Origin of the sequence: Nocardia testacea NBRC 100365 (genome assembly GCF_000308775.1) — a bacterium.
GTDB classification, from domain to species: domain Bacteria; phylum Actinomycetota; class Actinomycetes; order Mycobacteriales; family Mycobacteriaceae; genus Nocardia; species Nocardia testacea.
In genome coordinates this window covers 115,344-171,663 of the sequence record NZ_BAGJ01000088.1, presented here as the reverse complement: position 1 = coordinate 171,663, position 56,320 = coordinate 115,344, and the positions used below count along the sequence as shown (strand labels likewise).

55 protein-coding genes, 1 tRNA gene and 1 pseudogene (1 of these 57 running past the window's edge) are annotated in these 56,320 nt (G+C 67.5%); 22 read left to right on the top strand and 35 right to left on the bottom strand.

Annotated elements, in window-relative coordinates; translation table 11 throughout:
- The first annotated feature begins 177 nt into the window (after positions 1-177).
- Positions 178-582 (top strand): hypothetical protein, encoded by a 405-nt coding sequence (locus tag ON38_RS12500; RefSeq protein WP_157181744.1) that lies wholly within the window; start codon positions 178-180, stop codon positions 580-582.
- A 2,608-nt stretch (positions 583-3,190) separates the two neighbouring features.
- On the opposite strand, the gene ON38_RS12490 is transcribed toward ON38_RS12500, so the two are convergent.
- From ON38_RS12490 to ON38_RS35980, 4 genes are all read right to left on the bottom strand, one after another.
- On the bottom strand, positions 3,191-4,468 hold the full coding sequence (locus ON38_RS12490; RefSeq protein ID WP_245564016.1) for a DUF6880 family protein: 1,278 nt from the start codon (positions 4,466-4,468) through the stop codon (positions 3,191-3,193).
- A gap of 163 nt (positions 4,469-4,631) precedes the next feature.
- Complete coding sequence (locus ON38_RS12485; RefSeq protein ID WP_051164654.1) at positions 4,632-5,585, bottom strand: tyrosine-type recombinase/integrase; 954 nt, start codon at positions 5,583-5,585, stop codon at positions 4,632-4,634.
- Positions 5,506-5,943, bottom strand: a complete 438-nt coding sequence (locus tag ON38_RS12480; RefSeq protein WP_157181743.1) for an AbrB/MazE/SpoVT family DNA-binding domain-containing protein — start codon at positions 5,941-5,943, stop codon at positions 5,506-5,508. Before ON38_RS12480 ends, ON38_RS12485 begins: the two co-directional genes overlap by 80 nt.
- A 312-nt stretch (positions 5,944-6,255) precedes the next feature.
- Entirely contained in the window at positions 6,256-6,696 is a 441-nt protein-coding gene (locus ON38_RS35980) for a hypothetical protein (RefSeq protein ID WP_157181742.1), read from the bottom strand.
- A gap of 316 nt (positions 6,697-7,012) precedes the next feature.
- Here ON38_RS35980 and ON38_RS12470 point away from each other — a divergent pair.
- Positions 7,013-8,157 (top strand): annotated as a pseudogene (locus ON38_RS12470) (IS3 family transposase).
- Positions 8,158-8,547: 390 nt separating this feature from the next.
- Here ON38_RS12470 and ON38_RS12465 read toward each other — a convergent pair.
- Genes ON38_RS12465 through ON38_RS12455 form a run of 3 tightly spaced genes read right to left on the bottom strand, consistent with a single transcriptional unit; the run spans position 8,548 to position 12,020 of the window.
- A complete protein-coding gene (locus ON38_RS12465) occupies positions 8,548-10,431 on the bottom strand; it encodes a hypothetical protein (RefSeq protein ID WP_039824887.1) in 1,884 nt (627 codons plus the stop codon).
- An 8-nt stretch (positions 10,432-10,439) separates the two neighbouring features.
- Positions 10,440-10,916, bottom strand: coding sequence for an ABC-three component system middle component 2 (locus ON38_RS12460; RefSeq protein WP_039824886.1), 477 nt, complete (start codon positions 10,914-10,916; stop codon positions 10,440-10,442).
- 3 nt (positions 10,917-10,919) lie between these two features.
- The gene (locus ON38_RS12455; RefSeq protein ID WP_039824885.1) at positions 10,920-12,020 is read right to left on the bottom strand and encodes an ABC-three component system protein; all 1,101 of its coding nucleotides are present in this window, start codon (positions 12,018-12,020) and stop codon (positions 10,920-10,922) included.
- Between the two features lie 1,114 nt (positions 12,021-13,134).
- Here ON38_RS12455 and ON38_RS12450 point away from each other — a divergent pair.
- Positions 13,135-14,061 carry a hypothetical protein gene (locus ON38_RS12450; RefSeq protein WP_039824884.1) on the top strand — a complete coding sequence of 309 codons (927 nt, stop codon included), beginning with the start codon at positions 13,135-13,137 and terminating at the stop codon, positions 14,059-14,061.
- 523 nt (positions 14,062-14,584) lie between these two features.
- Here the strand turns inward: ON38_RS12450 and ON38_RS35970 are convergent.
- Positions 14,585-14,860, bottom strand: a complete 276-nt coding sequence (locus ON38_RS35970) for a hypothetical protein (protein ID WP_157181741.1) — start codon at positions 14,858-14,860, stop codon at positions 14,585-14,587.
- Positions 14,861-15,441: 581 nt separating this feature from the next.
- Here ON38_RS35970 and ON38_RS12445 point away from each other — a divergent pair.
- Positions 15,442-15,849, top strand: a complete 408-nt coding sequence (locus ON38_RS12445) for a hypothetical protein (protein WP_039824883.1) — start codon at positions 15,442-15,444, stop codon at positions 15,847-15,849.
- 65 nt (positions 15,850-15,914) lie between these two features.
- Here the strand turns inward: ON38_RS12445 and ON38_RS12440 are convergent, their stop codons facing one another.
- The 3 genes from ON38_RS12440 to ON38_RS12430 all read right to left on the bottom strand — a co-directional run bounded on the left by ON38_RS12440 (position 15,915) and on the right by ON38_RS12430 (position 18,112).
- On the bottom strand, positions 15,915-16,955 hold the full coding sequence (locus ON38_RS12440) for an AcrVA2 family anti-CRISPR protein (protein ID WP_039824882.1): 1,041 nt from the start codon (positions 16,953-16,955) through the stop codon (positions 15,915-15,917).
- A 154-nt stretch (positions 16,956-17,109) separates the two neighbouring features.
- Positions 17,110-17,310 carry a hypothetical protein gene (locus ON38_RS12435; RefSeq protein ID WP_039824881.1) on the bottom strand — a complete coding sequence of 67 codons (201 nt, stop codon included), beginning with the start codon at positions 17,308-17,310 and terminating at the stop codon, positions 17,110-17,112.
- A 286-nt stretch (positions 17,311-17,596) separates the two neighbouring features.
- Positions 17,597-18,112, bottom strand: a complete 516-nt coding sequence (locus ON38_RS12430) for a hypothetical protein (protein ID WP_039824880.1) — start codon at positions 18,110-18,112, stop codon at positions 17,597-17,599.
- 549 nt (positions 18,113-18,661) lie between these two features.
- Here ON38_RS12430 and ON38_RS12425 point away from each other — a divergent pair.
- From ON38_RS12425 to ON38_RS12415, 3 genes are all read left to right on the top strand, one after another.
- The gene (locus ON38_RS12425; RefSeq protein ID WP_039824879.1) at positions 18,662-19,186 is read left to right on the top strand and encodes a hypothetical protein; all 525 of its coding nucleotides are present in this window, start codon (positions 18,662-18,664) and stop codon (positions 19,184-19,186) included.
- 530 nt (positions 19,187-19,716) lie between these two features.
- The gene (locus ON38_RS12420; RefSeq protein ID WP_157181740.1) at positions 19,717-20,505 is read left to right on the top strand and encodes a hypothetical protein; all 789 of its coding nucleotides are present in this window, start codon (positions 19,717-19,719) and stop codon (positions 20,503-20,505) included.
- A 404-nt stretch (positions 20,506-20,909) separates the two neighbouring features.
- Entirely contained in the window at positions 20,910-21,395 is a 486-nt protein-coding gene (locus ON38_RS12415) for a hypothetical protein (RefSeq protein WP_039824877.1), read from the top strand.
- Positions 21,396-22,148: 753 nt separating this feature from the next.
- Here the strand turns inward: ON38_RS12415 and ON38_RS12405 are convergent.
- The 3 genes from ON38_RS12405 to ON38_RS12395 all read right to left on the bottom strand — a co-directional run bounded on the left by ON38_RS12405 (position 22,149) and on the right by ON38_RS12395 (position 23,871).
- Positions 22,149-23,222, bottom strand: a complete 1,074-nt coding sequence (locus tag ON38_RS12405; RefSeq protein ID WP_039824875.1) for a tyrosine-type recombinase/integrase — start codon at positions 23,220-23,222, stop codon at positions 22,149-22,151.
- A complete protein-coding gene (locus tag ON38_RS12400; protein WP_051164649.1) occupies positions 23,219-23,677 on the bottom strand; it encodes an AbrB/MazE/SpoVT family DNA-binding domain-containing protein in 459 nt (152 codons plus the stop codon). Before ON38_RS12400 ends, ON38_RS12405 begins: the two co-directional genes overlap by 4 nt.
- 109 nt (positions 23,678-23,786) lie before the next feature.
- A tRNA-Leu gene (locus tag ON38_RS12395) sits at positions 23,787-23,871 on the bottom strand.
- A gap of 165 nt (positions 23,872-24,036) precedes the next feature.
- Between ON38_RS12395 and ON38_RS12390 the strand changes: the two genes are divergently transcribed.
- Positions 24,037-24,861 carry an SDR family oxidoreductase gene (locus ON38_RS12390; RefSeq protein ID WP_039824874.1) on the top strand — a complete coding sequence of 275 codons (825 nt, stop codon included), beginning with the start codon at positions 24,037-24,039 and terminating at the stop codon, positions 24,859-24,861.
- Between the two features lie 109 nt (positions 24,862-24,970).
- Positions 24,971-25,897: a D-isomer specific 2-hydroxyacid dehydrogenase family protein gene (locus ON38_RS12385; RefSeq protein WP_039824873.1), complete on the top strand. Its 927-nt coding sequence runs from the start codon at positions 24,971-24,973 to the stop codon at positions 25,895-25,897.
- Between the two features lie 43 nt (positions 25,898-25,940).
- Here ON38_RS12385 and ON38_RS12380 read toward each other — a convergent pair whose 3' ends face one another.
- A complete protein-coding gene (locus ON38_RS12380; protein WP_039824872.1) occupies positions 25,941-26,909 on the bottom strand; it encodes an Acg family FMN-binding oxidoreductase in 969 nt (322 codons plus the stop codon).
- 477 nt (positions 26,910-27,386) lie between these two features.
- Between ON38_RS12380 and ON38_RS12375 the strand changes: the two genes are divergently transcribed.
- Positions 27,387-28,484: a DoxX family protein gene (locus ON38_RS12375; protein ID WP_039824940.1), complete on the top strand. Its 1,098-nt coding sequence runs from the start codon at positions 27,387-27,389 to the stop codon at positions 28,482-28,484.
- Positions 28,485-28,536: 52 nt separating this feature from the next.
- Here the strand turns inward: ON38_RS12375 and ON38_RS12370 are convergent, their stop codons facing one another.
- The 9 genes from ON38_RS12370 to ON38_RS12330 all read right to left on the bottom strand — a co-directional run bounded on the left by ON38_RS12370 (position 28,537) and on the right by ON38_RS12330 (position 37,240).
- On the bottom strand, positions 28,537-29,853 hold the full coding sequence (locus tag ON38_RS12370) for a cryptochrome/photolyase family protein (RefSeq protein ID WP_039824871.1): 1,317 nt from the start codon (positions 29,851-29,853) through the stop codon (positions 28,537-28,539).
- Positions 29,850-30,221, bottom strand: a complete 372-nt coding sequence (locus tag ON38_RS12365; RefSeq protein ID WP_039824939.1) for a VOC family protein — start codon at positions 30,219-30,221, stop codon at positions 29,850-29,852. The genes ON38_RS12370 and ON38_RS12365 overlap by 4 nt, the downstream gene beginning before the upstream one ends.
- Before the next feature lie 117 nt (positions 30,222-30,338).
- Entirely contained in the window at positions 30,339-30,842 is a 504-nt protein-coding gene (locus ON38_RS12360; protein WP_039824870.1) for a hypothetical protein, read from the bottom strand.
- 11 nt (positions 30,843-30,853) lie between these two features.
- Positions 30,854-31,477 (bottom strand): hypothetical protein, encoded by a 624-nt coding sequence (locus tag ON38_RS12355; RefSeq protein ID WP_039824869.1) that lies wholly within the window; start codon positions 31,475-31,477, stop codon positions 30,854-30,856.
- Positions 31,470-32,093: a hypothetical protein gene (locus ON38_RS12350; protein ID WP_039824868.1), complete on the bottom strand. Its 624-nt coding sequence runs from the start codon at positions 32,091-32,093 to the stop codon at positions 31,470-31,472. Before ON38_RS12350 ends, ON38_RS12355 begins: the two co-directional genes overlap by 8 nt.
- Entirely contained in the window at positions 32,090-32,845 is a 756-nt protein-coding gene (locus tag ON38_RS12345) for an ABC transporter ATP-binding protein (protein WP_039824938.1), read from the bottom strand. Before ON38_RS12345 ends, ON38_RS12350 begins: the two co-directional genes overlap by 4 nt.
- On the bottom strand, positions 32,832-33,926 hold the full coding sequence (locus tag ON38_RS12340) for a FecCD family ABC transporter permease (RefSeq protein ID WP_039824867.1): 1,095 nt from the start codon (positions 33,924-33,926) through the stop codon (positions 32,832-32,834). The genes ON38_RS12345 and ON38_RS12340 overlap by 14 nt, the downstream gene beginning before the upstream one ends.
- Positions 33,907-34,977, bottom strand: coding sequence for an ABC transporter substrate-binding protein (locus tag ON38_RS12335; RefSeq protein WP_157181739.1), 1,071 nt, complete (start codon positions 34,975-34,977; stop codon positions 33,907-33,909). Before ON38_RS12335 ends, ON38_RS12340 begins: the two co-directional genes overlap by 20 nt.
- 178 nt (positions 34,978-35,155) lie before the next feature.
- Positions 35,156-37,240: an MMPL family transporter gene (locus ON38_RS12330; RefSeq protein WP_083872589.1), complete on the bottom strand. Its 2,085-nt coding sequence runs from the start codon at positions 37,238-37,240 to the stop codon at positions 35,156-35,158.
- Positions 37,241-37,334: 94 nt separating this feature from the next.
- Here ON38_RS12330 and ON38_RS12325 point away from each other — a divergent pair, with 94 nt between their 5' ends.
- From ON38_RS12325 to ON38_RS12315, 3 genes are all read left to right on the top strand, one after another.
- Positions 37,335-37,847, top strand: coding sequence for a MarR family winged helix-turn-helix transcriptional regulator (locus ON38_RS12325; RefSeq protein ID WP_039824866.1), 513 nt, complete (start codon positions 37,335-37,337; stop codon positions 37,845-37,847).
- 136 nt (positions 37,848-37,983) lie between these two features.
- Positions 37,984-38,310: a hypothetical protein gene (locus ON38_RS12320; RefSeq protein ID WP_039824865.1), complete on the top strand. Its 327-nt coding sequence runs from the start codon at positions 37,984-37,986 to the stop codon at positions 38,308-38,310.
- 8 nt (positions 38,311-38,318) lie between these two features.
- A complete protein-coding gene (locus ON38_RS12315) occupies positions 38,319-38,975 on the top strand; it encodes a UdgX family uracil-DNA binding protein (protein ID WP_039824864.1) in 657 nt (218 codons plus the stop codon).
- A gap of 10 nt (positions 38,976-38,985) precedes the next feature.
- Here ON38_RS12315 and ON38_RS12310 read toward each other — a convergent pair whose 3' ends face one another.
- Positions 38,986-40,587 (bottom strand): Na+/H+ antiporter, encoded by a 1,602-nt coding sequence (locus ON38_RS12310; RefSeq protein WP_245564015.1) that lies wholly within the window; start codon positions 40,585-40,587, stop codon positions 38,986-38,988.
- A 252-nt stretch (positions 40,588-40,839) separates the two neighbouring features.
- Between ON38_RS12310 and ON38_RS12305 the strand changes: the two genes are divergently transcribed.
- The 4 genes from ON38_RS12305 to ON38_RS12290 are packed head-to-tail and all read left to right on the top strand — an operon-like array spanning position 40,840 to position 45,596.
- A complete protein-coding gene (locus ON38_RS12305) occupies positions 40,840-42,690 on the top strand; it encodes an SCO2524 family protein (RefSeq protein ID WP_039824862.1) in 1,851 nt (616 codons plus the stop codon).
- A 10-nt stretch (positions 42,691-42,700) separates the two neighbouring features.
- Positions 42,701-43,615 carry an SCO2523 family variant P-loop protein gene (locus ON38_RS12300; protein ID WP_039824861.1) on the top strand — a complete coding sequence of 305 codons (915 nt, stop codon included), beginning with the start codon at positions 42,701-42,703 and terminating at the stop codon, positions 43,613-43,615.
- Positions 43,616-44,617, top strand: coding sequence for an SCO2522 family protein (locus tag ON38_RS12295; RefSeq protein ID WP_039824860.1), 1,002 nt, complete (start codon positions 43,616-43,618; stop codon positions 44,615-44,617).
- A 1-nt stretch (position 44,618) separates the two neighbouring features.
- Entirely contained in the window at positions 44,619-45,596 is a 978-nt protein-coding gene (locus ON38_RS12290; RefSeq protein WP_039824859.1) for an SCO2521 family protein, read from the top strand.
- Positions 45,597-45,600: 4 nt separating this feature from the next.
- Here ON38_RS12290 and ON38_RS34115 read toward each other — a convergent pair whose 3' ends face one another.
- Positions 45,601-46,422: a hypothetical protein gene (locus tag ON38_RS34115; protein WP_051164648.1), complete on the bottom strand. Its 822-nt coding sequence runs from the start codon at positions 46,420-46,422 to the stop codon at positions 45,601-45,603.
- Between the two features lie 17 nt (positions 46,423-46,439).
- Complete coding sequence (locus ON38_RS35965; protein WP_039824856.1) at positions 46,440-46,901, bottom strand: GNAT family N-acetyltransferase; 462 nt, start codon at positions 46,899-46,901, stop codon at positions 46,440-46,442.
- Between the two features lie 241 nt (positions 46,902-47,142).
- Between ON38_RS35965 and ON38_RS12270 the strand changes: the two genes are divergently transcribed.
- The 3 genes from ON38_RS12270 (at position 47,143) to ON38_RS12260 (ending at position 49,207) form a co-directional block, all read left to right on the top strand.
- Positions 47,143-47,733, top strand: coding sequence for an NADPH-dependent FMN reductase (locus ON38_RS12270; protein WP_039824855.1), 591 nt, complete (start codon positions 47,143-47,145; stop codon positions 47,731-47,733).
- Between the two features lie 81 nt (positions 47,734-47,814).
- Complete coding sequence (lexA, locus tag ON38_RS12265) at positions 47,815-48,459, top strand: transcriptional repressor LexA (protein WP_039824854.1); 645 nt, start codon at positions 47,815-47,817, stop codon at positions 48,457-48,459.
- Positions 48,460-48,511: 52 nt separating this feature from the next.
- Positions 48,512-49,207: an NUDIX hydrolase gene (locus ON38_RS12260; RefSeq protein ID WP_039824853.1), complete on the top strand. Its 696-nt coding sequence runs from the start codon at positions 48,512-48,514 to the stop codon at positions 49,205-49,207.
- A 382-nt stretch (positions 49,208-49,589) separates the two neighbouring features.
- On the opposite strand, the gene ON38_RS12255 is transcribed toward ON38_RS12260, so the two are convergent.
- From ON38_RS12255 to ON38_RS12225, 8 genes are all read right to left on the bottom strand, one after another.
- Positions 49,590-49,889 (bottom strand): hypothetical protein, encoded by a 300-nt coding sequence (locus ON38_RS12255; protein ID WP_051164647.1) that lies wholly within the window; start codon positions 49,887-49,889, stop codon positions 49,590-49,592.
- Positions 49,890-49,953: 64 nt separating this feature from the next.
- Positions 49,954-50,685, bottom strand: a complete 732-nt coding sequence (locus ON38_RS12250; protein WP_083872585.1) for a phosphodiesterase — start codon at positions 50,683-50,685, stop codon at positions 49,954-49,956.
- Positions 50,682-51,521: an SDR family oxidoreductase gene (locus ON38_RS12245; protein WP_051164645.1), complete on the bottom strand. Its 840-nt coding sequence runs from the start codon at positions 51,519-51,521 to the stop codon at positions 50,682-50,684. The genes ON38_RS12250 and ON38_RS12245 overlap by 4 nt, the downstream gene beginning before the upstream one ends.
- Positions 51,522-51,530: 9 nt before the next feature.
- A complete protein-coding gene (locus ON38_RS38060) occupies positions 51,531-52,190 on the bottom strand; it encodes a Rossmann-fold NAD(P)-binding domain-containing protein (RefSeq protein ID WP_306306668.1) in 660 nt (219 codons plus the stop codon).
- Entirely contained in the window at positions 52,139-52,615 is a 477-nt protein-coding gene (locus ON38_RS38055) for an NAD-dependent epimerase/dehydratase family protein (RefSeq protein WP_306306667.1), read from the bottom strand. Before ON38_RS38055 ends, ON38_RS38060 begins: the two co-directional genes overlap by 52 nt.
- A 100-nt stretch (positions 52,616-52,715) precedes the next feature.
- Positions 52,716-53,195 carry a hypothetical protein gene (locus ON38_RS12235; protein ID WP_039824852.1) on the bottom strand — a complete coding sequence of 160 codons (480 nt, stop codon included), beginning with the start codon at positions 53,193-53,195 and terminating at the stop codon, positions 52,716-52,718.
- 151 nt (positions 53,196-53,346) lie between these two features.
- Entirely contained in the window at positions 53,347-53,862 is a 516-nt protein-coding gene (locus ON38_RS12230; RefSeq protein WP_039824851.1) for a carboxymuconolactone decarboxylase family protein, read from the bottom strand.
- The gene (locus ON38_RS12225) at positions 53,859-54,938 is read right to left on the bottom strand and encodes an NAD(P)H-dependent amine dehydrogenase family protein (RefSeq protein ID WP_039824850.1); all 1,080 of its coding nucleotides are present in this window, start codon (positions 54,936-54,938) and stop codon (positions 53,859-53,861) included. The genes ON38_RS12230 and ON38_RS12225 overlap by 4 nt, the downstream gene beginning before the upstream one ends.
- 102 nt (positions 54,939-55,040) lie before the next feature.
- Between ON38_RS12225 and ON38_RS34110 the strand changes: the two genes are divergently transcribed.
- Together ON38_RS34110 and ON38_RS12215 are read left to right on the top strand one after the other, a co-directional pair.
- Positions 55,041-55,610 carry a chorismate--pyruvate lyase family protein gene (locus tag ON38_RS34110; protein ID WP_306306666.1) on the top strand — a complete coding sequence of 190 codons (570 nt, stop codon included), beginning with the start codon at positions 55,041-55,043 and terminating at the stop codon, positions 55,608-55,610.
- Positions 55,607-56,320: the 5' portion of a flavin-dependent oxidoreductase gene (locus tag ON38_RS12215; RefSeq protein WP_039824849.1), read on the top strand. It continues 504 nt past the right edge of the window; only the first 714 of its 1,218 coding nucleotides appear in the window; its start codon is at positions 55,607-55,609; its stop codon lies beyond the right edge, outside the window. Before ON38_RS34110 ends, ON38_RS12215 begins: the two co-directional genes overlap by 4 nt.

Genomic DNA, 56,320 nt, shown 5'->3' with positions numbered 1-56,320 from the left:
GAAAACACCATGACCTCTGCACTGTCGTCGGCAGAGGAGCTGCTGCCGGGGACGGAGGAAACGCTGGGCTGGCTGGGGGAAGTGTTCGAACGCATCTACTAGTCCGAGGAAGAAATCCAGGCGGCGCAGAAACGCCACCCTGGACAGGCAGCGCGGGTATGGCACGGGTTCTCACTGTTGCAACCCACACATCAGCGGGTGGAATACGAGCTGCTGTTCCGGGCGCACTGCCGAGAAATCCTGGATCGGATCGCGGCCGGGACACCGACGCAGCCGGGGACGGCGGCGGAAGTGTTGGCGGCGTTGTCGAAGGCGTCGATGCGGGCCCCGTTGAACACCGAAGCGGTGGGCTTGTACTTCCGGATGTGGCGGGCGGCGGGGCTGCCTCCGCTGGAGGACAACACCGGCCAGCTCGAGCATTACGAGGCGATCGCCGGTTCCCGGATCGATGACCTCGAAGCGCAGTCGCGGCGTCGGTTGACCATGCCGGACCGCAGGTTGAGGGCGATCACGTGCGAGGGCCGGCATCACGGAGAGGCGGTGGTCTGCGAGTTCGCGCTGGCAGCAATCGACGCAGCCTGAACCGGCCAGCAAGCAAGCGAGGTCCTGCATCGGGGTGCACGACCCTGCCGAGTGCTGGACGCATTCAGTGCAGTGACCGCTCTTCGTCCTACCGCCACCGGCTGCGCGAAACAGATCGCCGGTAGCCCTGTTCTTCTTCCGCAGTTCAGGCGCCCAGCCCAGGCGCATCAGGTACCAATTCATCGATTTCCTCCCCGTGACCTCCCCAGCGCAGCGGCCGGTCCCGGCTGTGGGATCGGCCGCTGCCCGAGCTCTTGGAGTACATGAGGACGAGCATCGATCTGCGGCTTCCGCTCGAAGGGGTCACCGACCTGGCCCGCCACGCGGCCACCGCTTCCTCGCACCGCGCTCCCTACGGCACCGATGCCGTGGCCGCACTTACCTGGGTGTACGACGACGGCACCTATCTCAGCAGTTCCGGTCTGCCGATACAGCCCCGCGCGGATGGAGCACCGGCCGCAAGATCGTGCGCCCACCGACGTCGCCTGCGCACTGTCGGTTCTTACCGGCGAACCTCATCCCCTCGGAACCGATCGTTGGGCGACCATGCGGAGTACTGAACTACCGCGACGCTCCTGACTGCCAGATGAAGGACCATGAAGGGTCGCATGCGGGCGACCCCGGCCGTCGTCTTCGAAGCGGCTACCGCGTTGCAGAAATCGGGCTGCGTAGTTCGGCCACCGGCCACTCCCCGCCGGCCCGAAGCCTGCGACCCCGCTATTCCGAGGTGCGCGAGCACCGATGGACCGGCAAACTATTCACGCAGGTTGTGGTAATTTCTCCCGAACCTACAGGACTTTAAGATATTCCGGGTTGCCACTCGCCGCGTATACGCAGAAATAGGAAACTCATACCTCTAGCGCGACAGTGGGTTCATCGGTTTTGATGATGAGGCAAGCGTGGCATCGAGAAATGGAAACCATACTGAATCTGAACATCGCCATGAACTGAATTGGCGGAGAACCAATCGCGCTACCGAACGGTCGCATCGTCGAGGCGCAAGATCCGTGAATGATCCCACCATTCGCCTGATCACGAAATTTCCCGGGCGATAGCCTCCAGGCTTCCTCGGCCGTGAGGAATCCGGCGAGAAACTTCCCGAAGTCTCTTGTTTTGACCTACATGACGAAGATGTTTGACATGACCGAATCTACAAAATCACCGATCGCTTCGGCCGAGCCGCAGGCGACGTCAGCATGTGACGGGAGCGTCTGTGCAACCTGCCGATCAGGGATGCGCCACGGTACTGGTCTCAGGCCCTATCGTCGGCCGTGGTCGGGACTGGTTTGGTGCCCTATCAAGCCCGTGCAGCAGCTCGTCCCGCTATCCAAGGCCCTTTTCGGCATCGCCCGCGGGCACGACGGCTCTGTCGCCGGGCTCCTTGAACCCCTTCGGACGGAGCGGTAACAGCCGACGTACTCAATCTGTCTGCTGATTCTTCCTCGCCCGCTCTATCCGGAGGGCCCGTCCTTCGCCGGGGACGAACGTCCCGAGACTGGTGCGGAGAGGCGAACAGCTTCGCCGCTGCCTGAGCATGGCCCGGATTCCGTATGCGGAGGCCTCGAATTGCTGGCACAACAAAATGTTCCGCTCGCTACCAACCATCCTCACCGACGGCCACCGCGACTCGGCAGCCCACACCCGGATCACCCCTGCGGTCCGGTCTCACCACGGTGCCCTGCTACACCGCGGTGTGGGAGAACGTGACAGCGCTGCCGGTGACCGATCCAGGGTGAAACCTCGGGATCAAAATCCAACACCGCTTTCCGGTGGGTTGTGGAAAGTGATTGCGGTGTACCGGTCACAGGCCGGTTTCCGATCCGGGCGACGATAGTTCGAGGGATTCGTCATCATCGTGGGGCGATGCCGACTCATTGGGGTGTGGGTGCCGAGCATCACAGAGGATCCGGCAGACTGTCACGCAACCGGGCATCACGGATTCTTCGAACCGGAACGGGCTCAGCCCTTCGATGCGGTGGAGGACCAATATCCGGATCACCAGGATCGGTGCCGCAGAGACCCGCCGCCCGGTCGCGTGCGCACAGTCTCCGCGTCGGTACGGAGACCTGTTCAGTGTTCGTTCGCCAGAACCGGTCGTCGTGCGCACAGCCCAGGTGGGAGTCTGGTGTGCGGGCGAGGGGGCCGGTTCGTGCGCATGGTGCCGAGCGAAGAGTCGAGTGTGCGCACCGAGCAAGTCGGAATCGTGCGCACACCGAGGTGGTCGTCCGCACGGACAACGTGCGCTGGCAGCGTCCACGATCACCACGAACCGTCGTGTGGTGAACGACGCCAGAACGCGTCGGCGACGATCGGGACGGGTCATGGCGATGGCCAGTCGGTAGGTGCCATGGGTTCGGGTGTGTGCGTGAGAGCAGCAACCGGCACGTGCGCACCACTGACAGGCTCGGTGGCCGTGATGCCTGCCCACGGCAGCGGCGACCACAGAACGGTGGTGCCGTGCGAACAGTCCAGATGCCGTTACCCAGTGACGCTGATGTTGAGCGCGGCCGCGGTGATCAGATCGATCAGTAGAACATGTGCACACGCGAAGTACGCACGCACCGCCCCTTCCTGAACTGCCGCTGTCCAGACCTACAGTGGGCGTCGTTCATGCCGGAAGTCCGGCCCGGTCGAATTCGCGTTGCAGCCGGGGTCGGCGGCGGTGGGTTTCCCGGAGTTCGAGCACGAATCGGTCGACCTCGGCCTGCTGGTCGGTGCCGGCGGCAAGTGTGCGCATCTTCTTCAACCGGCGAGCCGCAATCTGATAATGCTGGGCCCCGGCCTCGGTCAACTCGCCGACGACCAGATCGGTGAGCGCCGGCAGCACGGCGAGCGGGTCGATCTTTTCGTAGACGGTGACCAGTCGGCTCCAGGTGTCGGCGTCCCGCAGCTCCAATGAATGCGCCAGGCGCCACGCTGACTCGCCGTCCCGCAAGGTCTGCAGCGCGAACAGGACCGCCTGCCGCGGACTCGATGACAACCGTTCGAGTATCTCGTCGCGGTAGCCGGGCCACCCGTCTCCGGCGCAGGTATAAAGGCGGGCCGCGGTATCGGCCGAGGGCCAGCGCGTGAACACCTCCCACCGGGCCGCGAGTTCCTCGGTAGGCCGGTGCTCGGCGAGAAGCCTGCACCAGTATTCCCCGGCCTGCTGCGCCTGGTGACCGCTATCGAAATCAGCGCCTGCCTTCGCCCAGTCCAGTGCCAGATCGATGTGCCCTATTTCGGCGAGCGCGACGGCGGTCTCGGTCAGCCAGGCCGCGACTTTGCGGTCCCGGGCGTGGGTAGCGATGATCGCGTCCACGTCCCGGTCGAGTACCGCCAGCCGGCGAGCGTTCCATTCCAGAGTGGACCGGACATGCCGGCCCTCGGCCCACCCCCGCCATCCCGCGTGATCGGTGTGCCAGGGTGGGCTGTCCGATGACTGTGGAATGGGTGGTTCCGGTCCGAGGCCGGCGGCGATCTCGGCCAGCGCGCTCCGATACAACGCGACGCCCTTGTCGCCGAGGGCGGGTGCGTAGACGAGAGGGTCGAGTTCGAAGTAGTCGACCTCGCCCTCGAACTGGAACTTCATCATCCATGCCACCAGCCTGGCCGCCGGTGGTTTCGCAGCTGCGGCGGTGTCCGCGTGCAGGCGTAGTAAGCGACGGACGGCGTCGCCGATGAGGCCGCTGGAATCGTCGGCGCGGGCAATGACCTTCATCGCGCCGGAGAGGGCCTTCTGCGTCACCGCGAACACTTCTTGCAGGTCGTCGCCAGCGGCCACAGCGTCGTCGAGGACGTCGACCGCCTCGTGCATCTGCCGGCCGTGCGCATTCGATGCACTCCACCGATGCAGGTCGGTGCGGGTGCGGATCAACGGCAGCGCGACATCGGCGAGATCGGACACGACCACGATTATGCCTCGAACGACCCTGGCGGTTACTCGCCCGAATGGAGGGTGGCGCAGCCTGGCTGCATTCGATCGGAGGGCGGCCGTTGGGCGGTCGCGTGCCGGTCTCCGGGTCGGCGGAGACCGGCAGGCACCGGCCCTATTTCTTCGATGCGTCCGGTCAGCCCGGCTCGGATGATGAGGACGTGGCGGCCAGGGGATGTGGTTCCCCGGTCAGACGCGCGACCGCGGTCGCGACCTCGGTGATCGTTGCCGTGGTGTAGATGCCGGTGACTCCCCCGCCTGTTTGGCTGTGGCGGGCGAATTCCCGGGCGACGGCAGTGCCGTAGTGGCGTTCGACCCAGGTGATGGTGGTGTGGCGTAACCAATGGATCGAGATACCGTGGGTAAGTACCCACGGCAGGTGTTTACCAAGTCGTTCGAACAGGTGGTTGTAGCGGCGGCGGGTGATCGGTGTGCCGTTCCGTGCGCGCAGCAGTGGCTCAGATGCGGGCGCGCCGCGTTGTTCGGCGTGGCGGCACAGGGCTTGCATGAGGGTGGGTGAGATGGGTTGCCACAGTTGGGTGCCGCCTTTTTCTCGCAGCAAAATCACCGATTGCACCGGGTCCAGGTCCTGCGGTCGCAAGGCGAGAGCTCCGGCGCGGCGGCAGGCGGTTTCGGTGTGCAGGCGCAGGATCAGGCTGTCCAGCTCGGGATCATTGCCAGTGGTCGCGGCGACTTCGACGAGTTGCGCCAACAGATCGGTGGGCAGGGCCCGGCGGTTCGATCGGGTGCGTTTGGGTTTGGTCAGCCGGGTCGCGGGATTGTCGCGAGGGTCGACGAGACGACTGTCCTCGGCCTGCCGGTACAACTTGCGCAGCGCATCGATGACGTGGCGCACGACGTCGTTGCCGCCGCGGTCGGAACGCCGGATGACTCGGGCGGCGCGGATCTGTTCACACAGCACCTGCAGATCCGCGGTGGTGGGCTCGTCCAGTCGCCGCTCACCCCAACCGGGTTGGGCCAGGATCTTGTGCCAGTAGGTGCAGTAGTGCTCACGGGTGCGGCCCGCGGGCATCCGCTCGATCGCGGCCGGGATGAACTCTGCGAAGGTCGGTGCGAAACGGGCAGTCATTCGGGTGCCCTTCTGCGAAGCGGCGGGCGAGGATGTCGTCGACGACGTCGGTGGGATAGACGACCAGCAACGCTTGGTCGGGGTCGGCGGCAAGCAGGACCCGCTCGCGGATGCGGATTCCGGCGGCGTGGCGGACGGCGGCCGGGATCGAGATGTGGCCGTATTTGGTGACGCCGCGGCGGCCGTGTCCGGGGCGGGTGATCTGGACGAGGCCACCGGTGACGCGCCAGGACAGCAGGTCGCCGGGGTGCCAGTCGAGGGCGTCGACGATGGCTTTGTCGACGACACGCCCGTTGGTGTCGACGGGCCGGATGCTGTGCACGGCCCTTGACCGCACGGGCTCCTCGAGGGTCGCCATCGGCAGGGCGGGACCCGAGGCGAAGACGGACGAATCGCCCAAGCCAGGTCCGGCAGAGAAGGAGGGAAGCAACGGCCGCAGTGTGTCGTCGGTCACAATTTTCACCCCCGCTGGGGGTGAAAACGCAGGTCACGGCGTTGAGGGGAAAATGGGTGTCCAGGTAGACACCTGGACACCCCCGGTGGTAACTCAATCACGTATGACTGATGATCCTGTCAACGAACCGCGAGCGCCGCCAGCGGGATGCCGTGTCGGAGGATATCGGTGGCATAGCCGGCAATCGGGTTGCTGGGATCTGCGGTGAACAAGGCGTCAGGCGCCCCGACGTATTCTCCGCTGGCGGCGAAAGTCGTGGGTCACCGGGACGCCGAAGTATCCATCTGCTTGACCATCTTCCAGTGCTGGGTCGGCGACGTGGCCGTTCTCTGTGAGGCACCATGCATAATCAATCACGCTCATGAACACCGGTGCCGTGGGAAGAAACGCAAATCCTTCGACGTAGATCCAGCCCTGGCGATCTGCCCATTCGTTAGCTGCGCGGAAGCACTGCCCCTGCCGGCCAGGGTGCGGCTCCGGGATGGCCCAGGGCTCGGCTCGAAAGAATCGTCCGCGCGCCGCGATCAGATCGGCGAAGCTGCGGTGCACCCACGATTCGTAACTACTTGGGAGCTGCACTTGCTGGTACAGGCCGATCCACTTGGCCAGCTCATCTTCAGCCTGGTGCGTCCCGGATTCTATATTGTTGGCTGTCATCGACTACCTCCGTTTGCGTGGCACGCCAGATGGGCGGGGTAACCGTGGTAATCACGACCGCTGACCTACCACCATCCTGCCCGGATATGAGATCGAATTCCACAGGCCATCCCGGCACCGCGACGACCTCGGCGAGTATCGGTGAAGGGGTTGCAGGCGACGATTGGGCGCGAACCGCAAGTGTGGCCGTCAGCGCAGACACCGCTCGCGTCCTCCCCACACGCATAGGGGGTGTGGGGTGCCCCCCAATGAATGCGTCCGCCCGGTATTAGAGTCCTGAGTGGCTCTGATCAGGGCCGGAAGGGACACTGGAACCATGGCAGGACGTAAGCGGCATTCCGCCGAGGACATCGTGGGAGAAGCTGCGCCGTGCCGACGAACTCGCCGCTGGAGGAGCGACCGGTGAGGAGATCGCCAAGGACCTCGGAGTCTCGGCGGCGACGCTGTATAACTGGCGCCGCCAATACGGGGGTATGGATACCGACGCCGCGAAAGAGCTCAAGGAGCTGCGGGAACATAACACTCGGCTCAAGCGCCTGCTGGCCGATGCCGAGCTGGAGAAAGACGCGCTGCGGGAGATCGCCAAGGGAAAATGGTGAGCCCAACGGCCGGCCGCCGGGTCGTGGACATGCTCACACAAGTGCTGGGCATGTCGGAACGGTTCGCGTGCAAGGTTGTCGGGCTGCATCGATCCACCTACCGGCGCCTGCCGGCCGGTGTGACCCCCGCCGATCCTGATGCGGGTTTGCGGGCCTGGCTGCGTGCGTATGCGCTGCAACATCCTGGCCACGGGTTCCGCGCAGGGCCTGGGCTGCCCTGCGGTTCGACGAGGGCAGCGATGCGAATATCAAGCGGGTGCATCGGTTGTGGCGGGAAGAAGGCCTGCAGGTGCGGGCCCATCACCCGCGCAAACGTGCCGGGATCTCCTCGATCCCGGCGGTGGCCGCGGACGCTGCGAAGGTGGTGTGGGCGCTGGATTTCCAGTTCGACTCCACCACCGATGGGCGGGCGGTGAAGATCGCGTCGATGGTCGATGAGCACACCCGCGAGTCCTTGTTGCATCTGGTGGAACGCTCGATCACCGCCGAACGGCTGGTGGCCGAACTCGAGAAGGTGTTCACGGTCCGCGGGGCGCCGAGGGTGCTGCGGATGGACAACGGGCCGGAAATGATTTCCGCGGCCCTGCAACAGTTTTGCGGTGACCGAGTAGGCATGTCCTATATTCCGCCGGGCACGCCCTGGAACAACGGCTATGTCGAATCGTTCAACCGCCGGCTACGCACCGAATGCCTCAACCGCAACCACTGGACCAGCCTGCTGGAGGCCCGGGTCGTGATCGGGGATTTCAAGACCGACCACAACCTCCGGCACCGGCATTCAGCCCTGGGCTGCCGGACTCCGGCCGAGTACGCTGCGTCCTGCACCTGCACCCACCACCCGGTGGCCTGCGGGATCGACTGAACACCAACCGAACGACCCGGACTCAATTACCGGGTGGACGCGTTATCGGGGACCCGCCAGGTGCTCCGTCGTGGCGTCGAGTGGACGGCCGCGTACTGCGACGATCCCTGAACGTGTCGATCAGCAGGCCAACCGGCGTCGCCGGGGCAGTGCCGGTGGCTGGCCACCGGTGTTCGATCCGGTGGCCTATCGGCGTCGTAACGTGGTCGAACGATGCTTCAACCGGCTCAAACAGTATCGAGCGATCGCCACCCGCTACGACAAACCGCCACGTCTTACCGCGGGATGCTCGACCTGGCCGCCCCGCTCATCTGGCTTTGAGGACACTCTCTAGTCAGACGACCTGCCCTTGATCGGCGCACCAATGTCGCCACTCCTTGTTTCAAGGTCCTATATCGGCGGGTATTGCGAACGCGGGAAGAACCCGTATCGCTCTCTCTGGGCATTTTTTGTGAACATGATGTCAACGGTTGTGTCGTCCAAACTGTCAGGAGGATCGGTGTTTTCGAAGATGATCACTTGCCCAGTGCAATTACGCTGGAGATCGTGGTAGAACGCTCTCGCGATTTCATCCGACACCACAGCATCACTGCCCGATGCACTGCCGAAGGCGACGGGGTCCGGAGTAACACCTCCGTCCGGTGGCCGGTACGTAACCAATGGCGAGTCGAGGATGACAAAACCTGGGTGCGGGAGATCACGCTCGAAGCAGTACTGCCCAAGCGCCACAGTGAACGCGGCATGGAGGATTGCGCGGACTCCCTTGCCGTGAGCTGAACGTAGTTGATCATCGGCAATAACGTCCTGTTCGGAGACGTCGTACCGGACACCCTCGGGATCAGGAAACCGCCAAGCAGCCAGTCGCGCGGACAGGGCGGCGGAGAACTCCCGTTGAGCCCGGAGATTTATCCCGGCACCGACTGCCGAGGTCTCCGCGGCCGCCTCGTCTGCGACTACCTGCTTCATCTTCTCCAAAGAGGCGACCTGCTCGTAGAGCCCCAGGCTGCGCTCAACATGTGAACGAGCATCGATCAGTTCCCGCAGATCGCGATTGCGCTCCTCAAGCACTGCGTCCAGTTCGGTCAGCCGTCTCCGATGCCCATCGAGGTCTCCCAGCATGTCCGTAAGCTCGGTCTGCAATGCGGAACCTCGCTGGGCAACCTCCTCGATGGTCGCTGCCAGATCCTGCGCGAGGTCTCTCGTTCGTCGAAGCTGGGACTCAATCGCTTCACCGAAGGCCGTTGTGTCACCATCACATTCGGTGTTCAGGTGCTGACTTTCAGGCTCTGCGCCGCAGAAAGGGCATACCCCACGTCGAAAGTAGTTCAGTAGATTGCCGGCCTCCCGAACCATGACCAGCCGCTCTAGGTCCGAAGCGTACTGAGACTGAAGCAAACCGAAACGACTACGAAGTGCCAGCAGGTCTCCTTGTTCGGCGCGCGCGTCACTCACTGAGTTCTGCGCCTTGCGGATGTCTTGGGCTACGCTGCCACGTTCGTCAACCAGACCCCCTAGAGAACTGCTGAGCTCATCGATCGACGATGCCAACCGTGCGGCCTGCTCACGCAACAACGACGCTTCAGGCACTTCGGCCAGCTGTGCCTCCAAGTTCGCGATGAGCCGATCAATGACGCCGACCTTGGCGGCGGAGATCTTCTTGTCCTTGGGCTGCACTGCTGACAGACCGGAGTCGTCTTCGTCCTGCAACAGCAGCTTGAGGACCGAAATCTCCTTGGTCTTGGTCACATAGCTGCCGGTGAGTGCAGGGGGAACCGCTGACTGCATCTGGGTCTCATCGACTACACACAGGTGAACGACGTTCCGAAAGCTGAGGGAGTCGGTGGCATTGTGCATGTTCTTCCGCACCAACCGGCCGTCGAGACCGACCGCCCGAAGTAGGTACTTCGAGAGGTTGCCGTCGCTGGTTGCACTGTGCTGCTGGGACAGCATCTCTGGCGGTGGCGACAACTTCGCGTTCGTACGATCCTGGAGATCCTCACGATAGAGGCCGAAGTTACCACCGTTGACCGAGCGAGACAGAGTCACGGGCGAACCATCGGGCAGGGTCAGCCCCAACAGAATGGTGGAGTATCCCTCGCGCTCCGGAATCTCTTTGAGCTTTCTGCCGCCGAGCATGAAGTCGATCGCGTCCACGACGAACGATTTGCCGGTGTCAGAAGGTCCTCGGATAACCGTTACTGCGGGCCCGAACCTCACGCTGGCGGGCTCGCGGTTCACACCAAGAAAGGTCAGGTGAGTCAGAGTGAGTCGCATGCCAGGACCTATCCCATTCCATCTGTCGAAACGGCCGGGTAATGGAACTCTTCAGTCCAGTGACTCACCGCCGTGTCGAACTCTCTGCGAAGTGCTCCTTCGTCGAGTCCCTCATATCGGCCGATGACCCACAGAGCTCGCTCCTGTAGCGAGGAAGCATAGGTGGAGCCGAGGAGTCCGATGAACCCGTCGGCACGTTCCCCTGCCCAGTACCTGATGCCGTCAGCGCTCAAACCTGCACAAGCCAGGTCGGCTCGTATCAGCACATCGAGGCCGGCCTCGATGGCCTCACGTCGCACGCCGAGTCCGCTGGCCCGGATCAGGATCGGCGGGTGCAGGCTCGGCGGACCACCCAGGTCTGCGCTATGAAGCAGGCCGTGGTCCAACAGCACTAGCTGGTTGAGATCGAGACGCTCCGGGAAGGCCGCGGCGAGCAGCATCAACACTCGTACGCCAGTCTCGATTGCACTGTTGAGGGGATTCACGTCCTAGCCTTTCACCCAGGAGATCCGTGATTCGTTGGCCAGCTGATGACAGATGCCCTTGACGTCGTCGGGTTTCGTAATCGAAACCAGCGCATGCTGTCCCAGGTTCAAAGCCGTAGCGTGTCGCAGCACAGAGGTAAGGCGGTCCATCCCGCTTGGATGGTTGGCCTCGACAACATCGATCACACAGTCGTAGACGTCGTCTTGCAGAGACTCGAAGGTGCCATCAGGAACAGAGTCGCGCGCGTCCATACGGAGCGACTCGGCCTTGTAGAAGCTCACCCTCTGACGCAGAAAGTGGCTCCCGTGATCGGGATGCTCACTCAGTACAGTGGCATCAGTGATCCCATCAGGGTCCTTCTCGGCGTACACCTGCCGCAGCGCAGCAACATACTGGGTTTCGATCTCGGCGATCGCTTCCGGCGGTTCGGATGGAACGCTCCTTTGAGGTAGTGCGGTACCGAACCTGACAGCATGATGCCGAGTTCTGCTGTGCACATCGAGCATCTCGTGCAGCTGCACCGCCTGAAACATGGAAAAATCAACTCCGGCAGCTCGCGCCCGCAACGCCTCTATGTCATCCGAACTCAGACCCTTGACCAGAGGTTTCCCGACCTCAAGGTTGTCCAGGAACCGAGCCTGCATCTTGCTGGGTGTACTGAGTAGCCGGTTCAGTGTCATTCCAGCACCTTGGGGTGCCACAAAAAGGTAGCGGTCAGGGAGGACGTAGTCTCCCAGCCCCACATGCCAAAAGACCTTCAGGATTTCCTTGGCCGCATCCGAAAAATCCAGTGCCTTCGCATAGTGTTTAGCCTGAAAGCAGTCCCATGGACCCTCCAGTTGCCGGGCAGACTTGAAGGCCGCAATGTCGATGCCGCCATCACCCGAACCGCCCAGTTGCTTGACCTGAGCGTAGGCGTTACACTTGTCGTCCTCTTTGAGTTCTGTCACCCATTCGCGGATGAACTTTTCCCATTCGTCAGCAGAGTAGAAGTAGATCCGCTGCTGCGGGGTGACTGGAGGACCAGCAAGCGTCACCGGTACCGGCATCGAAGGCTTGGGAAGGTCACTGAGCGCGATAGCGCCGCTAGCACCGACTGTCACCACAAACCCCCGTCCCAACTGCCTGGATGAACTCTACGATGTGAGCATCGTTCATCGCCGGTGATTCAGTTACGAAGTCACGGGCCGCGGACCTGAACTCCGCGCTGAGTTCGGGTCCGCGCCAGGATCCTGTGCGAGCGACTGCCATACCGCCCACGATCGTCCGCCTGGCGAACATCGGCTGGTGATCTTGCGCATAACCTCCGTGTGCTCACTGCACGCCTAGCAGCGCGGCACATACGTGCCGAGAGACTTCCCTCGACCGCTACCGCCAGAACACGGAAGCGAGCGTGCAGTCACAGGCGCGCCGAGGAGCTGCCGGTTTGCACTTCTCCAGGGTGCCGCGGGGCGGCTTCCGGTGTGGTCATGGGGGCCCGCGGCCTCGTGATCACAGGCACATGTGGAGAAACCGTGTGCAGCACGTAGGGCGGTGGCCATATTCATGCCCTCCGAGGGCGGCGAGTCGGCTCCGCGCGGCTTTCCCGGGGCACGCAGACCAGCGCCGGCGCCGGCCGCCGCGGGCAGGGTCGCGGTGAATTCCCACGCAGCGTCGAACTCGCGACCGCGTACTTCACCTCCCGCACCTCTTTTCAGCTTCAGCCGGCGGACCGCTGCCCGCACAAGGCTTCCGGCCGAGCCTACTTCGCTATCGCATGTAAGTACAAGTGCAAGTACCGATGCACTTACACAAGCAATTCGCGCGGGACTACCGTCAGATCAGCGGTTCGAGGGGGAGAGTTCGAATCATGTTGCAGCACAACAAGATCAACTCGACATTTGTGTCGGAGCGCCGTGCGATACTGCGTGGCCATGACGACTCGTGTACGCGCACACCTTCGAAACGGCCGGCCTGTCCGCGCCCATACCCGCCGTTCCCGCGGCAGCTCTTCATTCCATACGCTGGTAGTTCTGGCTGGTGGGGGCCTATTCGCCCTCACTGCGGCATTCCTGGCCGGCGGGCAAGATTCCGAAGAACCGGGGTATAGACCAACGATCCCCGCAGTGGTGGCGCCAGCTGCTGACCGGTCGGGCCAGCTCGGGGTCACACAACCCACGGTCGACGAGTCCCACCCGTGCTATCCCTTCGCCGCGGCGTGCTGAGGTAGGGGTCGGAATGCAGGGGAAACCGTGGGTGGAGCGCGTGATCACCGGGGTCGACGGTGACGGTAAGCCGACAACCAAGCTGTATGCCTACCTCCCGTACCAGGGGCGCTCGAACGAACCGTGGATCCGGGCGACGCTGGGCCGGATCCATCTCAAACCGGTACACCGCGACGGGCTCAAGATGTGGGAACTCAGCTCGAAACACATGCTGCCCCTGGCCCGGGCGATGGCCGACCGCTACGGCGAGATCGAGATGCGGTTACACACCTCGGCCACGATGGAGGACTGCACCCACAGCTGCCAGAACGCCTACGCGCATACGGTGTGGGAGTGCGTGTGTATCTGCGGCGGCGAGCACCACGGCGGCAAAGGACAGTACAGCGACTGGTACAGCACCGGACGCTGGCGTATCCGGCGTCGCGGCGATATCGAGGTGCGATACGTGACGATCACCCGCGGCCAACTCCGAGATCCACACAACCCGCAGACAGAACCCGCCGAGGCACCCACTGCGAGCGAACAGCCACCACGGCAGGAGATCCGGCCAGAACCCACAGTGCTACCGCCGGCGCAGGCCCCGGTCGCCCCGGATACACCTCGGCCGGAACCCCACCACATCGTCCACTCGGCGCCCGCTGCGGCGAGAACTCCCGCATCTGCGCCCGCGATTCGCGTACCGGTCCGTTCTTCACGGTGGCAGGCCTTCGCTGCTGCAGTCATGGTCGTCGTGTTGGGAGGCGGAATCTGGTCTATACAGCAGCAGGACAACAAGGACGCCGCTGTCAGCGACCAGGAAACCGTCCAGCCTGCACCAGCGGACCCTGAGGTAGCGCACGTAATGTCCGTGGCGCCTCCCGCGCCAGCACCAACCGATTACCCGGCCCGCACACCCGCACCCGAGGAACACCCCTGCTGGCCGTTCGTCGCAGCATGCTGAAAGACCCCCATCTCGTCCCGGAGCGATTGGGACTCTGCCCGTACCAGTCGCTCAACTGTCTCTTGCAGGGCTTCGGCCAGCCAGACCCTCATGGATGAGGGCTTCGAGCCGGGATTGGGGTTCAACCTTCGGCGATAGCTCTTTTGCCGACATGCGGGACGGCAGTATTCCAGTCGGCGGCCACGGGGACTCTTCTTCGCCAGCCTCAAGGGAGTGAGGTCGCTGCCGCATTCTCGGCAGCGTCGGGACAGTACCGACTGGTCCTCAACCAGGAGGGCGAGCAGTTCTCTGTTACGTAGAGCACTAGCAAGGTGCCTGACCATCCGAACGGTTCGGGGATCGACTGATTGTCTGTCACGAGGGTCCTCGGGCCTTTTCAGATCGATCCGTTCCAGCATCCAGAGCAGGTTTTTCATCACTGCTTCATCGCTCGTTGCGGTAGTGAGCAGTTCCTCGGCCCGGCGGCGTGAGTCCCGATCGACGACCGCTCGGCCGACCCGGTCCTCCACTGGCGAATGACGGGTCACACGTGCTCCCCGGTGGTGTCGGAAAGGCGGGTTTGAGTAGTGCTGGGACGTCGACGCCGTGGGAGGAGCCGACGAACTTTTGGCTGCGCCGGCTGATTTCCAAACGCTGCAGTGAATGCCCGGAAGACCGCAGGCACATCCTCGGGGCGGGCCCGCAGGATCGCAGCCAGTCCCACGACGATGACCGCGATCACCAATACGGTCGCGGGCAGCTGCAGCCAGAAAACCGTCCAGCCACCGGCAGCGGCAACGGACCCGACATCGAATGACACTCGAACCTCCTGAAACGACGAAGGCCCCCGACGCGGAACGCCGGAGGCCTTGGAAACGAAAAAAAGCTCCAACCAAGGTTGGTTGGAGCTGGCTGAGGGCACAGGTGTTGCGCCGCGCCTCCGAAGGGTAACTGAACGGAAAGCTCACCGTCAAACGACCATATCCCCAGGAAGCCGCCGGGTTCGGCACTTTCGGCACAGGGGACCCCGCCTGGAATTTCGTAACGTTGGAATAATGTACCGAAGTCGTACTGTCCGACTTCGGTACAAAGCGTGACTTGCTCTGTGCGATCGGTGGACTTGTGCAGTTTTCGACCGGTCCCGCTATCCGGAGATCGCGAAAGCGGCGTAGGCGGTGAGTTTCGGGCCGCCGGTCACCGACCACACTGCCGCACATAGTGCGCGACTATCCTGCGGCAACGCTCTAGCGTGACTTTTCTCGTGGATGTTCCCGGACCCCTATACGAGGTCGGCGGCGGATCCCCGCGTTGGTGAAGTCCGGCGTTCTGCGTGCCCTCGTACGACCGCGGCCCGGCGCGGCACCTGGGCCCGAGCCGACCGGACGAGGAAGATCGCCCAGCATGACGACAGCTGAGAGCCGCCCGCGGTCACGTCGCCACGACCCCCACACCTACGAGGTTCTCGGACGGGTCCTGCACGTGCTGTGCGGTACCCAGGGCCCATTGGCCGAGTGCCTTGCCTTCCGACTGTGGCCCACCTTGACCGGGGCCGGGTACGTGTTGGCATGGAGCGGTGTGCGGCCCACCGAGGACGAGATCGTCCAGTACTTGGGCGAGGCGGCGGCCAACGACGAAGTGACCACGACCCTGAGTCCTGGCGATGTGCTGTTCAAAAAGGGCCACTACTGCACCCTGGTCAAGATCCGCGGCGTGGAGTTCCAGCTCCGCTCCGAAGGTATGCCCGAGCCGGAAACCTTCGCCGCGATGGGCGAGTACTGGCGGACTGGGACGCTGACGCCGCGCCGGTAAATCCCACTCGTAGAGGTTGCGGCAGTACCCGCACAGAGAACGACTGAGTTCGGGTCGCCCGATAGTCAGGGTGTGTGCTGGTTCTGAGCGTCGATGACAGTTGGTCGCGCCTTGAACTCGGCGCGGTGGACAAGGGTCGGGTGAACCCGCCGGATGTGCGGCGTAGATACATCCCAGGGGCCGGTCCAGTAGGTATGCCAGTGAGCCCGCCGGATGTGCGGCCGAACCGCCCGCCCAGTCGGCGCGGCCGCAGTCTCTGCCCTGGGTGTGCGAGCCGCAGAGAGTTTGGGACCGATGTCGAATCCGACGTCGATCACCGTAGTGGCGGAACCGCGGCGAGGCCGGGCGTTCTTCGGTCCGGCACCGCGAGAGCTCCGCACGTCACCGCGGTCGCTGCACAGGTACAGCAGCAGGCTCAGTACGAGACGGTAAGCCTCGACTTCACGCTGGTCGGGAGTTCGGTCCGGGTCAGCGCCGCGCAGGACGTGCCCCATTGCGCGGATCATCTCCTCAACCGTGGAAGTCTCGTCGTGGCAGGGGATGTGGATGCTGTACCAGGCGTAATGAGGCTCGCTGCCAACCAGGTGCACGCGCCCGACGAGGTCTACACACAGAAACCGCAGGTCCTCATCAGAGGTCGAGCAGCGCATGAACCCGCCGGCGTAGCCGGTCACGAGCATCCCAACGTAGACCGACGGTTCAGCCATAGGCGCTTTCGTCGCGTGCGGAGCAGGCAGTGGCGTCGGAAACACCACGAAGGGATCCGGATGCGGAAGCCGGCGGAATACCTGCCAGGGAATCTCGGTACCGGGCGCGGTGTCGGTGAGATGCAGCGCCAGTTCCGGATGTACCCGGTACACCACCTGGGTCTGCTTCCACGTCCGCACGTTCTCGGCCGCGAGAACGATGTCGTGCAGGGTGTCCACCACCGTCGGCCCATGTTCTCCGACAGCGCGGGCGAGCTGCTCTTTGTCTGCTGTGGTCAGAGGCGCCCAGCCCCGCGTCCCCGCGGTGAGCCGGTCGATAATCGCAGCCAGTCGAGATTCGCTGCGTTGGTCAGCGAGTAGCGCGGAGGTGGCCTTGGCGTAGGTCGCAGCGACGGCCACCGCCTGTTTCGCTGATTGGACAGGGCGGCCGGGATTCTCGGCCGAAGAGCTGGTAGGCGACACTCACCCATCACAGCAGCTCTCCCCGGCAGCGGCCTGAGCTTCGTCAGAAGCTGGGTCTCACAAACGCCGGGGCTGATCGAGACGGCTGCCGTCAGCAGGGCGCCAGGGGGAAGCACGCCGGCGGCGGGGCTGCAGCTTCGGGCGGGACAGCGGGTTTCGCGGGCACGACCGTCGACGGCGCGACAGGCCCCTCGGTGCGTTCGACGGGTGAATCCATGTGGGTGACGGTCAGTACGACCAGCACGAGAATCCCGCCGACCAGGAGCGCGCCGAGGGCCCACAGGGTCGGCATGACCGAGGCGCTGCGCGATCCGGGGTAGTACGGTGACCGGCCGCCGCCCCGCCTTGGTGCGGGCCTGTCGGTGAAGCGGGTGTACCCCTTCACGTTGGTACCGCCCAGGCGTCCCCCGCGTGCATGCCTTCGTGGCGACTCGATCCCCATAACCAAAGTATGACGGTCCGGGCCGACGCGCCGAGCCGGTTCGGTAGAGCCCCTCCAGCAATGCGGGAACCTCGCCAAGGCATTCGGCTTCGAGGCCCGGTAAGGGGCGGCGGTTCGAGAACGAGAGCCTGTTCGGTCAGTCGTCGTTGTAGCCATCGGCGGCACGGCGGGCGATGATGCGCGATCGTCGGCTGTGCCGGGAGGGGGTTGTGTCGTTTTCGGGGGGGTCGTAGACGTCGATGGCTTCGAGGGGGGCGGTGGCGTCCGCGGTGGATCCTTCTGCGCCTCGGGTCATCTGGCGTATGGGGCCGTTCCATCGATGGTAGGCAGCTTGACGGGTGGTGCCGAAGATCGCGGCGATCTGTTCCCAGGTGGCTTTCGCGGCGCGGGCTTCGGCGACAGCACCCAGCAGGTTGTAGCCGATCTTGACCATGAGCCGGAGCTGAATCAACGCCAGGTACGTAGCGCGCTGGTCCACGGTCATTTCCGGGAGCCGGCCGCCTCCGCTGGCTTGCTCCATCAATTCTGTTGCGGCATCCCGGCAGCGCCGTAACAGCGCGATGTTGAGGTCGGACACCGCCGCACCGATTTCCTCGTCTTTGGGCAGCGTGGTCATCAGTCGCGTCATTTCGGCGTGGCCCACCTTCTTCATACCTCGATTTCTACGCGAACCCTCTAAATACTGTCAAACTTACTTTGACAGAAAAGTTCCTAAGTTTGAGCTGCCTTGAAAGTGCTGCCTTACTGCAAATCAGCGCGAAACAGCGGTTCTTTTGGAAGTCAATACAAGACCGCTCATACGTGATGATCCTCATACTCATGCGTGGGAGGAAACTGCAGCCGTGCGTCGCATCAATGGCCTTCTACCTGCGAATTCGCGGAAGACCAAGCGGTTGACTCTGATTGTTAGCGCCCGGAACGGAGTATGACGTTGCGCCGTGGGCGATTAGAGTCGCTGGGCAGTAGAGATTCGGCGGTCCGCCGAGGTTGTGCCCCACCCCCCTGGTCCGAGGTGGGGCACGGGGCTCGACACCTCATCGTTTACGCCGTGCGCAGACAAACCCAGGTCAAGGAGGTGTCATGGCGACCCTAACCGGTCTCCTGGACTCGCTCAAAGCGGGTTCGCCCGAGAAGCCGTGTGCAGCACCGGTTGCGCTCGGGGTTGTTGCCGTAATGCCGGTCACCCCGAGGCGGGCGCGTTATGCGCGCCTTCGTTGACGAGACCAAGCAGAACGGGCTGCTGGTCGTTTCGACCGTCGCCGAAGCGCGCCATCTCAAGAAGGCACGTCAAGAGCTGCAGGAGAAGCGGGCGAAGGGTCAGCGCCGCATCCACTTCACGAAAGAGAGCGACCCGCGCCGGCGGTCGATCTGTTCGACATTGTGCGAGCTGGAGGTCACTGTCACGGTGTACGACGCGACCCGGATCAAGAGTGCGGTCGAGGCCCGAGCGGCTTGCCTGACCGCAGCTGTCGAGGATCTGGCCGAAGTCGGTGCACAGCGGATCACCATCGAGCAGGACGACTCGCTCGTGGCCAGTGACCGCAGGGTCCTCTATACGGCAGTCCGGAAATTCGACGTCGCGGACACCTTGGTCTACGAGCACCTGCAACCGCACATGGAACCACTGCTCTGGGTGTCGGACGCAGTGGCATGGTGCGTGATGAAGGGTGGAGAGTGGCGCCCTCGGGTGGACCCGATCATCACCGACGTCCGCAAACTCGTCTAAATACGCGAAACCCGGCTCACCAACCGTCCGGATGGCTGCCGGGTCCACTTCAAAGACGCTATTGCATCTTGCGGCACCAATACTACACAGACTTGCGCTAGAACACTCACAGGATCCGCACCAAAATCGCATCAGATCACTATAGGAATAGCGCCGCCACCAGCGTGATCGCGCCAGCCGAGCACAGTGAGCTGCATCAAAATCGCATACGGCCCGGCTAGGGAGCGCATCAAAATCGCATACGACTGGCACTGCGAGGGCTGCTCACGGGCTGCTCACGGGCTGCTCACGCCCCAGATCCGCCACCTCTCGAAACGCTTGCATTCGGGGCCCGCCCCGGGCGTGGAACCAGGCCATCCGCATGAACACGTGAGCCGTCTCAAAACCAAGATTTCGTGACTCCAGTGCACGGCAGCGGACGCCCATCCAAGGGCATGCCGACCTTGGATGTCTGTATCGAAACTGTGGGTCCAAGCGATTTGCTGCTCATGAGCACCAGAGCAGGGCTTACTCCTCAGCGGGAAGACCGGATGGACACTCTCGCCAGAGATCTTCCACAGTGGGTGGAGTGGATAGGGCACCCACACAGTCCCGAGCCGGGAAGCCTGCTCTTCGAGGCCGACAAGATGTGCCCTAATTGGCCGGTCAGCCAGATGGCATGGCAAGGCCTCCTATCAGCGACCGACCACCTGGACCTGTTGAACCAGAGCCTCATCAATGCGGGGCCCAGGCCTATGGCTCAGTACACCCTTGCCCGCGCTGCATTGTTCGCCAGCGCGAGAACGGTGTGGATACTCGCGCCAGAAGGGCAGAAAGATCGACGAAAACACGCGCTCTGGGTTGCGTACGAAGACGTCCGGTACCTCCGAAACGATGGCGAGCAGCTTCTGAGCAGCAGCCTGGGCAAGAATATTCCGGCCACCACCAAAGCTGAGCTCAGAGCCCAAGTTCAGGCACCAGTCGATGAGGTCAAAGGGATCGCCAGGCAGATGGGGATCAAGCTGGGCGCTAGCAAGAACTGCGAGAAGATCCCCGAGGACACCGCGATAGTCGCGTACGCCGCCGAGTATGTAGACCCCAAAGACGAAGGAGCTGCGGCTGCCCTCAAGCACCACTGGCGCGCTCATTCTGGCCATGCGCATGGGCTTGGCTGGCCGCACCTTCTGAAGCCAGCGGAGATCGTGACAACTGCAGATGGCAAGAAGTTTCGTCGGATTTCCGGAGACAAGGAGTTGCTTGCAGAGGCGCTTGCTGGCGCCTGGTTGTTGACCCAGAAAGGCTTCCAGCTCTACTGGGAACGTTCGCGGGTTAACGCGTGACGCCGGGTAGCTAGCGATGCATTCCTGGACACTCGAACGGATAATCATCGCTGCTCATAGATGATTATTGATCTTCAGCGGTCTATGAATAGCCTTTTTATGAACACTCGGAGCAGCGGGGGCGCGTGGACAGTTCGCTTGGCCGCAAGGCGCTGTAGTCAGTTGCGGTGTCGGTGGGCGGGGTGGTTGCGGGGCGCGGTCTCGTTACCAAGGATTCGAGACAGCACCGGCGGTCCGGGTCGGTTCGTCGGGCTTCCAGGAGCGTGGTGTGAGCGGGTGGAGTGCGTCGAAGCCGGTGCCGGGCGGATCCGTCAGGTGTTCAGTATGGTCTGTGTGCGGATGGCGCCCGGGTCGAGAGGTGGATATCGCGTGGAAGACCGGTTTGATGGGGTAGCGAGGTTGCGATGACGCCGGATCCTCTTCGGTCCTGGCACGACAGGATCTTCTTTCTCCTGCTCGGGTTGAGAGATATCGATCTGAAGGGCAGTGGTGTCCGGTTCGATCACTCTCGACGCTCGCTGGTCGAGTTGGAGCGCGAGGTATTGGAGCGGTTCGCCGGACCGGAGGATTTGTGGCGGCCGGGGCCGGGGCAGTTCGTCGACGGCCTGACCGCCTATATCGGTGAAACCCTCATGCGGGCGGCGGGAGGGAAGTGGGTGTGGGGACAGACCCGATCAGCTCTGGATGGGGCCTACGGGCCGGTCGCTTCCGCGGATCCGGTGCTCGCACTGGATCCGGTCGCGCCCGTCGAGTTGCTGGTCGATGTCGTGACCGCTCGGTCCGGTGACCGGTTGACCGGAGCCTACGACCGCTGGGCGCGTGCTGTCGAGTCATACCGTGGTAGCGACCGGTTGTGGCAGCCGGAAAAGCAGCGGACGATGGGCCGATGATCCTCGTGAGGAAACAGAGGCTCTCCGTAGCTGGCTGGAGGAGCAGGAGACGGGATTTCCGGGTTGGGTCGCCGATTTCGGTGCCGGTGGCGTATGGGATTTCGATCCGGCCTCCCTCCCTGCTCTCGAGGAGGTACTACGCCGATCGGTGGACGGCCCGGCCGAACTCTCCGAGCCGGGACACCGCAGACTGAGGGATGGTGCGGCGTGGTACCTCGGCGAGACATTGCGACGTCGGCTGGGTGGCCGGTGGATCAAGCTGAAGCATCCGGCCGGTATCCGGAACTTCCCGACCATGAGAGGTCTCGGACCACGGCAAACGCATCGGCTCACACCCGTCCTGTGGTTGGAATCCGCTCTGGAAAACCCGGGCCGTCTGTCCGAGCGTTTCGCGGCAGTGTCGGAAACCTGACCGGCGGGCCGGGTCTGCGGGGCCATCTCCCACCCGTCCGCCTGAACTGATGTTCATCAACCGATCCTCTTTTGAACACTCTGAGGAGGTGTAACTCGGGACCGATACTGCCCGGTCGCTGCTCTCCTCCAGTGTTCACAAATCGTGCACTGAACGCGAGCTGTTCATGAACACGCGCACCGCCCTTTTGCGCTCAGGCGAAGAAGTCGAGCTTGCCAGTCGGTCGTAAGGGGCCCCGGCGTCCCCGCCCGCCGAGCTGGAGGGGACGCCGAGGTTGCGGAACCGACATCTTGATGTCGAACTCGCCCCTGCCGTCTCGGCGACGATCCGACGTGAATCTCTTACTCGCGCTGAGCCGGACTCCGTGAAGACCCGTGGCGATCGGAAGACTCGGTGGCCAGTGGGTGTGGTTCGCCGGTGAGGTGCGCGACAGCAAGAGCGACTTCGGTGATGGTGGCGGTGGTGTAGATACCGGTCACTCCCCCACCTGTTTGGCTATGACGGGCGAATTCCCGGGCCACGGCGGTGCCGTAGTGGCGCTCGACCCAGGTGATGGTGGTGTGACGCAGCCAGTGGATGGAGATCCCGTGGGTGAGCACCCATGGGAGGTGTTTACCGAGTCGTTCGAACAGGTGGTTGTAGCGGCGGCGGGTGATCGGTGTGCCGTTCCGCGCGCGCAGCAGTGGGCCGGAGGCGGGTGCTCCGCGTTGTTCGGCGTGCCGGCACAAAGCTTGCATGAGCGTCGGTGAGATCGGTTGCCACAACTGGGTCCCGCCCTTTTCCCGCAGCAGGATCACCGACTGTACCGGGTCCAGGTCCTGCGGTCTCAGGGCCAGTGCTCCGGCGCGGCGGCAGGCGGTTTCGGTGTGCAGGCGCAGGATCAGGCTGTCCAGTTCGGGGTCGTTACCGGTGGTGGCAGCGACCTCGACGAGTTGCGCCAACAGATCGGTGGGCAGGGCCCGGCGGTTGGAGCGGGTGCGTTTGGGTTTGGTCAGCCGGGTCGCGGGGTTGTCGCGGGGGTCGATGAGCCGGCCGTCTTCGGCGTGCTTGTACAGCTTCCGTAGCGCGTCGATGACGTGGCGCACGACCTCGTTGCCGCCGCGGTCGGAGCGACGGATCACCCGGGCGGCGCGGATCTGTTCACACAGCACCTGCAGGTCCGCGGTGGTGGGTTCGTCGAGTCGCCTCTCACCCCAACCGGGTTGGGCGAGGATCTTGTTCCAGTAGGTGCAGTAGTGGTCGCGGGTGCGGCCCGCGGGCATCCGGTCGATCGCGGCCGGGATGAACTCGGCGAAGGTCGGTGCGAGCCGCGCGGTCTCGGTCGGCGCCGCGGTGCCGAGGTCGGCGACGGTGAGGCCGAAGCGTTCCATCATCATCTGCACGGCGGCGATATCGGCCTGGGTTCCGATGCTCATCGGGGTGCTCCTTCGGCGAAGCGGCGGGCGAGGATGTCGTCGAGGACCTCGGCGGGATAGACGACCAGCAGGGCCTGATCGGGGTCGGCGGCGAGCAGGACGCGGTCGTGGATGCGGATTCCGGCGGCGTGGCGGACGGCTGCCGGGATCGAGATGTGGCCGTATTTGGTGACGCCGCGGCGGCCGAAGCTGGGCCGGGTGATCAGGACCAGACCGCCGGTCACACGCCAGGACAGCAGGTCTCCGGGGTGCCAGTCCAGGGCGGCGACGATGGCTTTGTCGACGACGCGGCCGTTGGTATCGACGGGCCGGATGCGGTGCACGGCCCTCGATCGCACGGGTTCCTCGAGGGTCGCCATCGGCAGCGCGGGACCCGACGCGAAGACGGACGGATCGCCGATTCCGCGCCGGTCGGTGAAGGAAGGAACCAGCGGCCGCAGTGTGTCACTGGTCACAATTTTCACCCCCGACCGGGGTGAAACCGCAGGTCACGGCGGTGACGGAAAAATGGGTGTCCAGGCAGTGCACGGACACGGTTTCTGGGGCACAAATGCAGCAAAAAAGTGTCCGGAGGGGGACTTGAACCCCCACGCCCTATAACGGGCACTAGCACCTCAAGCTAGCGCGTCTGCCATTCCGCCACCCGGACCGGTGTGCTCAGCAAGAGTATCGGATCCCGCCACCGGGGCAAAATCGCGGGTGCCACCTGGGGTTTTCCGGTCCATTGTCAGCGGGTGACGAATTTCGGCTCGGGGGCTGCGGCGCGTGGGTAGATTGTGGTGCGCAGCGGAGCAGTCGCGGTGAGGAGCGCCAGGTGGGTCAGGACGTCGCGGTCGTTATCGGAGTCGGGGGCATGGGGCGGGCCATCGCGCGCCGGGTCGGGGGTGGGCGGCGGCTGCTGATCGCCGATTTCGACAAGGACGGTCTGGACGCGGTGGTCGAGGTGCTGGCCGGCGAGGGGCACGAGGTGCGCGGGTTGCACGTCGATGTCTCGGATGCCGGGTCGGTGGCGGCGCTGGCCGAGGCGGCCGGGGAAGCGGGCCGGGTCACTCATCTCGCGCACACCGCGGGGGTGTCGCCGACCCAGGCGGTGACGAAGGCGGTGCTGGAGGTGGATCTGCTGGGGACGGCGCTGGTGCTGGATGCCTTCGAGGGTGTGGTCGCCGAGGGCGGGGCGGGGGTGGTGATCGCGAGCATGTCGGCGTATCTGGCGCCGCTGCCGGAGGATCAGGTCGCGGCGCTCGCGTATACGCCGGCGGCGGAACTGCTGGCTTTGCCGTTCCTGGACCGCGAGGCCCATCCGGGGATCGCCTACGCGGTGGCGAAACGGGGCAATGTGGCGCGGGTGCAGGCCGCGGCGGTCGCGTGGGGGCGGCGCGGGGCGCGGCTCAATTCGATCAGCCCAGGGGTGATCTCGACGCCGATGGGGCGGCAGGAGCTGGACGGGGAATCGGGCGCGGCGATGCGGGCGATGGTCAACGCGTCGGCGACCGGGCGGTTGGGGACGCCGGACGATATCGCGCACGCGGCGGCTTTCCTACTGGACCCGGCGTCGAGTTTCATCTCGGGGGTCGATCTGCTGGTCGACGGCGGGACCGTGGCGGGGGTGCGGGCGCTGGCCTCCGGAAACCTGTCCTAGGGGCCGGTCGGCGGCCGGCGTCCCGGTCGGGGTGAAGGCAATTGTTGACGACGCCCGCGCCGGCGGATGATGATGCGGCCATCAGCCCCGACGTCTTCGGAAGTGAACTGTGCCGCACACCAGAGTCCCCGCTGTCCACCTGGGTCCGGAGTTCGACCCTGCCCTCGCCCGGGGAATCGAGGCGGGCGGTGGCCGGCTGGTGCCGTTGGGCGATGCCGAGGCGGTGGTGTGGAATGGCGGGCCCGATTCGTTCCCGGAGCGGTTGCCGGACGCGGTGCGGTGGGTGCAGTTGCCGAGTGCGGGGGTCGAGCGGTGGTTCGCGGCGGGGCTGATCGACGACGGCCGGGTCTGGACCTCGGCGGCCGGTGCGTACGCGTCGAGTGTGGCCGAGCATGCGGTTCTGCTGCTGCTGGCAGGTGTGCGGGGACTGGGGGAACAGGCGCGGGCGGCATCGTGGCGCAAGGCCGAGTTCGAGGCGCGGGTGGGGACGCTGCGCGGGGCCACTGTCGCCATCATCGGCTGTGGGGGTATCGGCCGGGCGATGATCCCGCTGCTGCGCGCGTTCGGGGCGCAGGTGCTGGCCTCCACCCGGTCCGGGACGCCGGTACCCGGCGCGGTCGAAACGGTGGACGCGAGCCGGAACGCCGAACTCTTCTCGCGTGCGGACCATGTGGTGATCGCGGCACCGGCGACAGCCGACACCGCGCACCTCGTCGACGCCGACGCGCTGGCCCGGATGAAACCGGCGGCCTGGATCGTGAATATCGCGCGGGGGTCGCTGATCGATACCGATGCGCTGGTGCGGGCGCTGCGCGCGGAGACCATCGGGGGCGCGGCGCTGGATGTCACCGATCCGGAACCATTACCGGACGGACACCCGCTGTGGTCGCTGCCCAATGCGGTGATCACCCCGCACCTGGCCAATCCGTCCAACGGGCTGCCCGGGCTGCTGGCCGAGCATGTGCGGGCCAATGTGGAGCGCTTCTCCTCGGGCGAAGCGCTGCTGTCGCTCATCGATACCGCGCGGGGCTATTGACCCCGCCGGACCGAGAAGGAAGACGTCCTCACGGCGGGGCGGATCACACCTCGAGTACCTCGTCGATCGGGCGGCGTGGGGTTTCGGTGAACGGCGCGGCGCCGCGAGAACTCCAGCCGACCCGCACCATGGCCTGGGGGTACGCGCAGTCGTGGAGCAGACCGGTCCTGATCTCCTGCCGTGCGTCGGGCACGCCGAGGGGTTCGGTCTGCACGCTGGTGGCCAGCCCCAGCTCGGTGGCGGTCAGCAGGAGCGCGCTGGTGGCCTCCCCCGCCCGGAGTTGAGCACGCCGGTCGTCGCGAGTGGTGCCGACGACGAGCCATTGCGCGGCGTCCGGATGGTTCGCCGGATCCAGCAGGGCGGGATCGGCGAAGGTGCGCACGGGGATCTCACCGGCCGGGCGGGGCGCGGGGGCGTTCCGGGACGGCACCCCGTCGGTGAGCCGGTCACGTCCGCTCCAGTAGGCGATCTCCGCCCGGTACCGCCGGTCGCCGGCGTGCTCGGCGACCGCGTGCCGCATGGGCGTGGCCAGCCGGGGCAGCAGAGTGTCGGGGACCTGCCGGACCGCGGCACCGCGGGCCGATACCTGTGCGGCGAGGGAACGCATATACCGGGCCGGGATCGGCTTGGGCAGATAGTGGCGGCGGTCGGTGCGGCGCAGCAGGATGGCCGCGGCCAGTTCGATCTCGGCGTCGGTGGGCGGCCGGCGGGTGGCGTGGATCGTGGCGAGATGGCCGGGGTCGCCGGGGTCCGGGCAGTAGTCCACCGCGGAGGCCCAGCCGAGCGCCGCCAGGGCAGCACGCATATGGTGCAGCGCGGCCCCGCAACTCACGACGAGCGAGCGCAACGAGGGATCGGTGACCAGCAGCTGCCGTCCGGTATCGGCGAAGAGCTGGATACCGGAGCCGGTGGACCGCCACCGCCAGGGCTGGGTGTTGTGCACGGACGGCGCGCGGACCGCCAGTCCGAGGGCGATATCGGTGGCCTCACGATCCGGGATCGTGCGGGGCATTGTCATGCGTCCTTCCGATGACGAGCGATGTGCGAATTTCCGGCTCCGGGGCCGGGTGGTCGCGAAGAGCGCGACCCGACACCGCGGCGCCGCCGGCGAGAAGGCCGGCCGCCTGCGATATGGACTCCCTGCCATCGAGGGTAGACAGTGCGCACGCCCGCGGCACGGCCGTCGGCAAGATTTGCCGGAGGATCTCCGGTAGGGCGGCGCGGCGCGGTGGCGAATCACGCACGGCGGGTGATGATTCGATATCGCAGCTGGTCACGATAGTACGATGGAATTCATTTATGTGACCCCGGTCACATAATATTCGGTTACCGGTAATTCGCTTCCGGAGCCTGGGCCGGTCCGGGTGGACACGAAGCGGCCGGTTCTGTTTCCCGGCCCGGAAGCCGGGTAGATCGGCAGTACTCTGGCCTCCTGCCCCTGGTGACCAGCTGTGACAGATGCGAAACACCGAAGAAAGGGATGCACATCATGCTGCTACGCCGGTTCGCCCGCCCCCTGCTGGCGAGTGCGTTCGTCGTCAACGGAGTCGAAACACTGATGCATCCGGAATCACGGGTGAAGGAAGCATCGACTCTGGTCCACAAGGGGAAGGAATCGCTGCCGTCCGATATCGCGGGCAACCTGCCCGCCGATCCGAGCACTCTGGTGCGGGTGACCGCGGCCGTGCAGATCGCGGGGGGCGCCCTGCTGGCGCTCGGCAAGGCACCGCGCCCGGCGGCGCTGGCGCTGGCGGCGACGGTGGTTCCGGCGACGGTAACCGAACAGAACTTCTGGGCCGAGAACGATCCCGAACGCCGCGCCGCGAAACGGACGGCCTTCCTCAAGGACGTGAGCCTGCTCGGGGGCCTGATGATCGCGGCGTCGGATACGGCGGGTAAGCCCTCGCTGGGCTGGCGGGGTCGCCGCGCGGCCCGCCGGGCCGCCGCCACTGTCGGCGGTGCGCTCCCGGTGGGTTCGTCGGCCCGTGGCGGTACGGGCGAGGCCGTCCGGCAGCAACTGCACCAGGCCGCCGACCGGGGCCGGGATCTGGCGGGTTCCGCGGCCGGCCGCGGGGCGGAGCTGGCCGAGATCGCCCAGCAGCGTGGTCCGGTGTGGGCGGACACCGCCAAGAAACGGGGTGCGGACTGGGCCGATATCGCGAAGCTTCGCGGTGCCGAGTTGGCCGAAACCGCCCAGACCCGCGGCCCCGAATGGGCCGCCGTGGCGAAGAACCGGGCGGCCGAGCTGGCGGACTACACCAAGCACCGCAGCAGTGAACTCGCCGAAACGGCGCAGAGCCGGGGGCCGGAGTGGGCGGAGGCGGCCAAGCACCGTGCCGCCGAACTCGCCGACTACACCAAGCACCGCAGCAGTGAACTCGCCGAAACCGCCCAGTCCCGCGGCCCGGAATGGGCCGAGGCGGCCAAGCACCGTGCCGCCGAACTCGCCGACTACACCAAGCACCGCGGGGGCGAGCTCGGTGCCGCGGCGAAGGCGCAGCGCGCGGAGCTGGCCAAGGCGAAGGCGAAGGCCGACAAGGCGAAGGCCAAGGCCAAGAAGAAGGCCGCGAAAGCCAAGCATCGCTGAGCCGACGGCGAACGCGACCGGGCCCGGACCGTGCGGTCCGGGCCCGGTCGCGTCACATCCCGGGAAACTCGACAATCGGCGCCGGATAGTCGGCGGCGAGCCGCCACGGCCGGTGGATCGCCCGGCCCTCGATATCGGCGAGTTCGGGGACCCAGCGCCGCACATAGTCGCCGTGCGGGTCGTAGCGGTCGGCTTGGCGCAGCGGATTGAGCACCCGGTTGGGGCGGGTGTCGTTGCCGGTTCCGGCGACCCATTGCCAGTTGAGCTGGTTGTTCGCCAGGTCGGCGTCGACCAGCCAATACAGGAAATGCCGCGCACCGGCCCGCCAGTCCACCCGCAGCGATTTGGCGAGAAAACTCGCGGTGATCAGGCGGGCGCGATTGTGCATCCAGCCTTCTGCGCGCAATTGCCGCATACCGGCGTCGACGATCGGGATACCGGTGTGGCCCTCCCGCCAGGCCTCGAACGCCTGCTCGTCGTCACGCCAGCGGATATCCCGGGCACGGTAGTCGGTCCATGCCGCGCCCGGCCGGGCGGCCAGGACCTGGTGGTGGAAGTCCCGCCAGGCGACCTGCCGGACGAATGCGGCGCCCCCCTCGGTGGAATCACCGGCGCGGCGAATCACCTCCCCCGGGGAGAGGCAGCCGAAATGCAGGTAGGGGGACAGCCGGGAGGTGGTGTCGGCGGCGAGATCGTCCCCGCCGGACGCGTACCCGTCGAGGTGGTGGGAAAGCCAGTCACGCAACATCTTGCGGCCTGTGGTCTCCCCGCCCACCGATAATTCCGGAGAGGGCTCCCCCGAACCGAGCTCGCCCGGCTCCGGTAGCGACCCGGCCGCGATCTCCGGCAGTTCGAGGCGGCGCGGCGCACGCAGCGGCTCCCGGCGCCGCTCACCGGTCCAGCGCCGCAGATAGGGCGTGAACACGGCGAAGTGATCACTACCGGCGGGCACCAGATCGCCGGGCGGTACGACGGTCAGCGAAGCGCGGTGGACCCGCAGTTCGCGACCGTCGCGCGCCAGCCGATCGCGCAGCCGCCGCTCGCGGAGACGGCTGTAGGCGCTGACATCGGCGGCGATGTGGACCACTGGGGCGTCTGCCGCCGCGGCCACCCGCGCCACCTCCTCGGCGACGTCTCCGGCGCGGACGACGAGCCGGCCGCCGAGTGCGCGCAGTTCGTCGTCGAGTTCGCGCAGCGCGGCCGCCAGGAAATGCGCGCGATTGGGCGGGCAGGAGCGGCCGGACAGGATGGCCTCGTCCAGGACGAAGAGCGGAGCCACCGTATCGGCCTCCCGGTGCGCCGCGGTGAGCACCGGATTGTCCCGGACCCGCAGATCGCGGGTGAAGACGGCGACCGCCGCCGTGGTCACGCGAACCAGACCAGGCAGAACGTGTGTCCGACCGGGTCGGTGTAGACCCGGAACGTCTCCTCCGCGTGGACGAATGTGGCGCCCAGAGCCAGCACGGCCGGTTCGGCGACCTCCACATCGCTCACCAGCACATCGAAGTGGACCTGCTGCGAGCCGGACGGATCCGGGAACCGGGGCGGCCGGTACTCCGGCGACAACTGGAACGCCAGGCGCCGGCCCTGCGGGTCGACCATGGCGACCCAGGTGTCGTCGCTTTCCGCACGTACCACTTCCCCGCCGAGCAATCCCAGATAGAACTCGGAGAGTTTCCACGGATCCGGGCAGTCCAGTACTACCGTCCGCAATCCCTCTACCCCGTCGGCCGCCATGGATCGGCCCTCCTTCCGCATGTGATACCGATTGCGTACCCGGGTCCACATTCGGAAAACCGGCACGCACTGCGCGCCGAGTGTAGGGCGACTGTTCGAGTCCGGAGGGGATGCGCGTCAGCGCGTCGGCGGTGGCGCCTCCTCGTAGACTTCGCCCACCGCGCCGGCGAGCAGACGCTCGGTCATCTCCTGCTTCAATACGGTGAGCCGGGCGTCGTCGGCCGCGTCGCGGTCGCGCCGCGCGCCGAGCGCGATGAATTCGCCGGTGACGAATCCCGCGTCCCGCAAACGCAGTAGGACGGTCCGGTCGCGGTAGGTGAATTCCCAGACGTAGCGCGCCAGGACGGGGCCGCGTTCGGTGGCCGCGAGTTCGGGGACGACGGCGAAACGGTCACCGGTCACCGCGCGCAGGGCCATCTCGATCGCGTCGCGGCCGCCCGGGCCGGGGAAGGCGGTGCGGACCGCGACCTCACGTCGCTCCACGGTGCCCAGCAGTGAAACCGCGTGTCGCATGGCGCAGTACGCGTGCGCGACGCCACCGGGGAACTCGGTGCCGTGGTACTTCATCAGGTCGGCGAACGAGACCTCGATCGGCGTCCCGGCTTCGAGAACTGTCAGCATGGCTTCTCTCTTTACCTGGTGGCCCAGTGCAGTGCCGAATAGAGCAGTTGGGTCGCTCCCGGCATGAAACCGGAGCCGTGGTGGTACACCGGATCCATCGTGGTGACGAGCAGCCGGCCCGCGGCGGAACTCTCATCGATATAGAGGACGGAGCCGTCGCGGCGGCCGTCCTCGGTGTGCAGGTCGACCAGGCTCACCGCGCCCGGCGGCGGTTCCAGCACCCCGTGGTAGTGCCAGATCACCGCGCGATCGGCGAAGAATTCCCAGGCGGGATGGTCGGGTGCCTGTTTCCGGAGCCGGTGGTCCTCGCCGGTGCGCCACCACCAGAACACGGTCGGCCGGGGCTCTTCCCGCACCCCGGGCAGCCACTGGCCGGCATGGTTCTCACCGAATACGAGCACGGTCGCGCCCCGGGCGAGCCCGGCGAGGACGGTCTCGGTCCACCGCCCCAGCAGATCCGGGCGGAGGCGGTCGGCGACCACGATCACCTCGGCTGCCGCGATCTCCCGCGGGGTACCGGTGCGCACGTGCACCGGCCGGATCCGGTAGGGCGCCAGAGCGGGATCGGCCAGGGTGGCCAGCTGGGCGTGGCTGCCGCCGTGCAGGAAGGCGATACCGGAATCGAGATCAGTCATCGTCGCCCTCCAGCCAGCGCAGCAGTTGCGGGAGCAGCCGCGCGGTACCTCGGTCGGCGCCGGCGAATTGCAGCAGATCGTTGCCGCCGTGGACCAGGACCCGGCCGGCGCCGAGTGGGTAGTCGTAGTCGATCGGTGCGCGGGTGCGGCCGATGGTGTGGACTATCCGGGCCTGCTCGGGCAGGTCCGGATAGCAACCGCGCCCGTAGAATCCGGCGACACCGATACGTTCCAGTTCCGCGAACGGGACGGGCCCGCGGGTGCCGGTGTTGTACAGGAACGATTTCGGATCGGTGCCGGCCCACACCGGATGTTCGCTCACCCGCGTCAACGCGAGGTCGCGCGGATTGCGGAACTCCAGCTTGCGCCATCTCGTCAGCCCGTCGAGGAAAACCCGCTGCACATGCCCGTTCACCACGATCCGCCCGCCGCGCCCGGCGAAAGAATCGAGCAGCGGCCGCTGTCCGGCCAGGTATTCCTGGTCCACGTCGCCGGTCAGGTAGAGACCGGTGACTTCGCCGGTGCACTCCCCTGGCAGGTCGTAGACGTCGACTTCACGAAATCTCCCGGCGTACTCGCCGGTGCGCGGTGCCATCACGGCTTTCAGTACCGTCACGAGATCCCCCGCCCGAAATCCGGCACGGTGAGCCGCCGGACCGCGCTCGGTGTCTCGATATCGGCGGTGACGATCGGCACGCCGTACATTTCCGACAGCAGTGCGCCGGTCAGCAGTTCGCGGGTCGGACCGAGACGCCGATCGTCGGCGGCGACCATCAGCATCGAGCGTTCGGCCACGTGCAGGGCGTGATCGGGATGGTGGGTGGTCATCACGACCGCCATCCCCTCGTCGGCCAGCGCGCGGAGAACGGTCAGTACCTGGGCCTGGTTCCGCAGATCCAGGGCGGCCGCGGGTTCGTCGAGCACGATGGTGTCGCAGTCGGAGACCAGCGCCCGGGCGATGAGCACCAGCTGCCGCTCGCCTCCGCTGAGTGCGGTGTAGTCGCGGTCGGCGAGATGCGATACGCCCACCCGGCGCAGCGCCTCGCGGGCGGCGGCGCGATCGACGGCCGTGGGAGTGCGGTAGATCTTCACCGTGCGGGCCCGGCCCATGAGCACGATATCGAGCACCGAGAACGAGAACACGACCGAATGGCTCTGCGGGACATAACCCACCGGGCCGGAGGCTTCGACCGAACCGGACACCGGCCGGATGAGGCCCGCCAGGCATTTGAGCAGGGTGGTCTTGCCGCGGGCGTTCGGTCCGAGCACGGCGAACACCTCGCCGGCGGCGGCGCGGACCGAGACACCGCGAAAGATCCACGGCCCCTTGGTCGAATAGCGGTAGGAGAGCGAATCAGCCTCGAGCATCGGCACCCCACAGGCGGGAACGGTTGCGGATCAGCAACATCACGAAGAACGGGGCGCCGATGATGGCGGTGAGGATACCGATGGGGATCTCGGCGGTGCTCAGGGTGCGCGAGAGGGTATCGATCAGAGTCAGATAGGCGGCCCCGAGCAATGCGCTGACCGGCAGCACCATCCGATTGTCGGTGCCGACCATCATGCGCACCAGATGCGGGACCACCAGGCCGACCCAGCCGATCACCCCGGCGACCGAGACCGAACCCGCGGTGATCAGCGCGACGCACAGCAGCAGGAAATTGCGCAGCCGCGCCGGGTTCAGGCCCAGTGCGGTGGCGTCCTCGTCGCCCATCGCGAGAATATTGAGCCGCCAGCGCAGCGCGAGCACCACCACGCCCGCCGCCACGATCGGGATCGCGGCGGTGAGCACCTTGGAGTAGGTCGCCGTCGCCAGTGAACCCATGAGCCAGAACACGATCGAGGGCAGTTCGCTGTAGGGGTCGGCGATATAGGTGATGAACGAGACCATCGCCTGGAACATCGCGCCCACCACGGTGCCGCCGAGCACGATCATCAGCAGCGGCGCGCCGGGTACCGCCCGGGCGATCGCCACCACCAGCACCAGCGCCAGCACGCCACCCAGGAAGGCCCCGCCGACCAGTGCGGCGCCACCGAATCCGGCGAGCAGGATCAGCACGCCGCCGAAGGAGGCACCCGAGGACACACCCAGCACCTGGGCGCTGGCCAGCGGATTGCGGAACACGGCCTGCATGACCGCGCCGGTGAGCGCTAGGCCGGCACCCAGCAGGATCGACAGCAGCACCCGGGGTAGCCGCACATCCAGCACCACGGTGCGTTCCTGCGCGTACCAGGTCTGTTCCAGCGGAAACACCTGGCCCAGCAGGATGCGCACGATCTCGTTCGGCGGCACGGTGTAGCGGCCCACCGCGAGCGCGGCGAGCGCCACCACGATCAGCAGGACCAGGAAGCCCGGGATCGCGAGCAGGCGCTTGTCGAAGCGCGCGCGGCGCGGCGCCGGAACTTCCGGCGCCGCGACCGCCGCCTGGTCAGCGGAGGAACTGGTCATAACCCGCGGCGTCCTTGTTCAGGTCCAGACGCAGCACCTGATCGATCTCCTCGTCGGAGATGCGGTACGCGAACAGGTCGTCGAAGGCGGCCCGGATCTCGGCGCGGAACTGCCCGTCACGCGCGGCGGGGTACAGGATCCGGTGCATCCACTGCCACATCAGCGGGGACTCCGCGCTCGGCACCTGCCACCGGTAACCGCCGAGCGGGGTCTTGTAGACGCGCTTGTTCTGCACCGCGCTGACACCGGACAGCCGGGGATCGGCGTAGATATCGGCGGGTGTGCTCTGGTCGAATCCACTGAGCATGATGACCTCGGGGTTCCAGGCCAGGATCTGCTCGGGGCTCACCTGCCCGGACTCGGAAACGAAGCCCTTGGTCACCAGGTCGGCGCCCACGAGGTCGAATTGGAAGCCGTCGTATCCCTTGGCGCTGGTGGTGCTGTAGGTGTCGCCGGTGCGGGACAGGATCATCGCGCGGGGCCGCGGTGCCGTCTGCGCCGCCACCTGGGCGCGCATCTCGGACTGTTCGGTGTGCTGCCAGTCGACGAGTTCCCGGCCGCGTTCGGGCTTACCCGCGATCTGCGCGAACAGGGTGATCCACTGTTCGAGATCGTCCTGGGTACCGTATTTCAGGCCCACCACAGGGAAACCCGCCGCCTCGATCGGCGCGGTGACCTCGGAATCCCGGTCGCCCCACTGCACCACCACATCGGGGTCGAGTTGCAGCAGGGTTTCCACATTCGGCACGAAATCGTTGCCCGCGACGACGGCCGAATCGGCCGAATCGGGGAACATGGTGGCGAACATGCCGCCCCGGTTCGCCACCAGGGTCGACTGATTGATGCCCACGATGCGGTCGTAACCGCGGTCGACCGCGGCGAAGATCGACGGCGCCGGCATCACGGTGAACGCCACCTTGTCCGCCGGACCGTCCAATGTGACGGTCTCACCCCGCTGATCGACGATGGACAGCGCGCCGGTGGCGGCCGCGTCCTCGGTCTGCGCTTCCCGGGTCGAGCACCCGGTGGTCAGCGCGAGCGCCCCGATCATGCCGGCGACCATCCATCGCCGTGGCGGCAAGCTCCGCTTCCACCGCCGTGCACGCTGCATATTCGATGCCATGCGCTCTACCGTCCTGCCTGTGAATCGTACAAACAGGATTCAGGTTAGCCTTACCTATCAGAATAGTGTGAATCGGGGGTGACTCACTTACCGGCGAGCGGCTCCGCTACCACTGCCGCTGCTCCGCGAGGTCGGCGGCAGGCGCGGGGCGCGTCTCGCCGCCGAAACCGCTGGGCCACCACACCTTCGGGCCCACCAGGGCGAACAGCGCGGGAATGACGACGGTGCGCACCAGGAAGGTATCGAGCACAATGCCGATGCCGACGATGATGCCGAGCTGGGTCAGCGTGATAAGCGGCAGCACACCCAGGACGCAGAACACCGCGGCCAACACGATCCCGGCACTGGTGATCACGGCGCCGGTCGCCGAGACCGCGCGCACCATACCGTCGACGGTGCCGTGACCCGGCGTCTCCTCCCGGGCTCTGGTCACCAGGAAGATCGTGTAGTCGATACCCAGCGCCACCAGGAACAGGAAGGCGAACAGCGGCACCGTCGTATCCAGTGCGGGAAAACCGAACAGATGTGCGCTCACCATGCTGCCCAGGCCCAGCGCGGCCAGTGCGCTCAGCACGGTGACGCCGATCAGCAGGACCGCGGCGGGCAGCGCCCGCAGCAGGACGAGCAGTACCGCGAAGACCACGAGCAGGATCAGCGGGATCACCAGCAGTTGGTCGTGCCGGGCGGCGTCGCGGGTGTCGAGCGCTTTCGCGTCACTGCCACCGACCATGGCCTCGGCGCCGGGAATCGCGGCCAGCGCGCCGCGCAATTGTTCGATCGTGGTGTAGGCCGCCTCGGATTCGGGCGCGGCCTCTAGGGTGACCAGCCACCGGTCCATTCCCTCGTGGCTGCCGCCGGGCATCACACCGGATACGCCCGCAGCGGTCTCCAGCGCGGGACGGACCGCCGCGGCGGCGTCGTGCCGGGTGAGCACGACAGTCGGATCGGACGCGCCGGAAGGGAAATGGGCGGCGAGGGTGTCCAGCCCGTCCACCGATTCGGCCCGGACCCGGAACTGCTCGGTCTGCGACAGCCCGATATCCGCACCGGTCAGACCCGCCGCGCAGACGACCAGCAGCGCGATCGCCCCGCCGGCGACCACGGCGGGCCGGGCGACCACCCGGGTCGCGATCCGATGCCACACGCCGTGCGCCGCGGTCCCGTCGGCACTCGCGTGCGGAACGAAGGGCCAGAAGATCTTCCGGCCGCACAGGGCGAGGGCGGGCGGGAGCGCCAGCAGGACGAAGACCACCGCCACCAGCAGGCCGGCGGCCGCCATGAGGCCGAGCGAACGCGTATTGGGCAGTGTCGCGAGCAGCAGCGTGCACAGTGCCAGCACCACGGTCACATTGCTGGCCAGAATCGCCGGCCCGGCGCGGCGGACGGCCGCGCGCAGCGCGTCGCGGTGCTCGCCGCGCCCGTGCAGTTCGTCGCGGTACCGCGAGACGAGCAGCAGCGCGTAATTGGTGCCCGCACCGAACACCAGGACGCTGGTGATGCCCGCGGTGGAACCGTCGAAGGAGAGGTCGGTGACGCGGGCGAGCGCCGTGCCGATACTCGTGGCCGTCCGGTCGGCGAGACCGATGACCAGCAGCGGTACCAGCCACAGCACCGGTGAGCGATAGGTGACGATGAGCAGCAGCGCGACCACCAGCGCGGTGACGGCCAGCAGGGTCACGTCCGCGCCGGCGAAGGAGTCGGCGATATCGGCGCCGAACGCCGGGCCGCCGGTGATCTGCACGGTCAGTCCGGGGGGCGCGTGCTGCGCGGCCATCCGGCGCAGCCGGTCGATCTCGGTGGCCAGGTCCGCACCGTCGAGGTCGGCGGAGACCGTGGCGCGCCCCAGCGCCGCCCTACCGTCCGGCGCGACCACGAGCGCGTCCGCGCCGGTGCCGGAGACTTCCCGGACCGTCTCGGTGGCGGCGGCACGGTCGGATTCGGTCAGTTCCCCGCCGTCGGCCCGGGTGACCACCAGGATCGCCGGCGCGTCCCGGCCGCCCGGGAACCGGGCCACCGCGGCCTCGACCCGCGCGGCTTCGGAGTCCTGCGGCAGCGAGGTCGGCGCCCGGCCCGCGTCGTCGTTACCGCCGACGCCCACGATCACCGCGCAGGCGGCGGCGAGGACGGCGACGAGCAGGACCCACGAGCGACGGCCGGTGACCACGGAGGCGAAGCGTTCCCAGGCATTCACGCGGCAACTATTTCAGAAACTGAAATAATAGGCAAGGTTGGCGCCCCGGGCCACCTACACTCTTGCGAGCGGAATCAGGGAAAGGACGGCGCAGGTGACACACGAACCCTCGGCGGAGAGGGACAGCGCGACCCGGGAACACGCCGTAACCGAGATCGCCGCCGATATCCGCGCGCTGACCGCGGTGTCCGAGCAGATCGGGCACCTGTTCGCCCATTCGCACGATCTGCGCAGCAACGATTTCCGCGCGCTCACCCACATCGCCACCGCCGAGGCCGAGGGCCGGCCGCTCACCGCCGGACAACTGCGCGAACTCATGGGCCTGTCCCCGGCCGCCATCACCTACCTGATCGAACGGATGATCGCCTCGGGCCATATCCAGCGCGAAACCGATCCGGGCGACCGGCGGCGGGTACTACTGCACTATTCCGACCACGGTATGTCGGTGGCCGGTGAGTTCTTCCACCCGCTGGGCCGCCGCACCCGCGCGGCGCTCGCCGGCCTGCCCACCGCCGATCTCGCCGCCGCACACCGGGTGCTCGCGGCGCTCGTCGCCGCCATGCGCGATCACCATGCCGCGCTGACAGGAGAGCCGGCCGAGCGGTAACCGGTCCGCCCGAACTTCGCGAACCTCTGCATATCACCGCGCGGCCGGGGTAGGACGCCCACGACCCGCGGACGACCCGCATGCTGATTGCCCCGGCTGTGCGCGGGTATACGGCCGGGCAGACAGGAGGTGTGTCATGCCGAAGGAATGGACCGACAAACAGGAACGGCAGTACGAGCACATCAAGGATTCGGCGAAGGAACGAGGGGCGAGCACGAAGCGGGCGAAGGAGATCGGTGCGCGCACGGTCAACAAGAACCGCGCCCAGGCCGGTCAAACCAAGACCGCCAGCCGCTCCTCCACCCGCGATATGTCACCGCAGCGGCGCGGCGGCCTGCGCTCGGGTACCGACAAGCCCAAGGGCCGGACCCGGGACCAGCTGTACAACGAAGCCAAGAGTCGCAATATCAAGGGGCGCTCCAAGATGACCAAGAACGAACTGGCCGAAGCCCTGGGGAAGTAGACCCGCCGATGAGCCCCGCCGCCCGCGCGGCCACGAACAGCCGCCGGGCACCGAAACCGGTCGGCGCCGCCGAGTTCGTCCCCGGCGGCGCCGACCTCGGGCAGTTGCGCGCGGCGGCGGCGGACTGCCGCGGCTGCGATCTCTATCGTGACGCCACGCAGACGGTGTTCGGCGCGGGACCCGCGCACGCCCCCGTGGTCATGGTCGGCGAACAACCCGGTGACCAGGAGGACCTACGCGGAGAACCGTTCGTGGGACCGGCCGGGCGGCTGCTGGACCGCGCGCTGGAGGAAGCCGGATTCCAGCGTGCGGAGGTCTACCTCACCAACGCGGTGAAACATTTCAAATTCACCGAACGCGGCAAGCGCCGGATCCACAAACAGCCCAGCCGGACCGAGGTCGTGGCGTGCTCGGCCTGGCTGGCCTCCGAACTCGACCTGATCGCTCCGGATCTGGTGGTCTGCCTGGGCGCGGTCGCGGCCAAGGCGGTGCTGGGCCCGTCGGCCACTGTCGGGTCATTGCGTGGGCACCTCGTCGAGCGTCCGGATTTCCGGGTGACCGGAACGGTGCACCCTTCGTCGGTACTGCGCGCGCCCGACCGCCACGCGGCGTATACCGAATTCCTGGCCGATCTCGGCTATATCCACGATTCCGCGCGGCGGTGACCCGGGCGGATCACCGTCCCGGCCCCAGATCCAGCCGCCTGGTCACCCGGTCGACCAGATCCGGGGGCATACCCGGTTCCCGGCGCGCGGCCTGCGCCTCCCGCCGGCCGGCCTCGGTCACCTCGGCCCGGATCCGCCTGACGGCCACGGTCATCCGCGCCTCCCGCTCGGCCCGGGCGCGCGCGTCCTCGCCGGCCGCTTCCGGATCGGCCCGGGCCAGCCGGCGCCGGATACCCTCCCGGAGTCGTTCGTGGAGTTCCTCGGGTACCTGCTCGGCAGCGGCCAACTCCTCGAGGCGGGCCAGTTCGGCCCGGACCACCCGCTCCCACAGGTGCCGCTCGAGCCGGCGTTCGGCCGAGGTGTCGGCGCGGACACCGGTGAGCCGGACGACCAACGGCAGCGTCGGGCCCTGTACGAGCAGCGTGAAAAGGACCACCGCGAACGCCGTGAAAAGGATCTCGGTGCGTCCCGGGAAATCCGCGCCCGCCTCGGTGGACAGCGGGATGGCCAGCGCCAGCGCCACCGTGGCCACCCCGCGCATGCCGGTCCACCACGTCACCACCGTCTCCCGCCAGGTGTGGGGCTCGTCGGCGTCCTCGTCGTGCCACAACTTCCCGCGTAGCCACCAGGTCGTCAGCAACCAGACGAGCCGCAACCCCACCACGACGGCCAGCACCGCGCCCGCGCCCCCGAGCAGCTGCGGCCAGCTGTTCCCGGTGGCCGCGAGCACCGCGCTCAGCTCCAGACCGATGAGCCCGAAGGCGAAACCGCTGATCAGCAGCTCGGTGATCTCCCAGAACGAGTTACCGACCACGCGGTAGTCGGCATCGGCGAATTCGGTGACCGCGTCGGTCAGATACAGCGCGCACACCAGCACCGACAGCACCCCCGAGCCACCCCAGGACTCCGCGAGACCGTAGGCCGCGAACGGCAGCAGCAAGCTGAGCGCGACCTGCCCGCTCGCCTCGGCCAGATAACGGGTGAGCCTGCTGCCCGCCATACCCAGCGCCAGGCCGACCACCACGGCGACCACGGCCGACACCACGAACTCCCCCGCCGCGCGCGGGCCCGAGAAATGCCCGGTGAGCACCGCGTCGACCGCGACCGAGTAGACGACGATCGCGGTGACGTCGTTGAACAGGCCCTCGCCGCCGAGCACCACCACCAGCCGGCGCGGCAACCCGAGACGACCGGCCAGCGCGGTCGCCGCCACCGGATCCGGTGGTGCGACGATGGCCCCGAGCACGACGGCCGCGGCCACCGGCAGGCCCGGGTACCACGCGTGGAACACCGCGGCCACCGCCGCCACGGTGGCCAGCACCAGTCCGACGGCCCGCAGCACGATGGGTTCCCAGTTCTCCGCGAACTGACGCCACGAGGTGCGCCGGGCCGCGGCGTAGAGCAGTGGGGGCAGGACCAGCGGCAGGATCAGGTGCGGGGGTATCGCGATCGGCGGCACGAACGGCAGCAGGGCGAGCGCGACTCCGAACAGCGTCATCAGTACCGCCGAGGCGACACCGATCCGCCGCCCGATCGCCTCGGCGAGAACCGCGGCGAACAGGATCACGAATGTCAGCACCAACTGGTCCATGGGATACCAGTCTGCTGCCATCCATACCTTCCGGGCCCGCGCAATGCCGGGCGTGGACCGATCCGGGCGGGACGCGGGCCGGCGACGCGGCGCGGAAGGTCGCGAACCGCACGCGGGGGTCCCCGCTCGTGCGACCGGAAGCAATTGTGGCTCAGGTTATCTCGCGGCAAACGCCAAACCGGCCGAATAGTTGTCCCGGCGAACGAGTTCGGGGCACACTCTAGGTGACGACGTTCGGCGCGCCGATCGAACGCGGGGGCGAGGACACGGAATATGAGAATTAGGCCGCGGCAACAGCTGCTGGACCTGTGGCGGGCGGTGCTCGCCTGTTCGTACCGGGGCGGCACCTGGACCTGGGGCGGCCGGGACGGCAGCAATTCGATCAGCGACGCCGAACAGTTGCTGTGCCTGCTGTACCCCGCCACCGAGCTCGAGGCGTTCGCCCTGGACCAGCCCGACGATATGGCGGCCGATGCCCGGCGGGCACTCGATCCCTTCGGCGAGGAGACCCGGATCGGCGGCGCGCTGGTCGGCCTGCTCGAGGACTATCTGCGGCGCTACACCGGCCCCGACGGGGACCCGGTCTTCGCGGCCGGCTCCTATCTACGCGCGGCCGGCGACCGCCCGCTCACCGAAGAACAGCTCGCCCTGGGCATCGTCGACTCCTACTCCATGTCGCTGAGCCTGTGTATCGCGGCGCTGCGGTTCCTGCGCGGATTCCAGCGATTCGTCGGTGGTGAGGTGCGGCGCGAGGCCCGGCAGTTGAGCGAACGCATTCCACTGGTGATCGACGCGGTCGGGGTCCGGCTCACCGCGGCCATGGCCGGCCTGGTGCGCAGTTTCGTCATCCACACCCCCGAGCCGAAATCCGACGCGGGGCAGGCGATCCTGCACATGATCAACCAGAACCACGCCCCCGCCGACGAGGTGATCCGGCGACTGTCGGCGCGGCTCGAGCGGCTGCGGGTCCAGGCCGCCAACGAGGTGCGACTCAGCCAGACCGCCGAGGTGGACGTCGCCGACGACGAGCGACTCTTCGAATGCGGCTGGGGCTGGGGCATCGTGCGTACCGCCGAACCCATCGAGTTCGTACCCGGCGAGGTCGGCCACGCGGCCGGGCACGCCGAACCCCGCCCCTATCTGTACTTCACCGCCGTCGCCCTGGACGGCATCATCGATCTGTCCTCGCAACGTATCCGGGAACTGGACCTGCTGACCGACGAGCAGCGCAAACTCGCCGACGCCCTGCAACTGCGGTTCGAACTCGCCCGCAACTACTGGTCCACGGTGGCCCGGTTCGGCGGCGGCCGCTGGCCGCTGGAGGACATTCCCTGGCGCACCTCCGACGGTGAGGAATCGGACTATTTCAGTCTCACCGTCACCGCCATCCTCATCCAGGACCTGGTCTACCGGGACAGCACCGAGGATCTCGCCCGGACGGTGGCGGTCTTCGATCAGCTGGCGCGCCGGGGCCGGATCACCAGCCGCCTCACCGCGGGAGACGCGGCCGCGATATTGCACTATCCGGGGGTCCGGCTGGGCCTGGCCGGTAGCGAGGACATCGGTGGCGGCTCGGTCCTCGAATGGTATGTCCCGGATTTCGTGACCATGATGCTCAAACGCTGCCTGCAGGCGGCGCGCCTGCGCACCGATGTCGACACCCGGGATCAGCTGATGGCGCTCGCCGAGGCGGCGATGGATCATCTCGACGGGCGTATTCAGCGCGACGGCCCGGCGGCCGGTCTGTGGGACGATCCGGCCGCCCTGCTCGGGCCGGAGCTCTCGGTGCCTGCCGGCCCGTCCTGGTTCGTCACCGAACGCGTGATGGAATGCCTGGTGATCGCCTACGACACCTTCCGCGAACCACCGCTGGCCCCCGCGACCATGGTCGCCCGGGCCGTCGATCTGCTGAGCGAGGCCGAACACCTGCTCAATCAGGAGGAGCTCGAGGTCGAAGGCGACGATCTGACCCCCAAACAGGCGGCGGTGAACCGTATCCGGCAGTCGCTGGACCGAGCCCGCGGGGTGCTGCACGAGCGTCCGGGTACCGCCTACAGCCTGGCCACGCAGGCGCTGATCCAGCTCGACGAATTGGCGTACGCACGCCAGGACGCGACGCGCTGAGGGGGTTCGGGTGCTCGTATTCTCCACGTCCGACAAGGGCGGCACCGGTCGCTCGGTGACCAGCTGCAATATCGCGTACCGCCTGTGCATGTCGGGTCGCAATGTCGCCTATGTGGATTTCGATTTCGGTTCCCCGACCGCCGGCGCGCTGTTCGAGATCAGCACGGTCGAACGGGGCATCGCCGACGGCGGCGTGCACTCCTATCTGCTCGGGCAGACCGGGACGGCGGCCCGCGTCGATGTCGGCACCGCCACCGATCGTTCGGAACTCAAACGTGTCGCGCCCCGCTCCGGACGACTGGTCCTGTTCCCCGGCGACGAGGGCGGCGCCGAATTCCTCACCGCCGACGACGCGGTGGTGACCCGGTGCGCCGAACTGCTGGTGGCGCTGGAACAGGAGTTCCGGGTTGTGTTCGTCGATCTCAGCGCGGGCCGGTCGGTCGCGCTGGAGATCGCCCTGCAGGCGACCGCGCTCCCGCAGTTGCGCCGCCGGACCGCGCGCTGGCTGATCTTCCACCGCTGGACCCGCCAGCACATCCTGGCCGCGGCCGGCCTGGTCTACGGTCCGCACGGGTTGCTGCAGACCGGCGAGGCCTGCGGGCACGATCTCGACGAACTGCTGGGCTCCACTCGCTATATCCGCACGGCCGTACCCGCCGCCAATTCGCACCTCACCGCTCAGCGCGCGGCGCAGGCGGCGTGGCTGCAGGAACAGGATGTCGCGCTGCGCCGGCTGGCCACCGCCAACCGGCTGGGCGCGACGGCGGTACTGGGCGCCACGCCGATGGAACCGGTCCTGCAGTGGCGCGAGCAGCTGATCCTCGACAGCGATGTCAACGCCCATATCGCCAACCACGAAACAGCGCGGGCCTACACCGAACTCGCGCGGCGTCTGGTGGACGTCGCCAGCTGGGAGAGGCTCTAGATGCGGGACAGGCAGGTCTACACCGAGGCCACCGAACAGCCCTGGGTCGCTCCGGTTCCCCTCTCGCATCTGTCGATCGAAGTGGGGCACTTCTATCTCAACGACCTGCTCGGCGATCTCGAACGGGTGAAAGAGGAGTTCCGCCGGATCGTGCCGCTGGTCGCGGCGTTCACCGAATCCGCCCGGGTCCGCTTCGGCCCGGACGTCCGGGTCAGCACGTGCTATCTGATCGACGACTACTTCCAGCCCGATACCGATCCCGCGGAAGTCCTCGGCAAATTGCTGACCGCCGCCGACGCGGCCGGGCTCACCATCGACTATCTGGCCCGCGAATCGGGCTGCTGGCAGACCTCGCAGTTCATGGACGGGGTACCCCTGGGTGAACCGATACCGGTGGCCGAGATGGTGGCCGCGCGGATCGTCGCCGAACCGGCGCCGCCCGATACCGGTCGCCGGCCGCCGACCGCGCAATCCGGCTGGCTGTGCAACGGCCGCCGGTCCTCCGAGCACGAACCGGCACAGGCCATGCGGGGGCGCACCTACGAACCGCCGGAGGAGTTCGGCCGGCGCGAACATTCCATCTTCCTGGATGTGCAGTTGTGGAGCACCCAGGTCGTCGACGGCGTCACGGTGACCCGCTGGTCCTGCCCGTTCCTGGCCGCGGTCTGGCATCTGCTACGGCTGGGGATGCTGCGGTATCACGGTGCCGCCGTGGTGGATCCGCAACAGTGGCACGGTGAGCCGTGGCCGCGTCGCTGGCACGAGGTGCCGCCCGTCGTGCAGCTCAATCCCGGCGCGGCGCCGTTCGCGGCGTATCAGACCCTCTCGATGCTGCCCAAGCGCTATCTCGGTATCGAACACGCCGTCCGGCTGGTGCTCGATCATCTCGACCTGGACGAGGACGTGCTCGCGCAGATCATCGCGACGGGTGCGGCCGAGGACGTCGCGGTATCGCGCAAGATCAGTGAGCGGCTGTCCCACCTGCTACTCGACGGGTCCTGAGATGGCCGCGACCGCGCCCCTGGTCGTCCTCGGTGAGGTACGCACCTGTCTGTTGCCGTCGGCCACGGCGCTGACCAGGGCCGAGGCCGGCGAACTGCTGGCGCTGCTCCCCGGCTGCGGCGTGCGCTGGCGGGAGCGGCCGGGCACGCTTGGCCTCTCCCCGACCACGGCGGTCGGGGTCGATTGCGATCTCCGGCTGGGTGAGCAGCCCGCCCGGATCGTCGGCACGGTCGCCACCAGTCTCGCGCTGGCCGGAGGGCGGGTATTGCAGTCCTCGGCGCGCACCCGGGTGGTGCGGGCCACGGAACGCCGCCGCCAGACGTGGTCCCACTACATCAGCCAGAAGGGGGTCACCGAGGTCGTCACCCGGATCCCCGAACGGATGGCGGCCGGCAATGTCCTGGCCGACGGGTATCTCGCCGCCGACCCACTGCCGGGTACGGCCCCCCTGGACCTGGCGTCGATCAGCGAACGGCTGCTGGCCCGGGTCCGGGCCGATTCCCGGCTGGACCAGAACCCGCCCGTGCAGGCCGGGACGACCCGGCTGCGCTGGACGGCCCGGGTCGGCGGCAGCAGTGGTCCGGCCGCGACCCTGCACCTGGACGACGACACGGTCCGCTCGGTGCGGCTGATCGTGCGCGACGAGACCGATCTGGAGGCGGCGCAACGGTTCTGCGAGGATCTGGCCGCCCACGATTGGCTGCTGACGGTACTCGCCGACGTACTCGACGAAGCCGATCGGTTCGCCCCGCACAGCCGCGAACGGATAGATATCCTCGCGCCCGCTCTCGAACATCTGGCCGGGCTGTGGATGCCGGGCGCGCATACGCCGCCGGTGCTGCGCGCGCTGTGGAAGGATCTGCAGAACGATCCCGGTTTCTCCCGGCAGTGGAACACGCTGGTGGGCCGGTTACGGGACAATATCGCGGTCGCCACGCTGTCGGCATTGCGGCACAAGATCTTCGACGCGGAATGGTGACCGGCTACATCCGGAACCACTTCCGGACCAGCAGCGCGAAGAACACCGACATCGATACCGCGCCGGTCCACGCTTCGATGACGAACAGCGTCCGGACGGCGCCGGGCAGGTCCTGCGTATCACCGGGGCCCGGCGGATTCAGGAATCCGGTGACGCCCATATAGATCGTGTGGTCGGCCGCCTGACCACCCACCAGCAGGGCCACCCCGGTGAACAGCAGCATCTGCAGGATCACCCACCCCAGCAGCCATGAGGGCCGGTATCCGTGGCCGCACAGGAGATAGGAGCCCTGCCCGGCCCAGCGCCGCAAGCCGTGCGGTAGGCCCCGTGTATTCGACCGCGCCAGGTGCAGGCCGCAGCGGTCCTCGGCCTCGTCGTCCTCGTTCACCCGGTACAGCGCCATGGCACGGCGGAACGCCAGGGCGGCATGGGTGGCCAGGCCCACCTCCGACAGTCGCGCGCCGATCGACTCGTACTCCTCGGCCAGCAGCGTGTTCTGACGGGCACTGAGTCGTAGCGGACCACGGAACTCGACTTCGGCGGCCATGAGCGCGGCCGGTACCGCGCTGGGCACCCGCCAGCCCTCCTCGTCGGGGCGCGGATCGCGGGCCGCGCCGTAGAGATGGGGGAAGACCAGTGTGTCGGAGTGCCGGCGGCGGGCGCTGGGCGGATCGTAATCGTCGAGGACGGCTTCGACATGCACGGCGAACCTGTCCAGTGACATCCGCTCGGGATGCGCGTCGGCATCCAGCTCGGCGGTGTAGGCCGCTGCGTGCCTGGCGATCCTGGTGGAGACCGACGCCACGAACGGCGAGATCTCGCCCATACGAACCAGTTTAGCGTTCAGGGATGGAGCCGGAATTCGTAGAGGTCGCGGGGCTCCCCCGGCCCGAAGTAGCGGTCATCGTGTTCGACGAACTCGAACCCTGCTTGCTTGAAGAGGTTTCCGGCCGGATGGTTGTCGGGCCGGACCGTGAGGTACACCGTGTCCGCGCCCAGTTCCCGGCATACATGCAGGGTCTGGTTCAGCAGGGCGCGACCGAAACCGGCGCCCTGGTAACGCTTGGCCACGGCGAAGGTGAACAGCAGTGCCCGCCCGGACTTCTCCAGGGTGAGCGCGTAACCGATGACCGTCCCCGCGACCTCGGCGACCAGCCATTCCGAGCCGTGCAGGTCGTAGAGCTGGCGCAGCATCAGGTACAGGTACGGTTCGCCGAACACCTCGGCCTCGATGGCCGCGATGTCCTCGAGATCGGCAAAGCGGGCCTGCCGGTACACCGGCTGTGGCGTCTCCGCGATATCCATGTGCTCCCTCGTCCCAGGGCATACGCCGTCCGGTACCAGCCTAGAACGTCGACTCGCCGACCGCGTCAGTGTAGAGCTCACGCAACCGTTCCGTGATGCGCCACGTTCTATTGTCGGCATACCCGCTGCCCGAGGTCCGTCACAGTGGGCCGGTTCCCGACTTGACCTAAACAATAGTTGAGCATTCAGAGTGGTTGCCGGAGCGGCGCACCCGCCGCCCGGCACACCCTCTGGAGGAATCATGGATATCGCCACCGCATCCGGCACCGGCACACCCCTGCACGTCGCGGTCATCGTCGGCAGCAGCCGCGACGGCCGCTTCGCACCCGCCGTCCGCGACTGGTTCCTGACCAGGGCATCGTCACGCGCCGACCTGGCCCTCACCACCGTCGACATCGCCGACACCGAACTACCGCACATCTTCGGCGCGCCCGCCGCCGGGATCGCCGAGGCCCGGGAGACGCTCGCCGCCGCCGACGCCTTCGTCGTGATCACGCCGGAGTACAACCACAGCTATCCCGGCACCCTGAAGAACTTCATCGACCTGCACCACGCGGAGTGGCAGGCCAAACCGGTGGGTTTCGTGAGCTACGGCGGTATCTCGGGCGGCCTGCGGGCGACCGAGCACCTGCGCACCGTGTTCGCCGAACTGCACGCCGTCACCGTCCGCGACACCGTCAGTTTCCACAACCCGTGGGGGCAGCGCGACGCGACCGGCGCACTGGCGCCCGGCGCCGCCGCCGACACCGCGGTCACCACCCTGCTCGACCAGCTCGTCTGGTGGGGCGAGGCGCTGCGCACCGCCCGCGCGGTGCGGCCCTACGCGGCATGACGAACCGGGCCCGCGGCCGGCGCGGCCACCCGGAACGGATACGCCGGAAGCGACCGTCACGCCTGGTCATACGATGTCGCGGTGACCGAATACGACCACCTCGACACCTCGACCCTGCCGGAACGCCAGCGCCGCATCCTCGCGGCGATACGGGAATGGGTGGTTCGGCACGGATACCCGCCCAATACCCGCCAGCTCGGCGACGCCGTCGGGCTGCGCTCCTCGTCCTCGGTCTCGAAACATCTGAAGAGCCTGGAGGAGAAGGGATTCCTGCGCCGCGGTGCCGGAGTGTCCCGGCCGCTGGATGTGCGGCTGTTCCTGAACGTGGGAGCCGGGGCGGAAACCGCCCGGGACGGCGTCGCGGTCCCCGTGGTCGGCGATATCGCGGCCGGTACACCGATCCTCGCCGACGAGCACACCGACGATGTGCTCACGCTGCCACGGGAACTCGTGGGCCGCGGCACCGTGTTCGCGTTGCGGGTGCGCGGGGATTCGATGGTGGACGCCGCCATCTGCGACGGGGATATCGTGGTGGTGCGCCGCCAGCCCGACGCGCAGACCGGGGAGATCGTCGCCGCGATGCTGGACGGGGAAGCGACGGTCAAGGTGTTCCGCCGCCGGGGCGGTCATGTGTACCTGGAGCCGCGCAACCCCGCCTATCAGGTGATCGACGGCGACCACGCGGTGGTGCTGGGCAAGGTGGTCTCGGTGATGCGGCGGATGTGAACGCCGCGCCCACCGCCCGGCCGCGGCGGGCCCATGGTGCATGATCGAACGTATGGGCGTAGACCCGGGACCACGGGTCCCCCACAACCTCGAAGATTTCCGCACCCTCGCACGGGCCCGGCTGGCGGTGTTCCCGCGGATCGCGGTCCCCGATACCGAGGGACTGCGCCGGGCCGCCGTGGTGCTGTGCGTGGTGGAAAGCGGCGGGTCGCTGTCGGTGCTGGTCATCAAACGTGCCTATCGCGGCCGCAATGCCGGGCAGTGGGCGCTGCCCGGCGGCCGCGTCGAACCGGGCGAGACCACACAGCAGGCCGCCCTGCGCGAACTGCACGAAGAACTCGGACTGACCACCGGCCCCGCGGACGTACTCGGCACCCTCGACGATTTCCCGGCCAGCTCCGGATTCGCCATCACTCCCCTGGTGGCGACGCTGCCGGACATCACCCGCCTGCAGCCCAACGCCGACGAAGTCCATTCGGTGCACCGGGCCGCGTTCGACCGGCTCGCCGCCGACGACACACCGCACTGGGTGCTGCCGGATTCCGCCCGGATGCACGATGGCGCCCCGGCGGTCGACGCGCCGCCCGGTGAACCGGGCCTGCTGCAGATGCGCTTGGGTCCGAATATGACGATTCACGCCCCCACGGGCGCCATGCTCTGGCAGTTCCGGGAAGTGGTGCTGCTGGGCACCGAACCGAGGGCGGCCCGGGTCGCGGATTTCGCTCAGCCCACCTGGACCCGTCACTGAGCCCACCCCACCTCCGCTCCGGCGCAGACCGACCGCCGATACGCCACGACCGCAACGGTGCGCACTCCGGCGGCCCGTGGCGGTTGCGGCGTTCTGTCGGCTCGTCAGGAGTGGCCGCTCAGGCAGGCGGGCCACGGAAATTGCGACGGTCGACCGGCCGGTCCGCGGTGCCGCCGGACGGAATGGGGTACCGCCCGATCCGCACCCGGGCCGCGCGACGGAATGACGTACCGCCCGATCCGCACCCGGGCCGCGGGTCGGAATCGGGTACCGCCCGATCCGCACGGCGGCCGCGCCGTACCCGGCGTCGGCGAACCGCACAGATCGCCTGCCGGGTCGACGCGGCCCCGTCTCTTACGGACGTCGCCCAGGAACTCGGGCTTCAGGACCGCTCGGTGCCGGGCTGCGCATCGGGCCGGCTCGCCGAACGCTGACCCTCCGGCACGATATCGGGCTCTTCCTCCGCCAGCCGGCGCTCCATCGGCTCACCCTCCCGCTGCTCCCGCGGGGTCGTGGCGTAACGGTCCGCGGCCGACCAGTGGTCGGGCGGATCCATACCCTCCTCGAGCGGGTCGGCGGCCAGTTCGTCTTCGTCCAGTTGTTCGCCGGTCGAGGGAATCGCGCTGCTCGCCCACTCGGCGATCTCAGGGGATTCCGTGCCGGGGTCCTCGGTGTCGTTCATGGTCGCGTGTTTTCCCGGACGGCGCCGCGCAAACAACTCGCCGCCGATTTCCTCGCGCCCACCGTCACCGGTGCGGATCCACCTCGACCCGCCCGGTCTCCCGGTCCTCGACGCCACGACCACGGCGGCTGCCGTCGTAGGCCGATTCCCGCAGACGCTGCACGGCACGCGGTAGCAGAGCCACATCGGCGGGGTGATTGAGTACGGGATCGTAGAAATCGGTGCGATGCTCGCCCGGGTCCGCAGCGCGCAGCGCCAGGTGCCCGACGGTCTGGCGCGCGGGCCCGTAACCGGCGACCGAGATCGTGTACCCGATCTGGTGCTCGTGCACATGCCGGGCCAGCGACGCCAGCGAGGTGCCGCCGGGGAGCCCCGGGTCCGGCTCGGCGAGAACCCAGAGCGGGGCCGAATCGTCCCACCGGTAGGGCAGCAGACTGCCGAACCGGGCGCTGTCCCAGCCGCGTGCGACGGTCAGGGACAGGCGGGCGAGCGGGCGCTGGCCCGTGGTGGCCAAGGCGAAATCCCAGGGCTTGTCGTTGATATCGAGCACCCGGAAGGCGAGGCCGAGGATATCCGGGACGCCGCCGGGAGTGCCCACCCCTTTCGAGAGGCGCCCGATGGTCGCGCGGTCTCCCTCACCGAACAGCCGGGTGAATTCGGGTTCGGCGCGGAACCGGCCGGAGAGCCGGACACCGCGGGGATGGAAGAAGCGAGCGTGCCGCAGATGGGCTCCGGCGTCGAAGGCGCCGCGCACCAGCGCCGACACCGGAGCGAGCGTCAGTCGATCGGTCATCATTTCTCTCCCTTCGGATCACGCCAGCTCTCGTCCCCGACGAGCTGGCTGGACTGCGGCCCCATCAGCAGCATGCCGCCGTCGACGACATAGGACGCTCCGGTCACATACCCGGCGGCGGGCGTCGCGAGGAAAGCCACCACCGCGGCGACTTCCTCGGCGTGCCCGGGCCGGCCCAGCGGCAGCCCCGGCCGGGGTTGTTCCCGGGGATCGGTGTCCTCCTGCCCGGTCATCGGGGTCGCGATCTCACCGGGCGCCACCGAGTTCACGGTGATGTCGTGTTCGGCCAGTTCCAGCGCCAGCACCTTGGTCAGGGCGCCGAGCCCTGCCTTGGCCGCGCAGTAGGGCGCCGCGCCGACCTTGGGGGCGTGCTCATGCACGCTGGTGATATTGATGATCCGGCCGCCGCGCCCGGCCTCGGTCATATGCCGCACAGCGCGCTGGGTACAGAGGAAGGCGCCGTCCAGGTCGACCGAGAGCACATGCCGCCAGGTGTCGAAGTCCATATCCATCGCCTTCTGCGCGGAGCCGGTGCCTGCGCAGTTCACCAGCACATCCACTCCACCCAGTTCGTCGGCGAGTTCGTCCACGGCGGCGGTACTGGTGGGCAGATCGTCCAGATCCATCCGCCGGACGGCGGCGCGCGCACCGCGGTCGCGGGCCAGTCCCGCCGTACGCACCGCGCCCGCCTCGTCCGAGTGGTAGGTGATCCCCACATCGACGCCGCCGCCGGCCAGCGCCACCGCGATGGCCCGGCCGATCCCCGAATCGGAGCCGGTCACCACGGCGCGCAGCGGCGCGCCTATACGTTCTTTCGGTAGAGGAGCGATAGTTGCCATAGGGCGCGGCTACCCGGACGGATCGCGATCACACCGCCGATCGTCGACCGGATCGCGGCCACCGACCCCGGAGGTGACCTCGCGATACCGGCCCACTCCCCCGGCGTCGGAGGCCAGCGGCGGGGTGTCGCCGCCCCGGCCGCCACGCAGGCCTGCGAGGAACTCGCGCAGCGCGTCGGTCGCACTGACCCGCGGCTGCCAGCCGAGTTCGGTACGGGCCCGGGTGGTGTCCATGATCGGCAACTGCATCATCGCGTCGAACAGGCCGGGTGTGGCGGGTACCAGGCGCAGGTGCCAGGCGCCGGCCAGTGCGGTACGTACCGGCCACCGCGGGACTTCGACCGTGCGCACATTCAGCAGTCGCTCGATCTCGGCGCGGTCGAGGACGGGTTCGGCCGCGATATTGAACGCACCCCGCGCGCCGGAGAGTACCGCCGCCGTATAGGCACGCCCCGCGTCGGCGCTGTGCAACGCCTGGAAGCGCAGCCCGTGCGGGTAGGGTGTCAGCGGCAACAACCCCGGCCGGACCAGTCGGCCGGGCACCAGCGGCCCGGCGAACAATCGCCGCTGCTGCGCGGCCGAGGTGCGCTGGAAGGTGAACGCCGGGCGCATACGGATCAGGCGGCAGTCCGGATGTTCGTATTCGAACAGGTCCAGCAGCCGCTCCACATAGGCCTTCTCGACCGCGTAGGACGCCCCCGGCCAGCCTTCGGTGGGCTCTCGTCGACCGGCTCGTCACCGGTCGCGGGCGAGTAGGCCGCGACCGAGGAGGCGTGCACCAGGGCGGGCACCCCGGCCGCGGCCACCGCGGCCAGCACCCGGCCGGTGCCGCCGACATTGGTCCGCCAGGTATCGCGGGGCCGGCGCGTGGGCTGGAACACCCAGGCGAGATCGACCACCGCGTCGGCGCCGCGGAACAGCGACACCAGATCGGCGGTACGGATATCGGCCACCACCCATTCCACTCCCGTGTACGAGCGCTCCGGTTTGCGCCGGGCCACACCCACGATGGAGTCCACTACTCCGGTACCGCGCAGCTGTTCGAGCACCGCGGTGCCCACATTTCCTGTAGCCCCCGTGACGATCACCCGCATATGTTCACCTCGCTGTCGGTCGGGGTGTGCGGCATACCCGGGTTCGCGGGGTCGACACAGCCCGCCGGGCACCGGTTCGGCCGCTCGGCGGGCCGCCCGCTCAGTTCGCGAGAATCCGCGGTGAGAGCACCTTGAGCATGGCGTTGGTCCAGCGCAGCTGACGGAGCGTCCCCGGGTGGCATTGCGCGGCCAGCTCCAGCAGGTCCGGTTCCCGGGCCGCCTGGGCACCCTGGGCGAGCAGTTCCCAGTCCACCGATACACCCGCCGCGAGCTGGTGCAGCCGGCGCAGATCCCGCAGGAGCCACAACCCCGGGTCGGGCGTCCGGCCGACCGCTGCCCGCAGTCGGCGCCCCCGGGGCAGGCGGACCCGCGCATCCCGGCGGCCGTGCCCGTTCGTCGCGCCGAACCGGGGTGCGAGCGCGTCCAGTTCGCGAAGATGGTCCTGCGACCGTTCGGCCAGATCCCGTGCGGTGTGGTGGATCTCGTACTCGGCCCGGTGCCGGACCGCGGCGGCCGCCAGTTCCCCGGCGAGTTCCCGTTCGGAGTACTGCAGTTCCTCGATGACGATATGCAGTTTCACCGGCCACCTCGGTCCTGCGCGCGGAGTTCGTACAGCCCCGGACCGTAGCGGGTGCGTGCTCCCCAGGGTTCGGCGATACGGTCTCGAGTCTTCATATCCCGCAGTTACCCAGGACTCCCCGGGTTCATCACATCGGTCCGGCGGGCGGAACTCAGGCGCCGGGACGCGCGCCCGGTGCGCTCGGCGCCGAATGGCCGGGAAGCACACACACCGCGTCGAGTCCGAGGACATGGTTGAGCCGGCCGAAGGCGAGCCAGGAACCCAGGCACATGCTCAGCTCCACGATCTCGGCCTGGCTGTAGTGCGCGGTCATCCGGGACCAGAAATCCTCGTCGAGGTTGTGATGGTCCACGGCGTAGCGTTCGGCGTACTCGGCGGCCAGCCGGGCCCGGTCGTCGAGCACATCGGTACCGCGCCAGTCGGCGACGGCGGCGTCGAAGCCCTCCTCCACCTTCTGTCCGTCGCGTTCGGTACGCCAGTCCAGGCAGAAGACGCAGCCGTTGATCTGGGCGATCCGTAGCCGCGCGGCCTCGAATTCGCGCAGGCCCAGGGTGGTGTGCGTATACACCGCCAGGGAGAAGTTCGAGGCGGCGATTCCGATCCCGGGCACCATCTCGCCCCAGACGTAGCCGATGGGATCCTTGCCTTCGGGAATGTCAACTCTCATGAGGCGTTCCTTCCGAGCTTTCCGGCCGCCGGGCGCAGCGGGACATCGAGGGCGTCGTAGAGGCCGGGTCCGGCGGTGACCAGCCAGTCGATCGCACCGACCAGCCGCCCCACCGCGGTGGCGTTACCACCGGCCGCGTAGTTGCCGCCCTCGTCGGTCGCCTCCACGGTGACCTCGATGCGCGGACGACCTTCGATGATCACTCGATGGGCACCCTCGCCGTTGGGCGGGGCCGGCCATCCGGGCGCGCACGACGGGTGGATCCGGGTGATGTGCTCCACCACGATGCGCGGCTCACCGGCCACGATGCCCTGCACTTCGAAACGCATGGCGCCCTGGGTGCCGGCCTCGAACTTGCCCATGGTGGCGGTCTCGACGGTGGTTTCCAGCGGCAGCCGCTGCACCGACTCGCGGATCTCGTCGAGTTCGACGCCGAGCGCCCGGGCCATCAGCCGTACCTGTCCGCCCCACACCATGGTCGGGATCGTGGGCGCCACCATGGGCGGCACCTGGTCCATGGGCTGACCCATTCCCACCAGATAGCGCACGGAATCGGGCTGGTCATAGGTGGAGTAGTCGAAGATCTCCTGGCAGCGCACCACCTCGACGACGCTGCCCAGACCGCTGACGAGCAGCGGCAGCACATCGTTGCCCCAACCGGGATCGATCCCCGAGACGAACAGCGAACCTCCGCCGGCTTCGATCGCGGCCAGCACCGGTTCCCGGACCTCGGGCGGGGCGCCGCGCTGGTCGTAGAGCGCGTAGAGCGCCGGTGTCACCACCACCGCGCCGCCGCCGACCGCGCGGACGATATCGGCGAGGGCGTCGTCGGGGCGGATATCACCGGATGCGGCGTACACCACCGCCCCGGGCCGGGCCGCCAGCACCGCGTCCACATCCGTTGTGGCCGGCACACCCAGCGACCGGTCGAGCCCGGCCAGTTCGCCCGCGTCCCGGCCGGCCTTGGCCGGATCGTGCACGAGGACAGCCGTGAGTTCGAGTTCGGGGTGGGCGTCGACCGCCCGTACGGCGGCGCGGCCCACATTGCCCGTCCCCCAGACGACCGTCGAGATCATCGCCGGATTCTAACAAGCGCTTGGTTGTGAAAGGGGCGATTCGGGCAGCTTTCCGGCGATACCCCCCGGGCCGCGGCGTGGCCGATATCTCCGCCGCCGGGAATGCCGCTCCGGCGCGGCGCCCGTATCGTTGACCCGGTGACGGAATTCCTCACGGAGACAACGGAATCCGATTTACCCTCGGTTACCCGCATGTTACTTCGCGCTGACGGATCCATGACCAGGCTGCTGGAGGCGCTGGTCGGCCGCCCGCTGGCACTCGACCTCACCGACCAGCACACCACCACCGGTCGTGATCTCGATCCCGCGGTACGCACGGCGCTCGGCTGCGCCGATGCCGACCCCGTCGTCGTGCGCCGCTCGACTCTCATCACCAGCGGCGGTGCGGCCGTGTCGTGGAACTGCGTGGCAGTAGTGGCCACCGACGCCGAGCTCACCGCCCTGCTCACCGACGAACGGCTGCCCATCGGCCACAGTCTGGCCGGTGCCCGCCGCCACCTCGCGCGCACCGTCCTGGGCGCGGGCGTCACGCGCTGGCCCGCGACCGGCGGCCAGGAGGGCCTGCCCTGCGCGTACAAGGAGAGCGTGCTGTCCGACCACCGGTCGACAGTGGTGGCGCACCTGCACGAACGGTTCAATCCGGCCTACGTACCGCTGGCGGCGGCGCGGTGAGGGTTCTGATCGTCGGCGCCGGAATCGGTGGGCTGACCACGGCACTGAGTCTGCACGCGGCCGGTATCGACGTCCAGGTGATCGACCGGGTCCCGCGACTGCGCCCGCTCGGCGTGGGAATCAATCTGCTGCCGCACGCCACCGGAGCCCTCGCCGAACTCGGCCTGCACGAGGCACTCGCCGCGCGGGCGGTCGCCACCTCCGAGCTGGTGCACTACGACCGGCTCGGCAACGAGATCTGGCGGGAGCCGCGCGGCCTGGCGGCCGGGCATCCGTGGCCGCAGTATTCGGTCCACCGCGGCCGGTTGCAATCGTTGCTACTGGATGCGGTGCACGAGCGGCTCGGCCCCGACGCGGTACGGACCGGGTGCCGTTTCGTCGCCGCGACCGAAGAAGATCGGCAGGTCCGCGTCACCGTCGACGAGCACGGCGGCGACACCTCGATCGAATTCACCGCGGACGCGGTGATCGGTGCCGACGGTCTGCATTCCGCGGTGCGCGCGCACCTGTACCCCGACGAGGGCCCGCCGCGCTGGAACGGGATCCGGATGTGGCGCGGCGTCGCCCCCGCGGCCCCCTTCCTCACCGGCACCTCGATGCTGATGGCCGGCAGCAATCACGCCGCCAAACTCGTCGCCTATCCGCTGGGCGCCGCCAGACCGGGCAGCGCCGAGGTCCTCGTCAATTGGGTCGCCGAGGTGCGCATGCCC

Bases quoted from the DNA above. Each gene is read 5' to 3' on its own strand.
- ON38_RS12420 (WP_157181740.1), top strand. From the start codon at position 19,717: ATGGACACTCTCGCCAGAGATCTTCCACAGTGGGTGGAGTGGATAGGG.
- ON38_RS12305 (WP_039824862.1), top strand. From the start codon at position 40,840: ATGAGAATTAGGCCGCGGCAACAGCTGCTGGACCTGTGGCGGGCGGTG.
- ON38_RS12415 (WP_039824877.1), top strand. From the start codon at position 20,910: ATGACGCCGGATCCTCTTCGGTCCTGGCACGACAGGATCTTCTTTCTC.
- ON38_RS12365 (WP_039824939.1), bottom strand. From the start codon at position 30,221: ATGGCGGCCGACGGGGTAGAGGGATTGCGGACGGTAGTACTGGACTGC.
- ON38_RS12360 (WP_039824870.1), bottom strand. From the start codon at position 30,842: ATGCTGACAGTTCTCGAAGCCGGGACGCCGATCGAGGTCTCGTTCGCC.
- ON38_RS12345 (WP_039824938.1), bottom strand. From the start codon at position 32,845: ATGCTCGAGGCTGATTCGCTCTCCTACCGCTATTCGACCAAGGGGCCG.
- ON38_RS38055 (WP_306306667.1), bottom strand. From the start codon at position 52,615: ATGCGGGTGATCGTCACGGGGGCTACAGGAAATGTGGGCACCGCGGTG.
- ON38_RS12250 (WP_083872585.1), bottom strand. From the start codon at position 50,685: ATGATGACCGATCGACTGACGCTCGCTCCGGTGTCGGCGCTGGTGCGC.
- ON38_RS12480 (WP_157181743.1), bottom strand. From the start codon at position 5,943: ATGGCGACCCTCGAGGAGCCCGTGCGGTCAAGGGCCGTGCACAGCATC.
- ON38_RS12225 (WP_039824850.1), bottom strand. From the start codon at position 54,938: ATGATCTCGACGGTCGTCTGGGGGACGGGCAATGTGGGCCGCGCCGCC.
- ON38_RS12465 (WP_039824887.1), bottom strand. From the start codon at position 10,431: ATGCGACTCACTCTGACTCACCTGACCTTTCTTGGTGTGAACCGCGAG.
- ON38_RS12245 (WP_051164645.1), bottom strand. From the start codon at position 51,521: ATGGCAACTATCGCTCCTCTACCGAAAGAACGTATAGGCGCGCCGCTG.
- ON38_RS12375 (WP_039824940.1), top strand. From the start codon at position 27,387: ATGCTGCTACGCCGGTTCGCCCGCCCCCTGCTGGCGAGTGCGTTCGTC.
- ON38_RS12230 (WP_039824851.1), bottom strand. From the start codon at position 53,862: ATGAGAGTTGACATTCCCGAAGGCAAGGATCCCATCGGCTACGTCTGG.
- ON38_RS12295 (WP_039824860.1), top strand. From the start codon at position 43,616: ATGCGGGACAGGCAGGTCTACACCGAGGCCACCGAACAGCCCTGGGTC.
- ON38_RS34115 (WP_051164648.1), bottom strand. From the start codon at position 46,422: ATGGGCGAGATCTCGCCGTTCGTGGCGTCGGTCTCCACCAGGATCGCC.
- ON38_RS12335 (WP_157181739.1), bottom strand. From the start codon at position 34,977: ATGATCGGGGCGCTCGCGCTGACCACCGGGTGCTCGACCCGGGAAGCG.
- ON38_RS12355 (WP_039824869.1), bottom strand. From the start codon at position 31,477: ATGACTGATCTCGATTCCGGTATCGCCTTCCTGCACGGCGGCAGCCAC.
- ON38_RS12315 (WP_039824864.1), top strand. From the start codon at position 38,319: ATGAGCCCCGCCGCCCGCGCGGCCACGAACAGCCGCCGGGCACCGAAA.
- ON38_RS35965 (WP_039824856.1), bottom strand. From the start codon at position 46,901: ATGGATATCGCGGAGACGCCACAGCCGGTGTACCGGCAGGCCCGCTTT.
- ON38_RS12320 (WP_039824865.1), top strand. From the start codon at position 37,984: ATGCCGAAGGAATGGACCGACAAACAGGAACGGCAGTACGAGCACATC.
- ON38_RS12445 (WP_039824883.1), top strand. From the start codon at position 15,442: ATGACGACAGCTGAGAGCCGCCCGCGGTCACGTCGCCACGACCCCCAC.
- ON38_RS12435 (WP_039824881.1), bottom strand. From the start codon at position 17,310: ATGCCGACCCTGTGGGCCCTCGGCGCGCTCCTGGTCGGCGGGATTCTC.
- ON38_RS12485 (WP_051164654.1), bottom strand. From the start codon at position 5,585: ATGACTGCCCGTTTCGCACCGACCTTCGCAGAGTTCATCCCGGCCGCG.
- ON38_RS12380 (WP_039824872.1), bottom strand. From the start codon at position 26,909: ATGCCCCGCACGATCCCGGATCGTGAGGCCACCGATATCGCCCTCGGA.
- ON38_RS12430 (WP_039824880.1), bottom strand. From the start codon at position 18,112: ATGAAGAAGGTGGGCCACGCCGAAATGACGCGACTGATGACCACGCTG.
- ON38_RS12450 (WP_039824884.1), top strand. From the start codon at position 13,135: ATGCAGGGGAAACCGTGGGTGGAGCGCGTGATCACCGGGGTCGACGGT.
- ON38_RS12310 (WP_245564015.1), bottom strand. From the start codon at position 40,587: ATGGCAGCAGACTGGTATCCCATGGACCAGTTGGTGCTGACATTCGTG.
- ON38_RS12340 (WP_039824867.1), bottom strand. From the start codon at position 33,926: ATGACCAGTTCCTCCGCTGACCAGGCGGCGGTCGCGGCGCCGGAAGTT.
- ON38_RS12425 (WP_039824879.1), top strand. From the start codon at position 18,662: ATGCGCGCCTTCGTTGACGAGACCAAGCAGAACGGGCTGCTGGTCGTT.
- ON38_RS12290 (WP_039824859.1), top strand. From the start codon at position 44,619: ATGGCCGCGACCGCGCCCCTGGTCGTCCTCGGTGAGGTACGCACCTGT.
- ON38_RS12260 (WP_039824853.1), top strand. From the start codon at position 48,512: ATGGGCGTAGACCCGGGACCACGGGTCCCCCACAACCTCGAAGATTTC.
- ON38_RS12270 (WP_039824855.1), top strand. From the start codon at position 47,143: ATGGATATCGCCACCGCATCCGGCACCGGCACACCCCTGCACGTCGCG.
- ON38_RS35980 (WP_157181742.1), bottom strand. From the start codon at position 6,696: ATGACAGCCAACAATATAGAATCCGGGACGCACCAGGCTGAAGATGAG.
- ON38_RS12405 (WP_039824875.1), bottom strand. From the start codon at position 23,222: ATGAGCATCGGAACCCAGGCCGATATCGCCGCCGTGCAGATGATGATG.
- ON38_RS12255 (WP_051164647.1), bottom strand. From the start codon at position 49,889: ATGAACGACACCGAGGACCCCGGCACGGAATCCCCTGAGATCGCCGAG.
- ON38_RS34110 (WP_306306666.1), top strand. From the start codon at position 55,041: ATGCCGCTCCGGCGCGGCGCCCGTATCGTTGACCCGGTGACGGAATTC.